Origin of the sequence: Peribacillus muralis, from assembly GCF_001439925.1 — a bacterium.
GTDB lineage: Bacteria > Bacillota > Bacilli > Bacillales > DSM-1321 > Peribacillus > Peribacillus muralis.
On record NZ_LMBV01000025.1, the window covers coordinates 1 to 47,312 of the forward strand.

Here is a 47,312-nt window from a genome sequence, read left to right on the forward strand (position 1 = left end):
ACACATCCTCTCAAAAATCATTGTAAGGACTTAACTAAAATGTGTCCATGAAACTATACTAACTCCATAATGATAAAAAAACATTTTATATAAAGAATATGTAATAGTTTCTTAATTAGTCTTTTAACTACTAACCTGCTTCGTTATCACAACAACAAAAAGGTTGCCGGAGCAACCTTCATTTTTCAACTCAATCTCCGTAAATAAGGAAGTTAATTTTTGTTGTCGTTATTCTTACCTACCATCCAACAATTTCTTTTCCAATTTACATATCCATTTATAGTATCCTAATAAGATAAGTAAAAGGAACTTTTAAATTCCTACTTATAAACTTTCATTGGTAGATAAGTCAAGGACTGTCCCGTAGCAGAAGCAGTTAAGTTTTTTTCTAATTCAAACCCTTCTACTGATTCGATACAAGAGAACTTTTGTAAGAATGCCTCTAATGCAATTTTCATTTCTAATCGTGCAAGAGGTGCACCTAAACAAAAATGTGGACCACTTCCGAAAGTCAGGTGCTTTTTATTGTTTGAACGATGAATGTCTATAGAGAAAGGATCGCTATACATGTTTTCATCCATATTGGATGCACTCATCCAAGCAACGACTACGTCCCCTTTTTTTAACTCAACCCCTAATAGATTATTATCTTGTTTGACCGTACGATCTCTTCTTGAAATATGAAAACGATATCGAAGCATTTCTTCAACGGCTTTTGGGACTAATCCTATATCATTTCTTAGTGTTCCATATAAAGACTTGTCATCATAAAGCAATGAATAGAACGTATTGGCTATTGCGTGACTAGTTGTTTCAAGACCTGCCCCTAAAAGTAACATAGTTGTCTGTACAATCTCTTCATCCGTGAATTTTTCCCCATCTACTTCAGCTTGAATCAAATCAGAGATAATATCATCACAAAGGTTCGAACGCTTTTGAACTACAATAGGATAAAGGTATTCAAAGTATTCTTTCGCTGCCTTTTGTTTTTGTTGTTCAATGTCTTCTAACCTTTCTTTGTCGTATGGGTGGAACAAAATATCAACCCATTCTTTAAACTGACCTTGACCTTGTGCAGGTACGCCAAATAAATCGGCTATTACTAGAGCAGGTAAAGGGGACGCCAAAGCTTCCACAAAATTAATCGTCGAATTTTCTTGTATTTTTTCTACAAGCTCCGTCGCAATTTGTTGAATACGAGGTTCCCACTCTTTTAAACTGCGGGGAGTGAAAGCTGCTGCCAATAAGGAACGCACTTTTCGATGATCAGGAGGATCAAGGAACGTAATCATTGTTATAGGTGAAGGTTTTTTTTGCTTTTTATTATCGCCCACAAAAAGACCGCTTCTAGGCCCTTGACTTGAAAAGACTTCATAATTGGTTAACACCTGTTTAACATCTTCATACTTAAACGCATTCCATGTATTCGTCTCTTCGTGAAAATAAACAGAATGATTGTGAAGCATTTCTTTATACCACTTTAAAGGGAAAAACTCTTCAGCACGTGTCTGGAAATTAGGGATTTCTGTAATTGCAATGACTTCTTTATTCACTGATATTCCTCCTTAAGATAATAAAAATTGTATAAATCACTCTATATATAATCATATTTGCAGTACATCACATTCCCAGCCAGCATAAGGAGAGAAGCGATTTACTGTAAACATGTTGACTCACACATGGTATAAATTGCTTCTTTTTTTATTCAGAACTTCAAATGGCTTTTAATTTGTTCTTAATTTCTCTGTTGTTACCGTCTCTGCAGGATTAATTCAGATGGTTCACAGTTTGCCAAATTGTATTCCCTCCCCCAGGGGGTTGCCAGCTTGCATCTGTGGAATTTAAACCCTCAAGAGCAGATTGTAAAGGTAAAAACCAGGTCTCTTTATCCCAACTAAAGTCATATTCCATGCAAAAAATATCCATCAGTTCTAGGTTCATTTGCTTTCTCCCCTCACCCCAAGTTATTAATATTCAGAAGTTCCATAATAAAGCTTCCGGTCAGAAAAGACTTCAATGGTGAACAATTGATAATTTAACAGTAGTTTTGGATGTGAATTCCCCTATACTATTGAACTTATCATTAATTAAAACCTTTTTGTTACTGGTGCAAAAAGTTATATAGGTGATTCATTCAGATAGTCTTTGATTGATATTATTTTTGTGTCATTGTCAAAATGGTTTTAAAATGCCGTGGACATTATGATTCTTTCTCGGTTGTTTAAGAATGTTTCTCTAAAAATCTGCTTAACGCTGGAGTAATTCTGCGAACAAAGTGCGTCATAAATTAAATTATCTAATTGGTTTCCAGAATAATGCTTTTGGTTAGGGGTCAATTTCCAATTAACCATAGCCATTTGCACCAATCTATCTTTCAACGAATCCATGAATTCTAGCATTACTTTATTGTTTGCAGAAAATATCATACAACGATTAAAAAGAATATAGTATTGAATATACTTATAATAGTCATCATTCATTTCTGCTTCAAGTTGCATGTCTAAATACATTTTCAATTTCTCAAGATCGAAGCAAAGTCCCCTTGCCTCTACTTCATCTACAGTAAATTCTTGCAAATAAAGGATTGCTTGCGATATGTCTAGTAATTCTTTCATAGAAAGCTCTTTCACGAAAATTCCACGATTCTTAATAGATGAGACAAATCCCTCTGACTCTAAACGCGAAATTGCGCCTCTAATAGGAGTACGGCTCATATTTAGTTCTTTTGCTAATACATTTTCTGATAAAAGCATTCCTGGCATAAAATTTGCAGTAATTAAATTTTCACGAATTTTCGTATAAGCAATGTCAACAAGAGAGTCTTGGGTCATTTTTACAATTCCTTTCAACAGACATAGACAATAATTCTATATTACCCCACATTTATCCGTAAGGTTAATTTCCCTAATCGGAAATAAAACAAATCTACTATATAATATTATAATTGGTCTATAATAAGTTAGATTGTTAAAACCATCATTATTATTGTTTGTGATTCCAAACATTGAGAGAATGAAAAAAGAAGTGCTGCTCTAACACTTCTTCTCCTAACTTATAAATGACTCTATAATGCCACAGTTTCACATAGACCTAAAAACCGTTGCTTCACTCGGTCAATTACATCCTGCTCCACACCTTTTGCCATTAAATATTGGTCGACACTATGATAGGTTTGAAGGATGTACTCATATGCTCTTAGGATATAGTCTCTATTTGAATACAAGTACTCCTTTGGAATATTCCCAAATTTATTTTCGTTCTGTTGTAAGGACTCCAAATTAGTGTAGGTTACTTCATAATTCGAAACAATATCCTTCTTTTCTACACCTGCTAATCCTAACAGCAACATAGCTAAGATCCCAGTTCGATCTTTTCCGGCCACGCAATGAAAGACGATGCAGCCTTCTTCAGCCTGATCAATCACATCAAAAATTCTCTTCACTTGATCGTTTTTTTGCTCTAATAAATCAACATAGAAATCTTCTATGAAAAATTCATGTGAAGATAGAGTAATATTTGAAACTCGCCCGGTAATAAAAGGAATGTTATGATATTGGCAAAAATCCTCATCTGCAAGTGGATTTTTATGAGTTTCAATTTCATCTTCCCCTCGCAGATCAATGACGGTTTTAACCCCGTATTCTTTTAAAAATTCTTTGTCCTCTTGAGTGAGCTTACTCATGTCACTTGATCTTAAATAAGAGTGCCACTTTGTTTGTTGTCCAATTTTTGTGCTGTACCCACCTAACTCCCGACAATTTTCTAGACTATCAATGGGCAGGCGAACCCAATTTAATTTAGCATTTTTCATATTAATATCCTCCTATAATCAACTGTTTCCAAATTTTATAATATTTTTCATCCTCGTCATCACGAATTCAAGCACAACCATGAGTAAACAAATCATAATGACAATCGTCGTTGTTTGTCCATAATTATACGTATTAATCGCTTGTGTTAATAAAAGACCTATTCCTCCAACCCCAATAATTCCTAAACCGATTGATTCAGAAACATTCATTTCAAAGCAAACTGTAATCCAAGCAAAAAAAGCGGTAATACAGAGCGGAATCAATCCGTGATAAACAATTTTGAACCAGGAAGCCCCTGTTGACTTCATCGCTTCAATAATCTCGCCACCCGACTCTTCAATACTCCCTGTAAACGTTTTTACCAGGTAGCCGACAGCAGAAATCAAAATTGTAATAAATCCTGACACATTGCCAAACCCCAGGCTTGCAATCACCATTAACCCCCAAACCAATGAAGGAACAGAACGAATGATGGCGAAGAAACCTTTTATAAAAATCGCTAAGTATCGATTCGGTGCAATAGTCGATGCTGCTAAAAAACTTAAAAACATGGCTAAAAAAACAGCCACAAACAATGTTAACAACGCCAATGCTAAACTGGTCACAATATTCAAAAGTGCATCAGGAACAATTGAAAAATCGACAGCCATCATTCGACTTAAGACGTCGGGAACATTTTCTAACCGTTCATAAAATTTCAGCATATCTAAATTGATAAGATTTACAGCTGCAATAAACACAGCTCCCAATATAAGAACAAGAAGAAGTGACTTGCCTAAACTTCCTTTTGAAGTGACTCGAATGTGCTCCATTGTGTTTACAATCTCCTTAGTTAATTAGACGAAACGTTTACGAATCGAATTGGTTACTAACTCCGTTAATAAAATAATCATGACAATAACGGCTATAATGGAAAATGCTTCTTCATATTTGAACAAATTAATATTTGTATCAATTAAGACGCCAATACCGCCGGCCCCGACGAGACCTAAAACAGCGGAAGCACGGACATTAATTTCGAAGGCAAATAACGTCCAATTAATCCAAGCTGGAACAAACTGCGGGATGACACCATGAAACAAGATTTGAAAATAAGAGGAACCATTCGCTCGTAACGCCTCAAGCTTGTCTCCTGAAATTTCGTCTATCGATTCTGCATAACTTTTACTTAAAAATCCGATTGTTACAAGAATCAACGCCAAAACTCCAACAATCCCGCCTATACCGAAAATATAAACCAATAAGGCACCCCAAATTATAAAAGGAATATTTCGTAATATTGATACAAAACCGCGGGTGATCACCCTTAATGTTTTAAACTTATTAGTATTTTCAGAGATTAAAATCCCGAAAATAAACGCAATAATTGTAGAAATATAGGTTGAGATAACCGCATAACCGAGCGTATCGACCACGGAAGGAATATACTGTTTTAAATTCTCCGCGTTAGGCGGAAAGAACTTTTCAAAGAAAAACATAACAAAGCTTGGTAAGCCCATGAACATATCTATAAAAGAAATCTTTAAATAAACAACTGAAAAAATCAACATTGCAAAGATAGCAGCCACAACCGTAAAGGTTCTTTTAGAATCTCTTTGATCGAGTGGGATCTTATGAATTGTTTTATTATTCATCGTTTTGTCCCACCGCCAATTGCATTCCACTCTCACCCTTAAGCTTCAATTGCGATTCTTTTCCTTCATAGATATCTCGAATCATTGCATCCGTTAATCGAGATGGGGCTCCATCAAAAACAACCGCCCCTTTTTTAATCCCAATAATTCGTGTAGCATACTTTTTGGCGTAGTCAACTTGGTGCAGATTCACAATACAAGTTAATTTCTTTTCTTGAGAAATTGTATGCAGCTGCTGCATGACAATATTGGCAGAGAGAGGATCTAGCGATGCGATCGGCTCGTCCGCAAGCAGTAGCTTTGGCCTCTGCAAGATTGCTCGACAAATTCCAACCCGCTGCATTTGCCCTCCAGAAAGCTCATCGGCCCGTTTATAAATTTGGTCTTGGAGACCCACTTTTTTAAGAAGTTCAACAGCTTCTTTTTTATCTTCATAACGATAGAGCCCGAGCAAACTCTTGTATAAAGGAACGTTGCTCAATTGACCATGAAGGACATTTTTAATTACATTCGTTCTACCAACTAAGTTGTAATGCTGGAAAATCATCCCTATTTTTGATCTTTCCTTTCGCAACTTCCTCCAGCTCAGTTTCTCCATATGCTGCCCATCAAATATAATTGCCCCTTCGGACGGATCAACAAGGCGATTGATGCAGCGGATAAAAGTAGACTTTCCAGCACCAGAAGGACCAATTACAACAATAAATTCACCTGGATAAAAATCTAAAGAAATCCCATTCAAAGCACGTGTATCTTTACCATAGACCTTAACTAAATTTTTTATTGTTAATAATGGCTTCATTTTGCTTCTTCCTCTAACGCATTAATAGCACCAAGCATTTCTATTGTAGGAGCATAATAGTCTTGTTCAGTCGCTACAAAGCGTGCCTTTGGATCATTATGAACTGCTTCAAAATATTTCTCATCTTCAAATGATACAAACGCATCTCTTAAGGCCTTTTTAAAATCTTCTGGTAAATTCCCACGAACAATATATGAAGCATCAGGAATATCATCTGTACGTCCGATAATTTTGAATTCATCTTCCTTAATGGTTCCTGCCTCAATCATACTATCCAACTGACCTTTAGCTACTGCTGCTGCATCAAAGTCACCCATCATTACCCCCATGACACTATTTGGATGAGATTCTGAAAAGGTAACATTTTCAAAAAAGTAGCCTGACTGCTCGACTGAATCTGGATCTAGATCAAACTCTTTAACCAGGGTCCCCTTTGGATAAAGATAGCCTGAAGAAGAAGCCGCATTTACAAACGCAAAGTTCTTTCCTTTTAAATCCTCCATTTTGTTGATTTCGTCATTATCTTTTTTTGTAATAAAAGCAGTATAATATTCAAGGCCCTCTACTTGAGGAGTAACTAATAATTCCGCATCTGCTTTTTTGTGTGCTTGGTAATAGCTCATTGGACTAGCGAGCATAACATCTAAATTCCCACTTGCTAGAGCTTCAATACCAACAGCGTAGCTGCCGCCTTCAAACTCTTTCACTTCAATACCTAATTCTTCAGAAAGGTGATTTCTTAAGCTTGTATGCATAGAAGCTGCATTTGGATTGTTTTCATTTGGCATTTGTACTAAAGTCAGTTCTTTCGGCCACCCTTTGTTTTCAGTGTCAGCTGAAGTGGAAGATGATGAACCCTCTCCATTTCCACACGCTGCCAAAGTGGATACAAGTCCTACTGTTAGAATGAATTTTGATAATTTTTTCATCATTTTGTTTTTCCCCTTCTTTGCTTTAACTTCGATTTTGCTAGACACTAAATACATTAGAACTTTACTCTTTATATCATTGTTTATCCTACTAATTTCTTCTAACTTATTAAAAACCGAGATTGGATTGGCTCTCCCCCTAACAGTATCCTTCTTGTATACAACTAATAATATACAGTTAGTTTGTAAATGTAATATTTTACATGCGTAAATTTTGAGTGAATAAATTGTAGAAATGTAGAATTCTTCTAATGAAAGAAAAAGCTCTACACGGAGTCCTACCGACAAAACGCAGATATTATACGCTAAGCAAATTCCAACCTAAAAAAAGTCGAATTCCTGTACTATAAGGAACCGACTTATTAATGGCTTGTTAAGCTAATGCATTCGTTCGCTGGCCCAGTATCCCCATCATGAGAGTTGATATCCCGAATGTTTAGCAAAAAAAAGGGCGTTTCTTCCTTCTCCAATACCTATGTCTAAGACCTCGCCGCTTTCAGGAAGCATATCAACATATTGAGATAAGATATTATTAGGATTGAACCCCCATAAACTATCTTCATTTCTATATTCTTGCTCCCATACATTCTGTTTCATTCTGTCACCCCGCTGGTTATGTATTGTTATCCACAAAATTTTTAAATATCCTTTCAAATATTAATATTCAGGGCTTTGAAAATACTCTAAGGGGGGGCAGCCATAACAAATAGCCCTTGCTCACCCTTTTTTAAGGCTGGTACATACTGCAGCGTATAATGTTGGGAATAGGCGAATAGTTATAGGTTATACATATACTACTACTTACCCATCACCTCGGAGGTGGAATCGTAGCAAGCCTTACACCTGTAATGAAAAAGAATTTTTATGGAAAGAGCGTGAGTGATATGACGTACATTAGAGCAGATCGGACATGTTTTGATCCGCGTTTGGATATGAGCCGGATTTTTGTGGAGGGCTGGTATCAGTGGTTGAAGCAACTGACTAAAGATAAGGAAAAGCTGGCTCGGGCGTTTGCCCATTGTTTTGTCTTGGAAAATTATTATGTGGCGGTAGCCGATGGCGAGGTTGCATCTTTTGTGGCTGTCACGGATCGGAAGTCGCCGTTTATGACCTTGGATAAGAAAGTCTTGCGGCGGGAGTTGGGTCTATTGCGAGGCACCATTGCTTATGGGGTTGTCAATAAGTATTTAGCGAATCCTGTCTATCCGTTTTCCTTGGAGGCTGGCACAGGTTCCTTTGATATTGTGGGGACGGCGCCCAAGTTTCGGGGCCAGGGAATTGGCCGGGGCCTGATGCTGGAGGCAATTAAGGACCAGGGTTATGACAAGTATGTCATCGAGACTTATGACACGAATCACAGCGCGATACGCCTGTATGAGAAGGTTGGTTTCCGGGAATTCAAGCGGGTGCCGGAGAAAAATAAACGAGCCGGGTTTGATTATGCTGTTTACTTAGATTTAGATGTTTGATTAAATCAGTCAGTTTGATATCAAAAAATATATTCCATAACTTTTAGTTAGATCCTTCCAGTTCTTGGCGTGGTAGCACAATGGAGTAAGTCCACGAGTGTTTTTCTCGTGGACTTTGTCTGTCTGGTTATATAACATGTACAATTTCAGTTAACATCATGGCACTTCTTCGGCAGTTGATAGTTTCATAACTTGAATACATGATAAAAAGGACATTTGTGCAAAATTTGAATTAAAAGTAGTTTAAGAAAGTAGCAATTCTTTATTGGATTGCTACTTTCTTTTCTTTGATAACGATTAAATTAATACAACCGCTTCGCAAGCACTCATTGATTAATTCGGACTTAACTCCACTCTCAACGGAATCAATAAGCGAATCTTTTTAAAGATCTCATTAGAAATCTTATTTCATTTAAGCGTTCTTTTCCCTAGTGAAGATAAAATTAATAAATCAAGGAAGAAAAATACATTATTTGTACAAGCTTTACAGTATATTCGAAATAATTATGAAACAGATTTACAAATTTCCGAGCTTGCGAATTCTTTAGCAATTGACCGCTCATACTTACATCGATTATTTAAACAGGAATTGGACATGAGTCCTAAGGAATACTTAACAGAAATTCGAATTCGGAAAGCTAAAGAGCTACTTACAAATACTGACCATCCTATAAATACGATTGCTCAATCAGTTGGATATGATGATCCCCAACAATTTTCAAAAGTATTTAAGCAAAATACAAATCTTACTCCTTCCATCTTTAGACGAAAACTCTAGAAAGAAAATGCCTGCTTATGTAATGGTGAATGAATTTATTAATTCTTAGGCTTACCCTATGAGCAGAATATGGTCAACAATAAATCAAAAACTTTTTTAAGGGCTAAGTTCTTTTCATTCCGAATAAAAATTGATCGTGAAGTCGGTAATATTCATGTTGGGTTGGCTGTCTGAATCCTTTTGCGCCAGAACCCTAATTTTTATTCAGAGAAAATTTCATTACCACCATCACAGTAAGAAGCTACAACAGCTGCCATAGCTTTTGCACTAATGATAAGACTTTTTTCATTGATATCAAATTTAGGATGATGATGTGGGTATGCTTCACCTGACTTAGGGATGGCACCAACATAGAAGAAACATCCTGGTACTTTTTCAAGATAATAAGCAAAATCCTCTGAAGGAGGCTGTGGTGGTGTTTCCAAAACAGCTTTTACTTCTGGAATGGATGCTTGTTCTAGAGCTTGACGAACATGTTCCGTGACGTCAGGATCATTATATAGAACAGGATAGTCATTGTTATATTCAAGCGTCGCTTTTACCCCATATGATTTTTCTAATCCTTCCGTAAAAGCACGTACCCCTGTCTCTACGATTTCTCGGGTCTCAGGAGACATTGTTCGAACATCTCCTTCAATTGTCACCGCATCTTTGATTACATTGAATGTACCTTTTCCATCAAAATTACCAATAGTAACTGAAGCTACATCAAATGGGTTGATACGGCGGCTAACGATGGTTTGTACATTCATGATGAATGAACTTGCTGCCACAATCGCATCGTTTGCCAAATGTGGTGATGAGCCATGACCGCCTTTACCTTGAACAACTAATTTAAAATAGGATCTTGCTGTTTGCGTATTCCCGCTTCTGTAATAAATATGACCTGTTTTCATTGTAGACATGACATGGATCCCAATAATTGCATCTACACCATCAAGGACACCGGCTTTAATCATTCCGATTGCACCTCCTGGAGGAGTTTCTTCTGCTGGTTGGTGAATCACTCTAATCGTACCTTTTAATTGATCTTTACATTCAGCTAATGTCTCTGCTAGTATCAACATGTATGCTGTATGACCATCATGACCACAAGCATGCATAACACCTTCGTTTGTTGACGCAAAAGGCAGACCTGTTTCTTCCTTGATTGGTAAGGCGTCAAAATCTGCACGGATTGCAATGGTTTTACCTGATTTCGAACCTTTAATGGTTACAACAACACCACGCTCACCACCGAAGTTTGTTTCCACTGAATCCACAGGGACTTCTTTATAAAAATCGGCAATATATTTAGACGTTTGTTCTTCTTGGAAAGAAAGTTCTGGATGTTCATGAAGATAGCGGCGAATCTCAATGATACGGTCTTTTTTATCATCTAACTTTTTCATTAATTCGTTCAATAACATCTGTCAATTCTCCTTTAATGACTAGACTCTGGTTGTACAGGATTTGGTGTTTTTTGTTTTTTTGGTTCTTTTTGAGTTCCTGTTTTTCCTGCGTCTCTTGGAACCATAAAAATAATGGAAAGAATGGAGAGAACGCCGAATATTACGTTTACGATAATTCCGGCTGTTGCAGCCATTTCCAAACTTCCTGCTGCGGAAATTGAACTATATACAGTAGCTGATATCGCAACACCGAATGCTCCACCAAGGGAACTTGCCATTTTGTAAATCCCTGCAGCTTCTCCGACTTTGTTTGAAGGTGCATTTGATACAGATGTGTCTGTTGATGGGGTCGCATAAATCCCAAGGCCAAGTCCAAATAAAGCAAAACCAATGAAAACAATCACTGTATATGCTAAATCAGGTAAGAAGGTTAATCCCATAATTGCTACACCAACTGTCGCTATTAAAGCCCCCCAAACCATTGGTGATTTTGCGCCTGTCTTTTGTAGTATTTTCTCACCAACGCGAATCATTGCTAACACGGCTACTAAATAACCAAGAGAAAGCATACCTGATTGAAATGCATTAAAGCCTCTACCTACTTGGACATACGTATTTGCGACAACAAGTGTACCAGCAATCGCGTTTAACAAGAAATTTGAGAAAGTCGCACCAGAATATGGTTTGTTTTTAAATAATGAAAAGTCAATTAAAACAATATCTTTACTTTTTTCAACTTTAAAGAAAACAATTGCTCCAATAATTGTCACAACTGCTAGAACGATTGTAATTAGACTTGTCCAGCCTAAATCTGAACCATATGTAATAAATACGTTCAATGCTACCATTGTGATAATAAAAATAACTAATCCAGTGTAGTCGAATTTAAATGCACCAGTTGATTCTCCTTTACTTTCTGGTGTATCTTTAATCAGCCACATACTAAGTAGAGAGAATATAATAGAAAAGATAAAAATCCATTTCCAGCCCAAATACGTTGCGATTGCACCACCTGCGAAAGAAGCAACTCCTGAGCCACCCCAAGATCCAATCGACCAATAACTTAGAGCACGTTGACGTTCAGCACCTTCAAAATAAGCTTTCATTAACGCAATAGTTGCAGGCATAATACATGCTGCTGAAAGTCCTTGAATGACACGACCGGTAATCAATAATAAAGACCCTTGTGCTAATACTAGGCAAAGGGAGCCAATAACACTCAGGATTAACCCGATATATGTCATTTTCTTCCTTCCGATTTTATCTGCTAACCCCCCAGCAGCAACGATGAACAACCCAGAGAATAAAGCAGTTAAGCTGATTGCAATGTTTAATGTACCAAGTGAAATGCCTAAATCTTTCTGAACAGCCGGAACCACATTGACCATCGCCTGAGCAAAGAGCCAAAATGTGAAAACTCCGAACACAATACCAATGATCATTTTATTGGTGCCTTTATAGCTCGTTGTTTCCATAATTAATTGAACCTCCATTATGATTAATTCAGGTAAAAGGCAACCCCGTGATTGATTTATGGGTTTTTGTTTATTATTTGCAAATTATTATTAATTAGTCTGCAAATATTAATAAAATCAATAAATCCATATCTATGCTAGAGTAAAATTTACTTTATTCGTCAATCCACATTGTATAATAAACAAAAAAAAAGACGCCTGTTTTACAAGTGCCCCCGATTGAGGAAGAGCATTGCTGATGTTTTATTGAAAGAAGGCATTAAGAAAGTATTCAAAGATAAAGGATTTCTAAGAAGAAAAAAAGATGCCTCGAAAATTCGTTATTTAACGACCCTTTAGAGGCACCCTCTTTTTAAGCTAACTTTTTAATTTCATGGCGTTTCTCTATTCGCTTTTCAATATTTTCTAGTGCTTGTTTATCTTTTAGTAATTCTAGTTTGTTCTCTTGTACTAGCTCTTCAAATGATTTTTTATACTTCCGCATATTAACACTTCTTTCTCTTTTATGTTAAATTGATTTAATTATGGCTTGTCTAAATTATAAGATAATTCTGTTATTTCTGCATAATGATAATTCAACAATTATGTGAATCATTTTTTCTAATAAACTACCGAAATACGTTACTTACGTTATCAAAAACGAGGTTAGGTACCTTAATGAATGGAATCTAGGTTTTATATTTGTCTATAAAATTGGACTTTATCTAAAAAAAGGGGGGGCAAAAAGACTCAGACAGCTAACCCACCAAGAATATTACCGACTTCACGAATAATTTTTACTCGGAATGAAAAGATTTATTACGAATATTCAACGAGTCATTTGTTTGTTTGAGGTAACGACAGATTCGTTTGTCCAATTCAGGACAATACTGATGAACCCAACAGAACGAGACACCAGATCTAGGAAAGGCTCTAAAAATTCAAAAAAACTCAAGTAAGGACTCATTGGTATTAATGATTCAAGACCGACAGATGTACATTTGGAACCAAAAATAGTGATCAAAATAACCTTGATCACTATTTTGGCATATTATAAATCTTTTACAGTAAACTCTGTTCATCCACCTTGGATGTAACACTTTAAAAATCTTTAGACGTTGTTAACAATTTTCATCGCCATAAAAAAAACTGTATTGTTGTTACACTAAACTGTCCCTTTAGTTCATCAAGAAAATCAACAACATCCTTTAACAGAGCCAATAATTAAAAAAATTGTTTTTACCACTGTGTGGTTATACATCAAATAACCAGCATTAACATCACAATTTGTGTCTTATGCGACGTAAATGACATGTTCGCCTTATGCAACTAACCTGCCCCTTTAGTTCAATAAGCAAAAAGGCCACCAAATGGTAGCCCCGGTTCTCAACTAACAAAAGCCACATTTCCCCGTTTGAGGAATGCGGCTTTTTCAAAAAAAAGTTATTCATCAGTAATGGTTTATCGAAAAATACGTGACAAAAAAGCTGGTTACTCAACAATTGGACCCTTTAGTTCAATAAAAAAATTCCGACTTGGCAGTATTTTATTTTTAGGGCGTATGACGGTGATTTTTACTTTCTAATTGATCGGAGTGAGTCCAAATGACCCCCAGAAAAAGCGTGCCAAATCGACTCGCCTTTAAAGTTGATATGTATAGTAATCTTGTGAATGTACAGCTTTGAATCCTACTGCTTCATATAACCCTAGAGCATGGTCATTTTTCGTTTCAACTTCTAAGTGTACCGAATAACCATCTGAACTTTGATCTTTTATGACTCGACGCAACACTTTTCTGCCAATTCCTTTGCCTTGATGCTCTGGCAATATGGAAAAACCATATATCCAAGCTTGCCTATCTTTTCGTTTTACACGAATTTTCCCTACCGTTTTTTCGTTCACATCAATCATTAACATGTCGGTGTCTCCCTCTCTATCGAACAAACTTTCCACTGATAGGGCATCTTCTTTGGCCATACCGAACGCTTCAACGGATAAACGTACACGCATGTCTAAATCATCTACATTTGCTTTTCGCAGTGTTAAACCCTCTACTGTTTCTAGGGAGCTTTCTTGCCACTCCATTTGATGTTCTGAAAATGCATAAACAGCACCTTGTTTATTCAAAAAAGCTTTTGCTACATGTGATCCTGCAGGTGCGTTCAATAAGATTTTCTTGTATCCGTTTTGTTTAGCTGTTTCCATCCCTTTTTTGAACAAAAGGCGGAATTGTCCCTTACGTCGTTCACTTGGTTTCACCATGCCGCATACTTCGACAGTAGATCCAAAAGAATACAAACCTAAAAACGCGACAAGTTCATCTTTTTCATAATGAAGAAAGTCTAGTTGATTAGATTCGCGATTTTCTAGCATATCCCAGTTAAGTTTCAGTTGTAAATTATCTTGAGTTTCGCACTCTTTTTGTAGTTTTTTAATAGCTTGTAATTGTTGTGTGGTTAACATAATTGTCTCCTTTATTTTCGAATCGTTTTTCAATTGTATATTGCTTTTCCTTCTCACTAATATGAGAATTCAATATGACTTAGTTGATATCCTTTTCAAATGATAAAAATAGAACTAACCTGCTATTAGCTTAATAAATCTTATTCCATTATCTGGCCCGATTGCTGAACAAAGTTAAAAGAGCACTCATTGACTAATCTGTTATTCCAGTTCATAAATAAGATTCCATAAAACAGACATTTATGCTGCTAAAAACAACCTACGCCAAGGATCTTCTGTGATCTCATGTCTTATGCAACTAACGCACCTGTTAGTTTAAGTACAAAATTTCACATACTTTTTGCAAAATTAACCCCATACTTTTTCTATGCAAAAGCTATACCGTATTCACTGTTTTTTTAGTAAAGATCAGCAAAAAAAAATAATTATTCATCTCCATTACCCATTGCTATACCAAGGCCTACTAAGCTTCCTGGACTTCTTTTAAAGCTTTTGTACGCTGCTTAATCCTGGTGCATTAGAAGTTTTATTAAAAAGTAAAATCAACTTTAGTACTTTATAAATAAGCGTGAAATAAAATAGTTACAATAATAAGTAATTCTAGACCAATAAAAGAGAGAGCTATTTTGAAATACTAGCTCTCTGCAATTTATTATGTTTATATGATTAAATGGATAGTACTCCGAACAATACACCAACAATTATCATAACTAATGCTGTACCTACCGCATACTTGGCTGTAAAGCGAATATGATCACCTATTTCTATACCAAGAAGCCCCATTAATATATAGATAGAACCTTGGAGTGGACTTAACAAGTGCAAGGGTTGTCCTAATAAAGAAGCTTGTCCAACTTCCATCGGATGGATACCGAAGTTGGCAGCTGTTTCTGCCATAATCGGAATAATCCCGAAATAAAAGGGAGCATTCGCCATGAAAAATGTAAATGGCATGCTTATAAGTGCAACAATGACTGTTAATTTTGGTCCGAGAGAGTCTGGAATAACTGCTATTAGGGTATCTGCCATCGCGCTAACCATGCCAGTACCATCTATAATCCCAGTAAATACACCTGCTGCAAATATCATGGAGACAACAGTTAATATATTACCTGCATGTGCGTGTAAGCGATCCTTCTGGTCCTGCAAGTTTGGATAATTTACAATCATAACGATGGCAAAGCCGAGCATGAATAACGCAGGCAACGGTAGGAAGCCGGTAAGTAAAGCTGCCAATACTAAAATCGTAAGTCCTAGGTTAAACCAAAATAATTTAGGTCGTTTTATTGATGATTCCATTCCTACCTCAACTGCAGCAGCAATTTCTTCTTCATTAAAAGCTTCAATATTAATAACTCCTAATCTCTTACGCTCACGTCGACCCAAGAAGTATGCCACTCCTAAAATCCATAACACACCCGCAATCATAGAAGGAATGATTGGCAAAAGCAAGTCTATAATATCCACTTTTACCGCCGCCGTAGCTTGGGCAGCTGGTCCACCCCACGGTAACAAGTTCATAACCCCCATCGCTAACGCAGGAATGCAGGCCAAAATGAGTTTATTCATACCCAGTTTATTATATAAAGGAAGAAAAGCTGTTACTACAATAAGGTAGGTAATAGTACCATCACCATCTAAAGCAACTACCAATGATAAAATCGCAGTGCCCAGCACAATTTTTAATGGGTCACCGCCTACCATTTTTAAAATTCTTGATACTAATGGATCAAATAATCCTGTATCAATTAATACACCAAAATAAAGAATGGCAAAAATAATCATAATTGCAGTAGGAGCTATAGTCTCTAGACCTTTTAACATCATCGGTCCTAAATCCGTAAATCCTGCAATTAGCGCAAAAATTATTGGAACAACCGTAAGTGCACTGAACGCTGATAAGCGCTTACTCATGATTAAATACATAAAGACCACAATCATGGCAAATCCCAGAAATGTTAACATAGTATGCCCCCTCTTTATCTTCCCTGACTTTTTAGAATACATGTTGAATACGATATTTCGAATCATAAATGAAAATTTTCTATACTATAAGTTAGCACTGCTTAATGGAATCTTAACACCACTTCATTGTAAGGGTTTACAAAACTGACATTATTGAATTCCCCTGTAATTGTTAATATGAACCATAGCTTGAAGTACTAGTAATTATACATCCAATTGATCATTAGATCCGTTAAGATAATATTACCAATACGCTGGTATCTTGCACTTTTAATAGTCTCATCTGATTTTTACAGTTTTAAATTATTCACTTAATTACACCTCTTTTTCATTTAAAATTTTTTTATTAATCACCACTTTAATTAAAGAGTGCTCATTACATGTAAGAAATTTTTCTAATAGTTAAAGTAACATAAAGATCATTTATTACCTTTAAACAAAAAAACTCAAAAAGATAACGTTTTCAAAAACCTTTAATTTTAAAAATAAAGCAATATTCGGTGATTCTTAGATTCCAATAGTCATTCAGCATATTATAATAATTACTTTTGTTAAAATATTCAGACATATACTGGTGATATTTTTAAAAAACCATAAATTGGAGAAAACTAACTATATCTCTAAGAATTAATGTCCTTTTTTGTAGTAATTTTTTTTACCTTTATAGTTTTTGTTGTAATATTTTTAACTATTAAAAGCATACTATCATGGATGCTTATTAAAAGTAAACCTTTTTTAATCAAGCAGAGAGTAGATGCTGGTGAGTAGGATATCTGGTTAAGAAGAAATAAAAAGGTGATAGAAGCAAGGATTCAATTGAATCCCTGCTCCTATCACCTTTTAAATTTAATCACTATAGTGATAATTCATTTTGGTAAGAATTGAATTAATTTCATCAAGACGATTTTTGGTTTTTTCAGGATAATTGATGGCTATGGCGCTTACAAGATAATCTGCTACAAGCATAGATGCTATTGGTGAATTATGAAAAGCGATACTACTAGAATTACATGGCAATACTAAATCCGAATACTTAACTAGAGGAGAAGAATAACTATCAGTAATAGAAATAACTTGTGCCTTATTGTCTTTAGCTGCCATAGCGAATTCAACAATTCTTCTAGCGTATCTTGGAAAAGAGGTTGCGATGACTAAATCCTTCGAAGTAAAATTAATTCCTTTATCAACCCAATCGCTTAAATCAGCAACAATCAATTCACAGTTTCCAAGTAGACGATTAAGTCCAAAAGTTAAATGTTGTGCCACTGGTAATCCACTTCTCACACTGGTACAAAATATTCGATCTGCGGACACAATCATTTCCACCGTTTTATTTAAACTCTCCGTGGAAATCATCTCTACTGTAGATTGAATATTATTGAGTTGACTTTCTGCAGAGCGAATCCACAAATCACTTTCATTTAAATCTTTTAAATTTGCCTCTAATCTAATTTGAGGAGCTGCTCTATTACGTAAAAGTTCCTGAAGTCCTTTTTGAAATTCAGTATATCCCGAATAATTCAGACTAAAAGTCAATCTCATAATGGTGGTAGTACTAGTTCCTACAATTCCAGCCAACTGATCAACGGTTAAAAAAGCGACATCCACAGGATTTTTAATAATATAGTCCGCAACTCTTTGTTGTGTTTCTGTTAATTCTGATATCTTGTTTTTTAATTTTAATATTGGGTTTTCCATAAGATTCGCTCCTATTGAACATATTATAGTGTAAATTTTATATTTTTTTATTCCAATAAAGTATTTATTACGATATTTAATTGAATTTTAGCATTTTTATTTATTAATGTAAAAAAGAGTTCCTTAAATAAGACTATTAATAATTTCCTTACCTGAAAATTCTAGAACGTATCCATAAACGTTATGCATGATTACTTCATAAGTAGTAAATAAAATTAATTTCTTTTAGAACTTCGGAATAAATGAGCTAATAAAGGTGATTGAACCTTTCAAGTTAACAATCTAATTCGCTTTCTTTGTTCTTAAGCCGTTTTTCTTCTTAAAATTCAGTTTCTTTTCAATGTCATTTAAAAAAAGGGTTTACTTTAATAAATAACGCTGTTAGTATACATTTAAGTTATTAGTAATAAATATTACCCCCAAACAAGTTTTAGTAATATTTATTACTTTAAAACTGAAGTTAAGAAAAATAGTGGATTTTTCAATGACCTACAACTCTTTTTTTGTCATAAACTTAGAAAAATAACGTGACAAAGTGTTGAAGAGACAGGAAATACACTAAAAATTATGTGATTTTTGAAAGCGTTATCTTAGTTATGGTACATCAAAGATAATAAGTTACATTTAGTAGCTAATTGTTTAGTTAATGGAAACATAAAAAAGTAAAAGGAGTGCATGTCATTGAGTAACTTAGCACCGTTATTGTCGGAAGAAATTATCGAAAGAGCAAAACGTCTTAACACTACACTTATATCAGATGCGATGGGATGTACAGGTTCTATGGATTATAAAATAAAGCCTGTAGCACCAGGTATGAAAGTAGTTGGTACTGCTCTAACAGTAAGCTTAAGACCTGGAGATAATTTGTTCCTTCATCAAGCTATCTATGATGGGAAAGAAGGTTATGTATTAGTTGCGGATGGAAAAGGACATACTTCAAACGCCTACCTTGGAGAATTGATGGCAGGAGCTGCGAAAGCCATTGGACTTGAAGGAGTCATCATTGATGGATTAGTTCGTGATAAAGAAACACTTAGCGAATTAAAATTCCCTATTTTTGCAAAAGGATTTATTCCAAACGGTCCTCTTAAAGATGGTCCTGGTGAGCTTCATAAACCTATTTCTTGTGGAGGGGTATCCGTAATTCCAGGGGATTTGATCATTGGTGATGATGATGGTGTTATTGTGGTTCCAAGAGACAAGATTGAAGTGGCTCTTTCTAAGGCAGAGAAAAAACTAGATTATGAGAAAACGCGCATAGAAACCATTACAGCTTATGAAAAAACCCGCAAGCAAGGTAAACCAGAAGGAAGCATTGAACCTCCTTGGTTGAGAGAACAAATAAAAGCGTATGGACTATAAAAAGAAGGGAGTACTTTAGAATGAAATTAGGTTTTATTGGATTTGGAGAAGCAGCCTTTGAATTATCCGTTGGATTAAAACAAGAAGGTTTAGAAAAGATCCTCGCTCATGATGTCATGTTAGACCATCCTACTTTCGGTCCGCAAATAAAAGAACGGGCTATACAAGCGCAAGTGGAGCTTCGTTCCAATCCCGAGGGCGTATTAAATGAAGTTGATGTAGTCATGGTAGCAGTACCAGCAGATAAAGCTTATGAGGTTAGCGAAGTGTTAAAACTTCATCTGAAGAAAGATTGTATTTACGTTGATGTATCGGCTTCGACTCCTGTAGTAAAACAAAATATTAACAAAAACATACAAGAAAAGAATACATTTTTTGTCGACGCAGCAATGTTAGGACCCTTACCAGTTTATAAACATAAAGTTCCTATTTCAGCAAGTGGCAACGGAGTGGATCGGCTTATCGCCTTAATGACTCCATACGGCATGGATATAACTAAGGTGAGTGAGAATCCTGGCGACGCTTCTGCTATAAAACTAGTCCGTAGTATTTATATGAAGGGAGTAGCCGCCCTTTATCTAGAGTTGTTAGAGGCCGCCCATGAATTTAATATAGAAGAATTGGTTTTAGATTCGATAAGTGAAACTATGGATAGCAAGAGCTTTAAAGAAACCATGAATCGATTAGTAACGGGAACTTCTATTCATGCATTAAGAAGATCAATTGAACTAGATGGTTCTATCCAAATGTTAGAAGCTTCTAATCTTAATTCAGTCATGTCTAAGGCAGCAAAAAACAAATTAGAAAGATTAGCTACATTCAATTTGAAAGAGAAGTTTAAAGGTCAAAAACCGAATTATTGGTTAGAAGTAATTAAAGCATGCAAAGAAGAAAATACAATTGTAAGTAGTTAAATGAAATAAGCTATATCACTATTATGGGGTACCACCATTGGTACCTGTTCCTTTGTGCTTCGAATCAATAACACCTCCCCTTTGATTTTACATTATCTACCTAAGAGAATATTGATTTTTAGTGCGACAATTTTTTATGATGGTAACTTTGTTTATCTTCCCAACGCTATTACACAAAACAGAGCAACCCTTCAAAGATGGAGATTTTATAACTGAACTTCTATTATCAAGACCAAAATTATAAAAACCTTAATATTAAAGGAGAGCACATATAACCATGTATAATATGTACTCTCCTTTTATCTTTTTACGAACTAAAGCACCTGTTAGTAAAAAAAGAAAATGGCCTAGCAGGATGAGAAAAGATTAGCGATTTCCTGATAACTAAGTCATACAAGTAATTATCTACATTGCCCATTCTCAAAGCTATTACTACTGAACTAATTGCAATTCCAGCTAAACTCACAACTTTTATAGTTCTAATCTCCTCAACCTGAACTATTTATGAGCATATATTCTGGAACGAAAATAATTAAGCCTTGTGCAACTAACCTGCCCCTTTAGTTCCATAAGAATAAGCTGTTTAGAGACAGCTCCGATCGCCAGCTAGCTCACACAGTCTATAATGACTTAATGTAGAGTTGACACAAACTGTGAAGTAAAGGTGATGGAGAAATAATAAAATAAAAAATAAAAAAGAAAGAGTATTCTATCACTCTTCCTTTTTGTCAATTTTATAAATATCTAATTTTAATGAAATGTCTTTAAGTAAAGTGTTTCTTTCTTTTTGAGTTTTGATAAAGCTGATTAAAAACCAAACAATAAATGCTATTGGAATTAATACCTAGTTCATTGTTTTTCTCCCCAATCTTTATATTGGGAATTATTGCATAAATACCCTAAATAAAATTAAAAGAAAAAAATTGATGAACATCCCGACTAAACAGCAAGGACAAAATAAAAAAGCGTCCTTAGACGCGGTTAAGGCTTACCAGTGTAGTAGACAATATGTTGATAACGAATATGGTGATTTACATTTCCAACGGTGAGTTGAATGTGATCGATAGCAACTCCTGTTAATTTCCCTTCCAGTGTACCATTGGTTGTTACGACGTTAATTGTTTTTTCTAGATTCATTAGTAAATGATCTAAAAATACTGGTTCAGTTGGAATTGTATAAGTAGGGGATAAATTTTTCATCATCGCAGGAAAACCACTTGTATAAGCATACTGACCAGGTGGCAATGCTTCACGATAATTTTCATAAGGAAAACTTTGCATTATTCATTTCACTCCTTTTGTTTAACATATGTCAAATTTATTGGGATGCGACTTAGTCAACCATTTTAGAGAAACATTGCGAACACAAATAAAAAGCCCGATTTATTTCAGGGCTTTTTATTGTGCCAAAATTAAACAATCCTGCCCCGTTAGTTGCATAAGCAAAACCTGCCCAAAAATTAAATTGCATGCCTTTCAAAGTCTGTTACTTATTTTTTTCACAAAGTAACCATCATTACATACAGCCATCGTATTTAAACAAACGTTTTCTTTCGTGATAAAAACAAGAGTAACTAATACTAATAAAACTCTCCAAAGGTTTATTTTTTTTCATGAAAAGCTAAGTTTACAGCTAAAGCACCTAAAACAGATGCCATGAACCAGCGTTGAATTTTAACAAAAAAAGGTCTTTCTCCAACCCAAACCGCGACTTGCCCAGCAAATAATACAATTAGTGAATTTACAGCAAAGCTAACAAGTATTTGCACCGTTCCTAATTGAGCAGTTTGAACAAGCAGTGAACCACTATTAGGATCCATAAATTGAGGTAAAAGTGAAATATACAAGATTGCAATTTTTGGATTCAACAAATTTGTCATAAGGCCCATACCATATAGTTTTTTTGGTGACTCTACAGCTAAATGTTGTGGCTCCAGGATTGAACTTGCTCCTAGTTTTATTGCATTCCATGCTAACCACAACAAGTAGATAACACCTACCCATTTAATGATGTCATACATTACTGGAACTAATTCGAACAAGAAGGATAAGCCCAACATTGTAGCTACGATATAAATTATAAAACCAGTAATTACACCTAAAAGAGATATGATCCCTGCCTTTTTACCTTGCGAAATTGTCCTGGATATTAAATAAATCATATTAGGACCTGGTGAACAGACCATCCCTAAAGATACTAGCGCAAAAGCGCCTAGTGTTCCTAATCCAATCATTAAATCTCCCCCCTTTATATTCCATAAAAGTCTTAATTATTAGATTCTGAATAACTGGCGTTGTTACGAGTACTCCCCGGTGATGAAAGCGAATGAGAGTCACTTTATTATCCGCAGCTGCTTCTTTCGGTATCACAATATTCATGCAAGAACGAATCCTACGCATCCGCGGAGTACTGGCTCTGCGGATTAAATGGCCCCAATTGTTGAATAAAGAACAAACAGCACTCTTCAACTATCCTTTCCCCATTAGTTCCATAACAATAAGAACTGCCAAAGCAACTCTCTTATTGAAGTAAAGCACCTTAAGAAAAATTTCTTTCATTACATAATTGCTTACATACATTGAATATTTGGTACGCCCTCGCACGTACTAATGTGAAAAGGAGATATAACCTTTTTGCTTACCTATATAAGTTTATAGATATTTATCGTTTAATGATTGGGAAATAAAGTTTTTTTTCGAGACTAAAAAAAAAATACTTGTTGATATTATAAATACGGGGTGGGAATTATATACATTTATTTTAAATGATGAACATACTAAGGGTGGTTAGGATAATTAATAAGATACTTAAGAGTCTCCAAGAAAACACAAAACAGCTAAAGGAAAGTTTCAACAATGCAACTGATTTTAGAGTCAGGAAGTTAAAAATCGGTTCTAGTCGTTCGCGAATGGTACACCTTATTTATCTTGATGGAGCAGTAAATAAAGATAGCTTGCAGGAAAACGTAATTACACCCCTATTATATTCAACGAAAGTGCCCATAAATAAAAACTCTATCATAGAGGATGTTTCAGAGAATATTCTTAAAACAGCAGAAGTATTCGTTGTAAAAGAATATAAGGAATTAACCGATGCCATAGTAAACGGAGGAACCGTTATACTATTCGAAGGCATTGAATTAGGAATTATAGCTGGGACTACACAGTTTAAAGAAAGAAACATTGAACAAGCAACCAGTGAACGATCTGCAAAAGGGGCACGTGTTGGCCTCACCGAAAATCTTAATACTAACATTAGCTTATTGCGGGGAATGGTTAAGACACCAAGTTTTTGCGTCGAGTCTTTGAAAATAGGAACATTATCTGATACAGAGATTTCCATCCTCTACATAAAAAAAGTAGTTGATCAGAATGTATTAGCGGAGGTAAGAAAACGTATTGATAAAATTTCCGTTAACTATGTTCTGGAATCTATGACAATTAAAGAAGCTATTGAAGGTGAGACAGTTGCACTTTTCACAATGTATGAGGACTCAGAACGACCCGATGTTGTTATATCTTCATTATATGACGGAAAAGTTGTGGTACTTGTAGATGGGAATCCATACGCCATTATATTACCAGGTTTATTTATTTCGATATTTCAAGCACCTGATGAATACAATCAGAAATATGGCAGGCTAATGAATCGGTTATTAAGGTTTACAGGCTTTGTCCTAAGCATTTACTTACCTAGCATTTATGTGATACTTATAAATTTTTATGCAGACGGATATCCAGGTAAAGTAACAAAAACCCTTCTGAAAAATGATGAACTGCTTCCTTCATTTTGGACGATGTTAATACTTATTGGATTAATAACTATCTTAATTGACGTTATTTTCAGGGTTCCTCAAAGTGCAATCATACTTATCTCATTGTTTGCCACAATTGCGATCGGAGAAACAGCAGTCTCAGCTAAGATTATCCATCCTGTAAGTTTAATTGTCATAGCAATAACCTTTTTATCGGGTTTCCTGATTATTAACAAGCAGTTGGGGTCAGCGATAGCAACACTTCGCATTTTATTTTTAATTGTCGGAAATTACTTTGGCAGTACAGGAATGATTATAGTTACAACGCTATTAATTATCTATATGGCCAGTCTCCGTTCTGTAGGAGTCCCATTCCTGTCGCCACTCCTACCGTTTAAACTTGAAGAATTAAAAGATACGTTTTATAGAGGAAGATTAGAGAAATTAAACAACAGTAAACATGGCTTTCCAAACGATAACGAACGATAAATAATAAAAAGGAAAAAACCATCAAAGTGGAGATTACGGTTTAATTATTTGTAATTACATCCTTGTGGAACTAACCTGCCCGGTTAGTTCCACAAAAAAAAGCCGCCTTAAAGACAGCTCCGATCTTCAGCTACGCTTCCGTTAGTTTATAAAGAAAGTTTTCCTTTTCTGTATATTTTACTCTATTCGAGATTAGCATGTTTACCATACATTTTATTAGAATCCAAGCTCTTTCTCTCCATAATACGAAGGATTGAAGCGTCATAAAATAATAACATCGTTTGCTCGAATATAGATCCCATTGGTTGAATGGTCCTGTAATCGCCTTCAGATTGATCTTTCGTTACCCCCGGTAATTTAACAATAATATCTGCAACTCTCCAATGGATGATTCGGGAGCAATGGTAATAGCTGCGACTATACCTCCTAAGCTTTTAGCTTTTTCAGCAATGGCAACCAAGGTTTTGGTTTCTCCTGATCCTGAACCAATGATTAATAAATCATCCTTTTCTAAATTAGCTGTTACTGTTTCCCCAACTACATAGGCATCTTCAATAGTAGCTTCTGGCTATGCATATTTGATTATTTAAGTTTCATTGCTTTAACAAGAGCATCGTGGATATACGTATTCTCATAGACCCCTTTGAAAAGTTCAGATTTTGCACCCATTGCATTAAGTGGTACATCTGAAGCAGTATGTCCTTCCGTAGTCCAATCTACCATAAATTGTTCTTTAGAATTAGCAATGTTGAAAGGACCGTCTTCTTTAGAAACGCCATCACCAGACTCATCATTTTTATCGGTTGTTTCAAGTGAAAGGCCTCCGGTTGAGTGGTCAGCTGTAACAAGAACTAATGTATCTGGATGAGTTTTTGCATATTTTTTGGCTATCTTAACTGAATCATCTAATTGTTGTCCAGCTTTGATTGTGAGGGAAGCATTATTATTGTGAGCCATTTCATCAATTCCCTCTTCTTCCACTACAAGGAAGAAGCCTTTTTTATTTTGAGACAACGTATCAATTGCTTTTTTCGTCATGTCCCGTAAAGAAACAGTTGGGTTGTAGACATCCCCTTCACCGTCAGGAGCTGGCTGGAACATTTCTTCATTTGCAAATAAGCCTAGAACTTTTTGGCCTTTTGCATATTTTAGTTCATTAGCATTATCAACAAACGTATAACCTAATTTCTGAGCCTTATTGACCAAATTCCCCTTCGTTCCTTTACTACCTTCTTCTTTATCTTCAGATGGAGCATCAGGATAAGTGCCTGGACTTCCTGATGGATACCAATAATCCTCACCACCGCCTAAAATAACATCTACCTTACTATTTTCAAGATATTGTTTAGCAATATCACTTTGAGCACTTCGATTTGAAACATGAGCACCAAAGGCAGCAGGAGTTGCATCTGTCACTAGACTTGTGGTAACAAGGCCTGTCGCTTTTCCAGACAATTTTGCTTTCTCTAGAACGGTTTGAACTGGTTTCCCTTTCATGTTAACCCCAACGGCCCCATTATAGCTTTTTACACCTGATGCTATGGCTGTAGCTGCAGCTGCAGAATCCGTTACAAATGAGCTTCCAGAAGAAGTATGGACCCTTCCTTCCACTGGCATGTCATCCATAGCAAGCTTGCCATTTGTTCCAACCGTAGCAAGACGAATTGCATCACGGTGATCCGTTCCCATGCCATCGCCAACAAAGAGAATCACATTTTTAGCTTTCCCATTGCTTAAAGAGGTATCAGCCTTTGCATTTGATTGAGTAGTCGTACTGAAAGTTAATGCAGCCATAGCTGCAACAGATAAAACAGCAGTTCCTATTAAGCGTTTTTTCATTTTCTCCACCTCTTTATTTTTAAATTTCATATTGAACTATTAATCTAGCCTAAGCTTAGGTTTTATCTATTAAACTTAATTGAGAAAAATGTTAAGTATGCGTAAAGAAAATTTAAATATAACGTCTTTAAATAAATAGTTTCTCAAATGAATCACATTGCTTTTAGCATTTTAATGAGATGATATATGTTAAAATTATCCGATATTATTTATTAACCTAAAGGGGGATTTTACCATGAGTGAAAAAGATAAAATGTTAAACCAAGAATACTACATAAGTTGGGACAATGAGTTAACTGAAGAAAGAGAGAGAGCCAAGGATTTGTTATTTGAATTTAATCACATGAAGCCATCTCAACGCTACGAAAGAAACCAAATCATCCAAAAATTATTTCATTCCGTGGGAGAAAATGCCTGGATTGAATCACCGTTTAACTGTGATTATGGCTATAATATTACAGTTGGGGATAATTTCTATACGAACACAAACTGCACCATTCTAGATTGTGCCAAGGTTACTATTGGAAACAATGTGTGGATTGGTCCGAATGTTAGTTTGTATACACCAAATCATGCAATTGATGCAATTGAGCGTATAGCAGGGTATGAGCGTACTTTACCAATCAATATAAGTGATAATGTTTGGATAGGTGGTTCTGTTACAATTGTTCCAGGAGTGACTATTGGTGATAATTCAATTATTGGTGCTGGAAGTGTTGTGACGAAGAATATTCCTGCAAATGTTATTGCTGCTGGTGTACCATGTAAGGTTATCAGATCAATTACTGAAAAGGATAAAATCGGATTGACAACTAACAAACAGAGTAACAAAAATCCACAGTGAACTAAACAGAGTGCAATTTCAAGTTGGAAAATCCACTGCTCTTAATAATGAATAACATATACAAAACTAGTTAACATAAACGGATGCTATCGGCACTGAAAAAGGATCTCCAATTGAAAGAAGTTCATTAAGGAACTGTACCCTAAAAACTTTATTGTTCGATATTTAGGTGGTAACTGAGGTTACAGTCTACCACCTAAATATTGAACACTATATTGGGAGGGCCACTATAGTTTTTTAGTTAATGGAAATAAAACACAATCTTTAATTGTATCACTATCCGTTAGTACCATTAATAATCGTTCAATTCCAAATCCCCAACCAGAAATGGGAGGCATTCCATATTCCATAGCTATTAGATAATCTTCATCCATCTCCATAGCTTCTAAATCTCCATTACTTTTAAGATGGGCTTGAGCCTCCAGCCTTCTTCTTTGTTCAAGTGGGTCAACCAGCTCTGAATAGGCATTTATAATTTCCGCACCATTCACCACTAATTGGAACCGGTCTGTAAGAGCAGGGTTTTGATCATTGGCTCTAGCTAGTGGGGATAAATCAATAGGATGCTTGATTAAAAATGTCGGTTTAACTAGTTGTGGTCGACACATTTTCTTGTAAAGAAGATCAATAAAATTACCTCTCCCTAAAGATTCAATGTCAGAATGTTCTAAGTTGACATTTTTCCTCAACGTTTCTTGATATAAATCCTTAACATCAGGATAAAGGTCTATATCAATCCCTGTGTCTTTTAAGATTAAATCCCTGAAAGAGACAATGTCCCATTCTAGTGAAAAGTTTATCGTTTGACCCTGGATGGTAATAGTAGTTGTATTAAAGGTTTGATCCAGAACAAACAGAACCATATCACGCATTAATTTCATTGTATCCTCATAATTCCAGTATGCCGCATATCCTTCAACCATTGTAAATTCTTGAAGATGTTGAGGACTAATCCCCTCGTTCCTAAAACACTTTGCAAATTCAAATACTTTGGTAAAACCACCTACAATTAACCTTTTTAAATAGGTTTCCGGTGCAATACGTAAATTTAATTCAGTATCTAAAGAGTTATGATAGGTCCTAAAAGGTTTAGCTAAAGCACCCGAGGAAGTATGCTGTAAAACTGGTGTTTCTACTTCTAAAAATTCCTGGTCTTCAAAGAATCTGCGAATGGCACGTACCATTTTGGTTCTGGCTAGTAAACGGCTTTGAGTGTCTTTTGTCATCATTAAATCTAAATAACGTTGTCTATATCGAAGTTCAACGTTGCTTAAACCGTGCCATTTTTCTGGAAGAGTCCGCAACGCCTTCCCAAGAAACACATAGCTTTCGATACGAAGTGTTTTCTCATTCGTTTTAGTCGTATACATACGTCCTTCCACACCGATAAAATCTCCTATATCCAATAAATTATGAAATTGATTAAAAGGTTCCTCGCCAATCTCATCCTTTTTCAACAGAAGTTGTAAGCTTCCTTGTATGTTTGAAATAGTAATAAAACTTAATTTGCTGAAGTTTCTAAGACTCATTATTCTTCCGGCAACCCGGACTCCAGAAGTTCCGTCTTCAAGCTGAGAGGCTTCATAAAGTTCATAATTTATAGAAAACCTTTCAGGATATACTGGAATCCCCTGCGATTTTAAAGTCTCTAATTTCTCTATTCTAAAAGCTGTTTGTTCATTGATCATTCTTTTCGCTCCATTCTTTTAGTTTGTTTATAAGGATTTTTAAATTATGAATTTATATTTCTAAACAACAAAAAAACTCCCACCCCCAAGATATTCATCTTGAGGACGAGAGTTTATAGCTCCGCGGTACCACCTCAGTTTATTGATATGTCACCATATCAACCTCTTCAGGTACGGAATTTTTTAATAATTGATTATACCCTATCTCTTTAACGGGAGATCCCGTCGCAGTATCACTAAGAACGCCCTTAGATCCGTGCGAAGCTCCAAGCCTTTTTTCATTAAGATCATTATTACTCCTTCCCACCTACCGGAGCTCTCTGAAAATAATTAATCAAAATTACTCTTCTCTTCATAGCCGTATATTCTATATTAATTGAAAATATCTTAGCCTAAATAATTGGTTTAGTCAATTGCTATATATAGAGGATTAATTTACTTGTTCAACTAAACTGCCCCTTTAGTTCCATAAGACTTATTGTAGAGGTGACATATAATGTGTGTCACTTTGACCGATAATTTGCACATCAGCTATAAAAACCCAGCTACCTTCACATAGGAAGATTAGCTGGGTTACTTAATAATTTACATTCAATCATTTATATAGAATTATTCTGGTCTGTATAGTAAAAAAGCAACTGCTTATTGTTCAACAATCGCGCCCTTGAATGGAATAACTAAAATATGGCCTCAGTCTTAAATCTTCTTCAACGCACCCGTTAGCGCAATAAGAAAAAAGACTGCTTAATTGCAACAGTTTTACTCAAGCTCTCGTTACTTTAAGAACAATTCTTCACAAGCAACTACTAGCTGATTTAGGTGAATTTAATAAGTGGATGCGCAAATGCAACCACTTTTAAACTCAAGTTACCTTTTAGCGACCAAGGACTGAGCGTTTCCTTTTTCGGTTGAATTGAACAATTCAATCACTCCCTTTAAAAGAATACTCTCTTACTACTTTACAAATCTGCACGTTGTATTTACTGTACCACGTTTCTTGTCCTTTTTGTTGTGCTACTTGATGATTCGTGTTCTCTTTCCACTTTTGAATCGCTTCTAAGGATTCCCAATAAGATACTGTAATACCATGCCCTTCGTGATCTCTTGCGCTCTCAACGCTATTAAATCCAGGTTGTAATCTTGCTAATTCTACCATCTTGTCTGTCATACTTGCATATCCTATAGATGAAGGGATTTACCTCTACTTAAAATTGTGGACGTAAAACATGTCCTGCTCATCCTTATTTCAATATTATTATCAATCCTGCTTTATTAATGGCCTTTTATAGTTTCTTTTCGAAAGTTACTCATATAAATAAAGGAAACAATCATAATTAAAATAGCCAGAACGGCGTAGATATTGCTGTAGTTTAAACTATTGTGATTTAACAGAAATGGATTAAGTTGAAGACTTGCACTTTTAACTTCTAATGCTTTACTTATTAGTGTAGTAGCTGTAGCCCCTGCGATAAAGTTCATCATCATAAAAATGCCCATCCCTACCCCTGCTTGTTCTTTTGGTAGCGAACGTGACACAGTATTCCCTAACGCAATTTGAATAAATGTTTGACCAACATAAGCAAAAATTAGCACAATCATAATGAAATATGGAGAGGAACCTGCAATAAATGACAAAATTCCATATCCTAAAAAGAAACATAATAATGCTGTGTATGCTACAAATCCATTTCCTTTTTGATCCGCAAGCTTCCCACCTTTTCTTCCTAGGATAGCTGCAAGAACCGCCCCAGGAAACATTACAAGTCCACTTAGCAATGGAGACAGCCCATTAACTCCTTGAAGTAAAAGAGGTGTAAGGTACGGTATACCAAATCCAATCCCAGAACTTAGAGCTGAGACTAGTAGCCCTGCGGAGAATGTTCTATTTTCAAATAACTTCCCTTGTATGAAAGGATTTTGAGCTACTCGAATTCTCCATAAAAATAAAACAAAGAAAACAATTCCGATAAAAGCAAGTAATAAAGCCCCTTGCGTAATAGCTAAAAGAAGCAAAGCAAGCGTTCCGGCAAGTAAAAAGGCTCCAATCAAATCTGTTTTATTTTTCACCTTTTCTTCCTCATTATCTAGAAAAATTCTAAAGAACGGAAGCGTCAGGAGAATAAGAAGCGAAATGACAAAGAGATAGCGCCAACTTATAAAGTTTGTCACAAGTCCCGCAACAATGGGACCAACTGCTGTTCCAAAGGCTGTCGCTGAGGATGTAATCCCTAGCGCTCTTCCTCGTGTTTCAGGTGTAAAATACCGAGTTGGGATGATCATGGAGGTAGCCGGCATGATAGAAGCTCCCATCGCTTGTATGATTCGCCCTGCTAAAACAAACCAAAAGTTTGCTGCCAAAAAACCTATTAAAGATCCAAATGCAAAAATGAGCAAGCCAACTGTTAATAAGTTTTTCAACGTGTATTTATCAGCGAGCTTTCCAAACATGACAGATCCAATGGCATACACAATAATATATCCTGTCACAATCCATCCTGCCTGTGATGTTTGCAGATGAAATTCATTTGTAATAGTAGGAAGTGCAATGTTAAACATGGTCGAGTTCATGACTGAAATCACCATTGCAAATGCTAAAATCAAGATAAGTTTCCCTTTTCTTTTTTCATTCATATCTATCAGATCTTTTTTCATTTTTCCCCTTCTCTCTAATCTGGAATAAAGGTTGATTTTACAAGGTTAGAGAACAGTTTTTTCTCTAACCTCATCATCTTTTTATCCTTTATTTTGATTTGCCATCTTTAAATCGAGGTTATCAATATTTGCAATTACTCGATCAAAACGTAGTGGCTGAGGATCAGCTGGGAAAATATGATGCTCATATTGATCTCCCAAAGTACGGAAGAATGGTTCAAATAGACCTGAAACAAGTACTCCTACCATCTTAGTATATGGAGAATCTAGACGATATGAATGAACGGTGTGAGCCGGAACGTGAAGGAAATCCCCTGGGTTAAGCTTAATTTCCTCTCCATTTGCCCACATTGTCATTTGACCTTCTAGGCAGTAAAAAGTTTCTGTATGGTGCTCATGATAGTGATCAACAATCCGATCACCTTTTGGACCTTCAGATGAAACAACGATAAATTGTCCATCGGTATTTGTCTGAGCTGCCACAATTCGGTGAAGCTGGTCACCTGTTAATAGGCGATCTCCTTCCCCAGACTCAAGGACATACGGAACAACTTCATCAGGACGTTTTGAGTTTGTCACAAGTTTTACTTCAGTTTCTAAGTTTTCCTCATTTGATACAAACTCAATATCAGAAACTGCTGCAGCTTGTAAGAAACGTTCGTAAGACAATTCATCTGCAACTGGAGGATGCTCAACATGCTGATAAGGTTTACCAATTTCCGCATAAAAGTTCGCAACTTTCCCTTTCATTGTATACGAAACAAAACGAGTGCGATGACTCTGCATTTTATAGCCATGGGTCGTGCCTGCTGGAATTTGAGCGTAGTCACCCGATACTAGAAGATGCTTTTCTCCATTAAGGATAAGTTCTACTTTTCCGTCTAAAACTAAAATGCCTTCATGAGTTTCTTTATGAAGATGAAGAGGGAAAGAATCTCCTTTTCCACCTGAAAATAAGACAATTTCAAACATATCCCCTGTACTTTTTCCATTTGCCATAATTGTCGCTACTTGACGTCCAAAGAGATAGCGAGGACCTTCCCCATTTCGTATTAAATATGGCAATTTTTCTTCTGGTAATTTATTAACTATTGATGTCATTTAATTCCCTCCTATAAATATAGACCGTTCTACATAATTATTGGACCGACCGGTCTATAGTTTTTGATTATAAAATAAAGAGTAACAAAATGCTACCCTTTTTTTTGTACAATAACTGGAATTTGCTTTGAAATAAGTAAAAGTGGCTGTTTATCTTTATGAGCCAGCGAGAACATAATTCCGCCTTCAATCATTGAGTTAATGGTGATCCCAAGCTGTTCTGCTTCTTCATGTTCAAATCCATGTTGGATTAACTTTTTTGCAAACACATTTGCCCAACTCTTAAAAACTTTAACACATGTACATCGTAAAGGCTCACTGATCAAAGCTGTTTCACTCGCTAACAAGCCAACTGGAATTCCCTCAACATTTTCTGGATCATTAAACTGGCTGGCTGTTACACCAATAAAATGTTGGATGGCTTCAACAGGATCTAAGATTTGGGCCATACTTTCTTTGATTTGTTCTTCAATAGATCTTCCTGTATATTTTACAGCTTCAATGGCTAGCTCTTCTTTTCCATTTGGAAAGTGATAATAAACAGAGCCCCGAGGTGATCTGCTCTCTTTTATTATTTGATTCAAACCTGTTGCGTGATACCCTTGAAGTTGGAAGAGATATGCAGCAGTTTGAATAATTCTTTCTCTTGTATCACCTTTAACTTTCATTAAATTTCCTCCTACTAATTATGAAGACCAATCGGTTTAAGTATAGAAAATGGTAGTTAAAAAGTCAAAACTCGCTCATATTCCCAGCCTCTTTTGTTTTATCCTCAAGAGGAAGACTACAAAAAACATTTTTTATTAGAATGTTTTTCAGTTTTTTAATATATTCTTATTCACTATCCTGCCCCTTTAGTTCCATAAGAAGAAGCTGCCTTAAAGACAGCTCCGATCTTCAGCTAACGCACCCGTAAGTTCATTAAGAAAAGCGATTCTTATTAAAGAATCGCGCCCATTGAGGATTGAAAGCTGTTTAAGGGTTCCCCACTTATTGAAACATTAACACTTCATAGGTGGCTAATGGAGAAGCTTAAAGAGAGGGGCAGCTGGATGTTTCTAGCGATGATTTAGCGGTTGTGTTAGATCGACCTTTATCACCATTAACTTCCGTGTTACTCGATTACTTTTTTGTACCAATAAAATGAATCCTTAGCCAATCTCCTCCGAAAATATAAATAATGCATGGACCGGAATCACTTTGTTCTGCAATCTGATAAATATCAAGTTTCAAGCTATATTCCTTGCCATTATTCAATATCACTTTAGCGTAAGTCACATCTTCAAAACGTGGAGAAATCTCTGATGGGCAAAGTGGTTTTACTTTTGGTGGAACATACATATTTTAATCCCCTCATATGATCAACGAAAAAGAAAACACACCCAGACGACAAGAATTACCTGACTGACTGAGTGTGCTTTGCTATTATTGGATTTTGTTTGAAACTTATGTATTGATTTCTCCATATCGTCCCACTTAATCCAATTGCTCCTTCTATCACTTTATCAGCTTACAGGGAACATAATCATAGCACCTACACATAGTGCAAAAATACGGATCAGGTACATAGGTACTGTGAACAACCAGAACTCTGGAAGCTTATATTTACCCATGCCTAAAATCATAGCAGGCATACCATCGACTGGCATGTACCCTCCGTTCCATCCAGATATTACAACTGCAGTTGCGGCAGCAGCTGGATTAAGTCCCAAACTAACGCTGGTTGCAATAGCGATTGGCGCAAAGATGTATACAGCACCCATATTTGAACCAGTAAAAGTAGCACAGGTACTAGTTAGAAGTGCGAAGATGAAGATAAGAATGAATGGATTGATATTAGTACCCATTGTATTCGCCACAACCTCTCCGATCATAGCTGTAAATCCAGAGTTAGCCAGAGCGTCAGCAACGCCGATAACACCAGCCATCATAAGGATTACAGGTGCACCCATATTATCACGAACTTCCTTGAAGTCAAGTACGTTGATTATTAGTAAGAATGCTCCTGTAAGGCCAGGGATTACATAGGAAGCATTGCCCAACACGTTCATAAGCATCATACCAACAACACTGACGGTAAATGCAGCGATGGTACAGTATTCTTTCCATGCAGGCATAGCCTCAACCTCAGTCGTAACCGCCACCTCATCCTCTACAGAAGCTTCCGTAATTGGATGATCAGGTAGAAGACGATAAGCAACCAAACTCCATAACAAGAAACCAAGAGCCAGGATGAAATTCACTACAGCAAATTTCGTCATAGAAAGCCCGTCGTTATAACCTGCCGTTTCCAGTACGCTGATAGTGACACCATAGAAGAGTGCTACATTGAAAGGAATCAAAGGGTGGTTAGTAGCAAACCCCAAAGGCATCATCAGTTTGGACGTAGGCATTTTTTTATTGTAAGGGATAGTAGATATCAAGGATAGAATCAATACATAGTAACCAGTGGAACCGGAACCTGGTAAACTGGCACCAAGCATAACTACCACGAGCAAAAGAGCATAGCTCTTATAACCGCCCCTATTTACCAATGCGAGCATAGAGGACTGAACCTTACCAATCAAGCTAGTCTTCATTAGTCCCGCCATAACAACCATAAAGCCAGCGATCATGATAACGCTTGGGTTCACGAAGCCTGCAAAAGCCTCCTGAACAGTGGACAGACCGGTGACTACTAGCAGAAGGCAGGCCATGATTGGAGGTGCGCCGAAGGCAAATTTGTCTGACATGATCATTACAATCATCAGGACCAAGATACCAAGTGCAAGAATCATGTGCATTGTCATTTTTGTTTCCCCTCTCTCTTTCATAAACAAGTTAACTGGATATTTTGTTAACTTGGTTTTAGCCCAAAGCAGTCAGGTGATAACACTTTGAATCATATTGTAGACTGTCAAGGTCTCTTTCTAAAGCCCGTTTTCATGAATGAGACTATCAAATATAATTATGTGATAACTTAATATCTAACTTATTTCTCCAGATGTAGGATTGTAAACCCTTTCATTTTCGCGTTTTTCACCATATATATCTTCAACTGAAAAACTGTTATATTTTACACATATTCTATTCTTATATGCGTATACTAAATGTATATGTCCTTCCGCATCTTGATAAATAGTAGGATATTCAAATTGTGAATTATTCGTTTTATTCTCTGCACCAATGAAACCTTCTGCCTGTTCAATAATTCGACCGATTGGCCAAGTATTTCCGCCATCTTCAGACACTGAAACCACTACCGGGTTTCTTAATCCAGGCCATGCTACTTTACCCTTTTCAGGATTATTAGCAGATGATGCATTATATGCAATAGCAATTGCAACGTTATCCAGTTTGATTGCACTTATACTTGCATTATTATTTGGTAAGATTGTTGGCTCAGGCACTGTCCATGAATCTCCATAATCCGTTGACTCACTTCTATAAATATAATCCGCAAATCTACTTCTCATAAATGCCACTAAATGTCCATCTTCTAATTCTATAACATTGGCATGTACTCGTCCGTTACTTTCAGGCATGCCTACTTCTTTCCATGTTAGTCCTTGATCATCTGATACTTGAAATACTGTAGGATCGTTTGTAAGACCTAATTCTGAATCTTCACATACCCACGTGCTAAATATCCATCTTCCATTACTTAATATTTGAATAGTTTGTCGAGCAAATGTACCAGGTTGGCTAAATAATACTTCTGGTTCAGTCCAATTTTCACCATTGTCGTATGTTTTCTGATATTTAATAATTGACGTAAACTGCATATTATCTTTATCTGGTCGTCGACCTTCCTGAGAAGTATATATTAACCATACTGATTTATCAGGTGCGTGGAAAAATGATGGGTTTTGCTCACTACGCGTATCATCCTGCGAGACAATTTTCGGTTCATTCCACTCTTGAGATTCATGATTGAATTTTGATAATACAATTGAAATATCGGGACTGCCTTCAAATGAACCTGCAAACCATGCACATAATAAATCTCCATCGTCTAACTTAATAATAGTTGGTGCATGTGCGGTTGAAAAAGGACCAGATGGAATTAAAGAAAAATCAATATTTGTATAATCATCATGATATAATTTACCGTTTGGAATTGACTCGTGAATTACTAATGAATTATTACTCATACTAATCACCTTATCTTTCTAATTAAATTTCTATCTTATTACCGCTTTATTTATATATTCTGACGCTTTATGTCCATCGTGAGGCAGACAAATATAGGCCATACCTTTATTGATTTTCATGATTGCTTTCGAACTGCCGTTTAATTGAACCACATCCTTTTCCGCATTATCTTCAACATCAACTACTAATTGATTAATTGGTGCCCATGCTACATATTCTGATCCGTCCAAAACAATTTGAATATCAATATATCTTTTATGTGCTTCAAATGTTCCTTCATCTATATGATTCGTAGTTCCTTCCTGAAAGAACAAATAACCACCATCAAAATCAAATCGCTTATTATAATCTATTTCGACTTCGTTTAATTTAAACCGTTGGCGAATTTTGGATTCAATGATATATATTCATCTAAATATTCTATTAAATCAAATATCACACTATTCACTTCGTTTCTTAATTAACATTATTCGCCAGCTTTACTGCATAATCAATTGCATTTTCAAGACTAAGTTCACTCGCAGTCATACTACCTGCTTGATCGAATGCTGTTCCATGATCAACTGAGGTTCGGATAATCGGTAATCCCAATGTAATATTAACTCCAGAAACCTCTTTCCATTTATTTTGTTTTTTATCATATACAAACCCTAATAGTTTTAATGGGATATGTCCTTGGTCATGGTACATCGCCACAACGATATCATATATTCCACCACGAGCTTTTGAGAAAACTGTATCTGCAGGTTCAGGTCCGTATACATTAATCCCTTCACTTTTAGCTGCTTCAATAGCAGGGAAGATCTCATCAATTTCTTCAGTACCAAACAATCCATTTTCTCCACAATGTGGATTTAATCCCGCCACAGCAATCCTTGGATTATCGATACCCAAGTTTACACAAGCTTGATGAGCAATTTTTATGACATCTAATACTCTCTCTCTTTTAACTAAATCGCAGGCTTCTCTTAAAGAAACATGCGTTGAAACGTGAACCACTCTTAAATCACCATCAGCTAACATCATGGAAAATTTATAAGTATTTGTAAGCTGTCCATAAATTTCAGTATGACCCGCAAAGTGATGTCCTGCTAAGTTTAACGCTTCTTTATTTAATGGATTCGTAACGGTTGCATCTACTTTCCCCTCAAGTGCTAATCCAATGACTTTTTCAACATAGAGATATGCCGCATTTCCGGCATCTTTAGACACTTCACCAATCTGTAATTCATTTGCATCTACAGAAGCTAAGTCAATTACATCCATTGTTCCCCATTCATACAACCCATCTTCCGGTGTAGTAATCGCATTTACTTTAATATTAACCTCTGGGAATTTCTCTAAATAGCTCTCTACAATACTTTTATCTCCAATAAGTAAGGGGTTACATTTTTCGTATAAGCTTTTCTTTTGAAAAGCTTTGATTGAGATTTCAGGTCCGATACCTGCAGGATCACCCATTGTTATTCCTATATTTTTTTTCATAATGTCCTCCTAATTACTTCATCCCTGCTTCAATATTTTCATTTAATACTGATTTTAATGCTGTAACTCCTTCATCAGACACTTGATTGAATGGTGCACGGCACTTCCCAATCGGATAGCCTAGTAGTTCAACAGCAGTTTTTACCACAGTATTTGGATTCGCAAATTTAAAACAATCTCTAAAACTTCTGATAGAATCTTGATATTTACGAGCTTCTTCAATATTATCATTTACAAATTGTTCGTATATTTGTGCCATAGTAAACGGATAAACATTAGAACATCCTGCAATACCGCCTGTTCCCCCAGCAAGTAACGTCCATAATATTAATGAATCATTACCTGATAGCACAGAAAAATCTTCTCTATTTCTTGTTCTTTCAATATATTGAAGAATATTATCAAAGTTTCCACTACTATCTTTGACACCAACAATATTGTCAATGTGACTTAGTTTTTCAACAGTCGCAGGTTGAATGGTATTACCGGTTCTAGCAGGAATATTGTATAAAACAATTGGCACATCAACCGCTTCAGCAACTGTTTTAAAATGATTATAAATCTCTTCTTGAGTTGCTGCTGCAAAATATGGTGTAATGATTGATAGGTAGTCTACACCAACACGCTTTGCTTCTAGAGACAAGCGAATTGTATCTTGTGTTCCAACTAATCCTGTTGATGCATATACTGGAACCCTCCCCGCTACTGTATCAACTACTGTTTCCATGACATGCACTTTTTCTTCTTCACTTAAAATATACCCTTCTCCATTAGTACCAAATGTAAAAATACCATGGACACCATTCTCAATGACTCTATTCACTTGATTTACGAGTTCTTCATAGTTAACTTCTTCATTGTCATACATTGGTGTAACAATTGGTGTGATAATTCCTTGTAATTTGTTTTGCACACTAATCACTCCTACATAATTTCTAGATAAATTTTACGAGCATCTTCTCGTGTTACTTCTCTCATATTATTCACAAGTAATCTTTGAACTTCCATTCCAGCCTCGACTAATTCTTCTAGATCTTCCTCAGGCACATTAAAAGTTTTTAAGCTAGTTGGAATTTCAAGTGTTTCCACAATGTTTTCTAATAAATCAATGATATATTTTGATTTTTCATTTACATTTAATTCTTCATTTGTTTCTTTTACAACTCTATCGTATGCTTTAGCTAAGAGGTCTTTAATAACTGGCTCATTAAACTTCATAACTGGTGTTAGTAGAATTGCATTAGAAACACCATGAGCAATGTGATATTTTCCACCTAAAGGATAAGACAATGCATGAACAGCTGTAGTCCCTGAGGATGTAATCGCTACCCCACCATAGAAAGAACCTAATAACATATTACTCTTAGCTTCAAGTGCATCTGGATTTGTGCAAGCTTCAATAATGTTATTGATAATTAAATCTAATGCCTCTAGTGCAAATGTATCACTGATTGGGTTAGCTTTTTTTGAAGTAAAACATTCTATAGCATGTGCTATAGCATCAATACCTGTTGCTGCAGCAATAGGTTTAGGTAAATTTTTTATCATATTGCTATCTAAAATAACATGGTCAGCAATTAATTCACCATTTACAATACCAACTTTTAAATTTTTTTCAGGTACACCTACAATGCTATTGGGAGTTGCTTCAGATCCTGTACCAGCTGTGGTAGGAATCATTAATGTTGTCACTTGTTTTTTAGCTAATAACGGATCCTCTAGTAAATCTTTTACAGTATAATCATCAGTAGATAACACAGATGCTAATTTAGCTATATCCATAACACTTCCGCCACCAACTCCAATTATAAAATCAGAGTTCAATGCTTTAAAATTATCAATAACCTCTTGAGCTTCTGTATAAGATGGCTCTGTTGGTATATCAGATAAGATTTCATACTCGATATTATTCTTTTCTATAATACTTATGACATCGTCTAGCAATCCAATTTTAAGTATGTTTTCACCTGTAAATATCGCGATTTTTGTAACACCGTCTTTGATAATTGTATTTAGGTTTTTCATGGCATCTGAACCTGCAAACACATTTGTTGGCATTTTTAAATTATATAGATTTAACATAATATACATCTCCTTCGTCACTAATCAATTCATTTAATTTAATAAATAGATCTTCATTACCAAATCCCCCAGATTTAGTAATGACATAATGTTTTTCATCCTTAAAATCAATACTTCCAAGAACAATTCCGGGGAATAATTCTTTCAGAGGTTTAATTTCGGTAATCCCTAAAACTCTCATCGATTGATATAATGTATCTCCACCTGTAAATAATAAAGTTCTTTTAATACCATTTGACATAAGATTCTTTACTAAGTATCCGAGTGACTGTCCTATCCTAAATCTTGCTTCATTTCTTTGATCAGATAGTTGATTTACTTTATCTGTCGATACATTCCCGAATGTTTCAAACATTAAAGGTTGTTCAATTTTTAAATATTGCTTTATATTTTCTTGCCCTTTTACTGTATCCCAATATTGTTTATCCCAAAGTTGCTCCATCATTAAAGATATTCTTTCAAATCCATTCACTTCCGCAAATACAATTTGTTTTTTTGTTACTGGATTAACACTTCCACTTACAATCAATAATGGAAGTTTAATATCGTTTTGAGTTGTATCCCTTTTTTTATAGATTATATTTGCTAATGCTTTAGCAAACCCCGCACACCCCACCGTTATATTTAATGCATCATTCATTAATAGCTCATTCCCTTGAGATAACATCTCCTCATCAGAGTGACTTTCTATTAACAAAATTCTTTCTTCTTTTGGAGGAATTTCATATTTTTTTGTAATATAAGTTTTTAAATCTGTTTCTTTAAGTAGAAGAGATGGGATATGGCTTTCAATTACTGGTTCGTACGGATCTTGTCCAAAAACACTTTCACTTACTGGAATTGAATCTATATGTAATATTCCTTCGCAACTAAAGCGATTCTGTTCTGGATACGCCGGAATAAAAGGAATTGATACATCTTCGAAAACATCACTCAAAGCTCTTAACTCAGAAGCAACATTTCCTCTTAATGCTGAATCAACTTTTTTAAATATATATTGAATATTTTCTTCTTTAGCTTTTAAGGCTATCTTCTTAATCACTTCATATGCTTTACATTTATTCAAATATCTTGTTTCAGTATTGAAGACAAGTACTTCTATTTGATCTGTAGTTTCACCAAATTCAAACTCTAAATCAGAGGTCACTACTGTATTAACACCGTAATTAGAAAACTGTACTCCAGTATCAAGTGCTCCCGTAAAATCGTCAGCCATTATAAATACCCTTATCATCTGTTCACCACCTTGGTACTTTATAATTTAATTATGGGCTTATACACTACCTAAAAAAATATGATAATTATTATTATCGTTACATTTTGAAACTTTTCTATTGAAAACGTTACCATAATTCAAGGATTAGCGTTAAACTGTTTAAATAAGAAACATATAAGGAGAATATATATGCAAAATATAACAAAAATCCTTGGTATAGCACCTTACGAAGAGTTAAGAAAATCAATGGAAAATGTAGGATCTACTTTCTCTAACATTTTGCTAAATACGTATACTGGTGATTTACAAGAAGGAAAAAATCTAGCCCTGGAGGTGATTCATAATAATTACGATATTGTAATATCAAGAGGAGGTACAGCTGACTTAATTAGGAAGAATATATCTATACCAGTTATAGATGTTTCAATATCTGTATATGATATTTTAGGAGCAATCAAACTAGCAAATAACTATATTTCTAAATTTGCTATTGTAGGTTATTCAAGTATTACTGAAACTGCACATTTAATTTGTGACATATTGGACTATTCTGTGGAAATATATACTATAGATGATTCAAGTGATAATTTAGGTCTACTAAAATCACTGGGGAGAAAAGGGATTAAATTAGTTCTTTGTGATGCAATAACTAATAAACTAGCACTCGAAATTTCTTTAAATACTATCCTTATTACATCAGGAAGTGAAAGTATTAAACGTGCATACGAACAAGCAATAGAGTTAAATATGCATCTTCAAAAATTAAAATTACAAAATAACTTACTTACAGAAGCTATTGAAAATTTTAAAACTGACTGCTTAATTTTATCCAGACAGTTTGAATTGATTTATTCAAGTTTAGATACAGAAATTAATGTCTCAATCTATAATTATTTACTTAATAAAAAAGATACTACTCCATTTAATGAATCACATACTTTTTATCATTCAGTAAACAACACTCTATATAACTTAAAAGTAAATATTTCAAATAAGACAAATGATATTTTTTATATTGTAACTGTTCAAAAATCTTTAACACCTATCATGAATTCTAAATTCGGTGTTACATATGAAGATAAGTCAGAAGTGGAACAAAAATTAAATAATAACTTATATAAAAATCCTATTATCACAAATGATATTAACGATAAAATTAAACAAATCAATTCAAATAATTCTCCAATTATATTACTAGGAGAAAGAGGTACAGGAAAAGATATCGTCTCTCAGAGCGTATTCACCAGTCAAAATAATAACAATAATACAATGGTAACGATTAATTCTAACTTACTAAATGATACAATGTGGAAACACCTTTTAAACACAAGTAACGGCCCTTTACTTGAAGTTGGTAATACAATACAGTTTAATCACTTTGATAAAATTTCAAATGAAAACTTCGAAAAGTTAATCACTATTATTGAATCTACTAACTTACACGTAAGTAATCGACTGATATTTATTTGCGAAAAAACATCTGAAGATATTACATCAGAATTCTATAAAGAATTACTGAATCGAATGAATTCTATAAGTTTTCTTCTACCTACATTAAGAGAAAGAAAAAATGAAATATCGGCTATATTAACGATGTTTTTAAATAAGGTAAATATTGAAAACAATACTGATATTATCGGGTACGAGCCCAATGCTCTGGCTACTCTTTCACAATATAATTGGCCAGGTAATTTCAAACAGTTAAAACAAGTTCTAACCGAATTAGTATGCTTATCTAAATCGCTATATATAACTAGTAATAATGTCAATTTTATTTTGGGCAAACAAAAAATTGTTGAAAATATATCTTATTCAGAAGCTGGAATGAATATTTCATTTAACAGTAGCAAAACATTACATGAATTTAATTTGGATTTGATCAAGCTAATACTTGATCAACATAATGGCAACCAAACTTTAACAGCCGAGCAGCTTGGTATCAGTCGAACAACGTTATGGAGATATTTAAATAAATAAAAAAGGCTCTTTGTCAATTGGTGTTGGTGACAAATTTATAATGACTGGTTTAAGTTATCCAGCTGCTTCTTGTTCAAACAAGAGTGACTGGATAATTTTTTGTTTATTTGATGAATAACGGTTAAAGGCTAAAAAAATTCTCGCTTGATTATTGCAGATGAATTGAGCCACTTATGAGGAGAAGAGAGCCATCTTTTGCGGGGTGGAGAGTCAATATAAAAAGAACACCTCTTGTATAATAAAGTTGCATGCAAATAAGCATGACACTAATATACAGGAGTTTTTTTATGGTTAATTGTCGTGAAATTCTGAGATATTATTTTGAAGGAGTCAGTCAGAGAACCATTAGTTCTAGCACTGGACATTCTAGGAATACAGTCTCCGATGTCGTTCATCGCGTCAAGAAGCTTGGTATTGAAAGCCTGAACGATACAATGACCAATCCATAGCTAGAAGCATTTCAACTTTCCAGAGAAACAAGCTACCTTCCAGATGATTTTTCTTTCATTGTATCCATTTTTTTTTAGAGTCCAAAACCGGGAATAGAATGCCCCATTACTAAATTTCCCAGAAAGTCTTGACCCTTATATTGGGAGTGATCACTAATTACAAATCCTTCCTCGTCAATTTTGTTATGGTATCGTTCTATTACGTATGTACCAATAGCTTTCGTATCATGATTAAAGTGAATTAACAATTATTTTGCAAGTTCTTGATGTTTGCTATCCCCCCGACTCCAACATCATATAAAGCTTGGTCGGTTATTATCTGCCTAATTCTCATATCAGAAAAGTATGAACCATAACTTCCCCATTTCATAAACCTGTGAAATTCATCGAGATAATTATTTAGTTGGACTGGCACATTATACATTTTTTATCATTCCTATTAGTTAAATTAATTTTAATAATAATATAAAACATTTCTGAGAATTTTAACAATTTCACTCCTTCTTATTCAACTAAACTGCCCCGTTAGTTCATTGAGAAAAGCGATCCTTATTCAAGAATCGCTCCCTTTTTTGGAATATAGATCACTATATTTTATTAATTATTCTCATCAAAAATAATATAACTAATATTATGGTTATTATCAAAATTGCAATGCTAAGGACACTAAATATCCTACTTTATATTACTGGTTAGCACATCTCTTTCTATAGCCGTTAAATTAATACATCGCGACCACCATCTTACTAAAATATACTGTTCACTCCAACATGAAATCGTTTACAATGGAAGTATCAACGAACAAGGAGGAAAATTCACATGAAAAACATGACGAATAAAACCGTACTAACATACAAGGGTGGAACCCGTTCTTAAATTGTAAACGGTGTACCCCCTTATATGTGATTATTTAAATAACACAAAAAAGGGGTAAATCATGCGTTTTCCAGTAAAACATTTTCTTTCATATTACAAACCGTATTTAACGGTGTTTCTGTCGGTAATGGCCTGTGCCTTTATTGTATCCACTTTGACTTTGGTGTTTCCGTTGCTCGTTCGGCATATTACGAAAGATGTACTGGAAGGGGATTTGTCCACTGCGCTAAGTGAGGTGTATTGGATTGGCGGCCTGATGCTTGTTTTAGTCGCTATCCAGAATGTAGGGAACTACTTTGTGGACTACAAAGGTCATGAAATTGGTGCTCTCATGGAAAGTGACTTGCGCAACGAGCTGTTCGCGCACATGCAAAAGCTTTCCTTTAGCTTTTATGATAAGGAAAAGACAGGTCAGCTCATGTCTCGAATCACACACGACCTGCTGCTGCTTTCTGAGTTGTACCATCACGGCCCGGAAGATTACGTTAAATATCTTGTCCGATTTATTGGAGCATTTTTCATTTTGTTCTTTATTAACGCACCATTAACGATCGCCGTGTTCTGTTTTTTACCATTGTTAGGTGTGTTTGCATTGTATTTTAATAAGATGCTGAACAATGCATTAACAAGAAACAAAGAGCGAATTGGGGATGTAAACGCACAGGTAGAGGATAGCTTATCGGGAATCCGGGTAGTAAAATCGTTTACCAACGAACACGTAGAGATCGAGAAGTTTAACCGAGAAAATAATCGTTTCCTGGAAAGCCGGAAGAAAACATACAAGGCAGAAGCACTCTTGTACAATAGTTTTGAAACGATTATCCAACTAATTACAATTACGGTGATCATCTTTGGAAGTGCCAATATTGTAAACAACTCGTTGGATTTAGCTGATTTAATTACTTTTTTACTGTATATCGGCTTTATGATTGAACCAATTCAAAAACTGACTCACATGAGCACACAATTTCAAGAAGGAATTACTGGTTTCCAGCGCTTTATGGAAATCATGAACCTGAAGCCTGCAATCGAAAACAAACAGGATGCCATAAACCTGACAGAAGTACATGGTGAAATTGAATTCAGGCAAGTTACCTTCCGTTACGAGGACCATTTGAACAATGTATTAGATAACGTGTCGCTTCGTGTACAACCTGGAGAATTTATCGCGTTAGTTGGGCCTTCTGGTGCAGGAAAAACGACATTAGGTTCGCTTATCCCTCGCTTTTATGATGTGACAGATGGGGAAGTGTTGCTAGATGGGATAAACGTCCGTGATATCGATCTACAGTCATTAAGAAAATCAATAGGTATTGTACAGCAAGATGTTTACCTTTTTGCGGGAACGGTGTTGGAAAATATCCGATACGGAAACAGATCAGCGCGCGATGAAGAAATTATCGCAGCAGCCAAGCACGCCAATGCCCATGACTTTATCATGAGCTTGCCAAACGGCTATCACTCCGAGATCGGACAGCGAGGTGTCCAACTGTCTGGCGGACAAAAGCAGCGACTGAGTATCGCTCGCGTATTCTTAAAGAATCCGCCAGTTCTCATATTAGATGAGGCAACGAGCGCATTAGATAACGAAAGTGAAAGCATCGTCAAGAAATCACTAGAATCATTAGCAAAAGGGCGTACAACCATAGTCATTGCCCATCGTCTTTCCACTATCCGCAATGCCGGGAGGATTATCGTATTAACGGAGGACGGTATTGTGGAACAAGGTACGCACGATGAGTTACTAGCATGTAACGAAGCATATGCAAAACTATATTCTAAGCAGTTTGAATTACCAGTATAAGCTCTTTATTCAAGAATGGGCTCTCTCCTTAATGAAAAGGGAGAGCCCATTTTACCTTTTCAACAACAAATCAATATGTACTCTTCAACTCCCTCAGTTTGATGCAAATATCTCTCGAATACTCACTTATTCGCAGGATTTCATCACCCTTGATTGTGAGGTCAAAGTTAAGTGGAGTGAGTTCAGGACATGAGGATTTCGTGAAGGCATAGTGAAATAAAGGAGTTGTACATCACTCCACATTTTACCA

The 47,312-nt window shown here is 35.5% G+C and carries 40 protein-coding genes, 1 pseudogene and 1 other annotated feature; of the genes and pseudogenes, 9 read left to right on the forward strand and 32 right to left on the reverse strand.

The genetic code is table 11. The features are described 5' to 3' along the window. Positions 1 to 320 precede the first annotated feature (320 nt). The 9 genes from ASU00_RS20345 to ASU00_RS20380 all read right to left on the reverse strand — a co-directional run bounded on the left by ASU00_RS20345 (position 321) and on the right by ASU00_RS20380 (position 7,774). Positions 321 to 1,553: a cytochrome P450 gene (locus ASU00_RS20345; RefSeq protein ID WP_057915292.1), complete on the reverse strand. Its 1,233-nt coding sequence runs from the start codon at positions 1,551 to 1,553 to the stop codon at positions 321 to 323. A gap of 214 nt (positions 1,554 to 1,767) precedes the next feature. Continuing rightward, the gene (locus ASU00_RS25545; protein ID WP_161809761.1) at positions 1,768 to 1,941 is read right to left on the reverse strand and encodes a DinB family protein; all 174 of its coding nucleotides are present in this window, start codon (positions 1,939 to 1,941) and stop codon (positions 1,768 to 1,770) included. 242 nt (positions 1,942 to 2,183) lie between these two features. Continuing rightward, the gene (locus tag ASU00_RS20350) at positions 2,184 to 2,831 is read right to left on the reverse strand and encodes a GntR family transcriptional regulator (RefSeq protein ID WP_057915293.1); all 648 of its coding nucleotides are present in this window, start codon (positions 2,829 to 2,831) and stop codon (positions 2,184 to 2,186) included. Positions 2,832 to 3,064: 233 nt separating this feature from the next. Then, positions 3,065 to 3,811 (reverse strand): tyrosine-protein phosphatase, encoded by a 747-nt coding sequence (locus ASU00_RS20355; protein ID WP_057915294.1) that lies wholly within the window; start codon positions 3,809 to 3,811, stop codon positions 3,065 to 3,067. Between the two features lie 18 nt (positions 3,812 to 3,829). Further along, the gene (locus ASU00_RS20360) at positions 3,830 to 4,624 is read right to left on the reverse strand and encodes a PhnE/PtxC family ABC transporter permease (protein ID WP_057915295.1); all 795 of its coding nucleotides are present in this window, start codon (positions 4,622 to 4,624) and stop codon (positions 3,830 to 3,832) included. Between the two features lie 24 nt (positions 4,625 to 4,648). Further along, positions 4,649 to 5,446: a phosphonate ABC transporter, permease protein PhnE gene (phnE, locus tag ASU00_RS20365; RefSeq protein ID WP_082630522.1), complete on the reverse strand. Its 798-nt coding sequence runs from the start codon at positions 5,444 to 5,446 to the stop codon at positions 4,649 to 4,651. Next, positions 5,439 to 6,248: a phosphonate ABC transporter ATP-binding protein gene (gene phnC / locus ASU00_RS20370; RefSeq protein ID WP_057915296.1), complete on the reverse strand. Its 810-nt coding sequence runs from the start codon at positions 6,246 to 6,248 to the stop codon at positions 5,439 to 5,441. The genes phnE and phnC overlap by 8 nt, the downstream gene beginning before the upstream one ends. Further along, the gene (locus ASU00_RS20375; protein ID WP_161809762.1) at positions 6,245 to 7,180 is read right to left on the reverse strand and encodes a phosphate/phosphite/phosphonate ABC transporter substrate-binding protein; all 936 of its coding nucleotides are present in this window, start codon (positions 7,178 to 7,180) and stop codon (positions 6,245 to 6,247) included. Before ASU00_RS20375 ends, phnC begins: the two co-directional genes overlap by 4 nt. A 408-nt stretch (positions 7,181 to 7,588) precedes the next feature. Then, the gene (locus ASU00_RS20380; protein WP_057915297.1) at positions 7,589 to 7,774 is read right to left on the reverse strand and encodes a class I SAM-dependent methyltransferase; all 186 of its coding nucleotides are present in this window, start codon (positions 7,772 to 7,774) and stop codon (positions 7,589 to 7,591) included. A 251-nt stretch (positions 7,775 to 8,025) separates the two neighbouring features. Between ASU00_RS20380 and ASU00_RS20385 the strand changes: the two genes are divergently transcribed. Further along, entirely contained in the window at positions 8,026 to 8,646 is a 621-nt protein-coding gene (locus tag ASU00_RS20385; protein ID WP_082630524.1) for a GNAT family N-acetyltransferase, read from the forward strand. 493 nt (positions 8,647 to 9,139) lie between these two features. Continuing rightward, positions 9,140 to 9,424 (forward strand): helix-turn-helix transcriptional regulator, encoded by a 285-nt coding sequence (locus tag ASU00_RS26990; RefSeq protein ID WP_413783535.1) that lies wholly within the window; start codon positions 9,140 to 9,142, stop codon positions 9,422 to 9,424. Between the two features lie 200 nt (positions 9,425 to 9,624). Here the strand turns inward: ASU00_RS26990 and ASU00_RS20395 are convergent, their stop codons facing one another. From ASU00_RS20395 to ASU00_RS20415, 6 genes are all read right to left on the reverse strand, one after another. After that, the gene (locus ASU00_RS20395; protein ID WP_057915299.1) at positions 9,625 to 10,833 is read right to left on the reverse strand and encodes a M20 family metallopeptidase; all 1,209 of its coding nucleotides are present in this window, start codon (positions 10,831 to 10,833) and stop codon (positions 9,625 to 9,627) included. A gap of 14 nt (positions 10,834 to 10,847) precedes the next feature. Continuing rightward, positions 10,848 to 12,290 (reverse strand): MFS transporter, encoded by a 1,443-nt coding sequence (locus tag ASU00_RS20400; RefSeq protein WP_057915300.1) that lies wholly within the window; start codon positions 12,288 to 12,290, stop codon positions 10,848 to 10,850. 352 nt (positions 12,291 to 12,642) lie between these two features. Further along, the gene (locus tag ASU00_RS24750; protein ID WP_082630528.1) at positions 12,643 to 12,774 is read right to left on the reverse strand and encodes an FbpB family small basic protein; all 132 of its coding nucleotides are present in this window, start codon (positions 12,772 to 12,774) and stop codon (positions 12,643 to 12,645) included. 1,136 nt (positions 12,775 to 13,910) lie between these two features. Beyond that, positions 13,911 to 14,732 carry a GNAT family N-acetyltransferase gene (locus ASU00_RS20405; protein WP_057915301.1) on the reverse strand — a complete coding sequence of 274 codons (822 nt, stop codon included), beginning with the start codon at positions 14,730 to 14,732 and terminating at the stop codon, positions 13,911 to 13,913. A 666-nt stretch (positions 14,733 to 15,398) separates the two neighbouring features. Then, complete coding sequence (locus tag ASU00_RS20410) at positions 15,399 to 16,697, reverse strand: CitMHS family transporter (protein ID WP_057915302.1); 1,299 nt, start codon at positions 16,695 to 16,697, stop codon at positions 15,399 to 15,401. Between the two features lie 846 nt (positions 16,698 to 17,543). Next, positions 17,544 to 18,395 carry a MurR/RpiR family transcriptional regulator gene (locus ASU00_RS20415; RefSeq protein ID WP_057915303.1) on the reverse strand — a complete coding sequence of 284 codons (852 nt, stop codon included), beginning with the start codon at positions 18,393 to 18,395 and terminating at the stop codon, positions 17,544 to 17,546. Positions 18,396 to 19,076: 681 nt separating this feature from the next. Between ASU00_RS20415 and ASU00_RS20420 the strand changes: the two genes are divergently transcribed. Both ASU00_RS20420 and ASU00_RS20425 read left to right on the forward strand, forming a co-directional pair. Beyond that, positions 19,077 to 19,757 carry an RraA family protein gene (locus ASU00_RS20420; protein ID WP_057915304.1) on the forward strand — a complete coding sequence of 227 codons (681 nt, stop codon included), beginning with the start codon at positions 19,077 to 19,079 and terminating at the stop codon, positions 19,755 to 19,757. 20 nt (positions 19,758 to 19,777) lie between these two features. After that, positions 19,778 to 20,671, forward strand: a complete 894-nt coding sequence (locus ASU00_RS20425; protein ID WP_057915305.1) for a prephenate dehydrogenase/arogenate dehydrogenase family protein — start codon at positions 19,778 to 19,780, stop codon at positions 20,669 to 20,671. A 981-nt stretch (positions 20,672 to 21,652) separates the two neighbouring features. On the opposite strand, the gene ASU00_RS20430 is transcribed toward ASU00_RS20425, so the two are convergent. Together ASU00_RS20430 and ASU00_RS20435 are read right to left on the reverse strand one after the other, a co-directional pair. Then, positions 21,653 to 21,952 carry a DUF2642 domain-containing protein gene (locus ASU00_RS20430; RefSeq protein WP_057915306.1) on the reverse strand — a complete coding sequence of 100 codons (300 nt, stop codon included), beginning with the start codon at positions 21,950 to 21,952 and terminating at the stop codon, positions 21,653 to 21,655. A gap of 320 nt (positions 21,953 to 22,272) precedes the next feature. Beyond that, positions 22,273 to 22,905, reverse strand: a complete 633-nt coding sequence (locus tag ASU00_RS20435) for a LysE family translocator (protein WP_057915307.1) — start codon at positions 22,903 to 22,905, stop codon at positions 22,273 to 22,275. A 531-nt stretch (positions 22,906 to 23,436) separates the two neighbouring features. On the opposite strand from ASU00_RS20435, the gene ASU00_RS20440 reads away from it, so the two are divergent. Then, a complete protein-coding gene (locus ASU00_RS20440; RefSeq protein ID WP_057915308.1) occupies positions 23,437 to 24,915 on the forward strand; it encodes a spore germination protein in 1,479 nt (492 codons plus the stop codon). A gap of 182 nt (positions 24,916 to 25,097) precedes the next feature. Here ASU00_RS20440 and hxlB read toward each other — a convergent pair. Both hxlB and ASU00_RS20450 read right to left on the reverse strand, forming a co-directional pair. Beyond that, positions 25,098 to 25,465, reverse strand: a pseudogene (hxlB, locus tag ASU00_RS20445) (6-phospho-3-hexuloisomerase); the annotation flags it as partial. Between the two features lie 32 nt (positions 25,466 to 25,497). After that, positions 25,498 to 26,754 carry an alkaline phosphatase gene (locus ASU00_RS20450; protein WP_057915309.1) on the reverse strand — a complete coding sequence of 419 codons (1,257 nt, stop codon included), beginning with the start codon at positions 26,752 to 26,754 and terminating at the stop codon, positions 25,498 to 25,500. Positions 26,755 to 26,989: 235 nt separating this feature from the next. Here ASU00_RS20450 and ASU00_RS20455 point away from each other — a divergent pair, with 235 nt between their 5' ends. Next, the gene (locus tag ASU00_RS20455) at positions 26,990 to 27,598 is read left to right on the forward strand and encodes a sugar O-acetyltransferase (RefSeq protein WP_057915310.1); all 609 of its coding nucleotides are present in this window, start codon (positions 26,990 to 26,992) and stop codon (positions 27,596 to 27,598) included. Between the two features lie 227 nt (positions 27,599 to 27,825). Here ASU00_RS20455 and lysS read toward each other — a convergent pair whose 3' ends face one another. From lysS to ASU00_RS20520, 13 genes are all read right to left on the reverse strand, one after another. Further along, entirely contained in the window at positions 27,826 to 29,286 is a 1,461-nt protein-coding gene (gene lysS, locus ASU00_RS20460) for a lysine--tRNA ligase (protein WP_057915311.1), read from the reverse strand. Between the two features lie 98 nt (positions 29,287 to 29,384). Then, positions 29,385 to 29,651, reverse strand: a binding site (T-box leader). A gap of 557 nt (positions 29,652 to 30,208) precedes the next feature. Next, positions 30,209 to 30,481, reverse strand: coding sequence for an antibiotic biosynthesis monooxygenase family protein (locus ASU00_RS20465; RefSeq protein ID WP_057915312.1), 273 nt, complete (start codon positions 30,479 to 30,481; stop codon positions 30,209 to 30,211). A 77-nt stretch (positions 30,482 to 30,558) separates the two neighbouring features. Next, a complete protein-coding gene (locus ASU00_RS20470; RefSeq protein WP_201786317.1) occupies positions 30,559 to 31,938 on the reverse strand; it encodes an MFS transporter in 1,380 nt (459 codons plus the stop codon). Positions 31,939 to 32,019: 81 nt separating this feature from the next. After that, on the reverse strand, positions 32,020 to 33,039 hold the full coding sequence (locus ASU00_RS20475; RefSeq protein ID WP_057915313.1) for a quercetin 2,3-dioxygenase: 1,020 nt from the start codon (positions 33,037 to 33,039) through the stop codon (positions 32,020 to 32,022). Between the two features lie 92 nt (positions 33,040 to 33,131). After that, positions 33,132 to 33,707 carry a TetR/AcrR family transcriptional regulator gene (locus ASU00_RS20480; protein WP_057915314.1) on the reverse strand — a complete coding sequence of 192 codons (576 nt, stop codon included), beginning with the start codon at positions 33,705 to 33,707 and terminating at the stop codon, positions 33,132 to 33,134. Between the two features lie 454 nt (positions 33,708 to 34,161). Next, positions 34,162 to 34,380: a hypothetical protein gene (locus ASU00_RS20485; RefSeq protein ID WP_057915315.1), complete on the reverse strand. Its 219-nt coding sequence runs from the start codon at positions 34,378 to 34,380 to the stop codon at positions 34,162 to 34,164. Positions 34,381 to 34,544: 164 nt separating this feature from the next. Next, positions 34,545 to 35,828 (reverse strand): SLC13 family permease, encoded by a 1,284-nt coding sequence (locus ASU00_RS20490; RefSeq protein ID WP_057915316.1) that lies wholly within the window; start codon positions 35,826 to 35,828, stop codon positions 34,545 to 34,547. A 177-nt stretch (positions 35,829 to 36,005) separates the two neighbouring features. Beyond that, positions 36,006 to 37,172, reverse strand: a complete 1,167-nt coding sequence (locus tag ASU00_RS20495) for a sialidase family protein (protein WP_057915317.1) — start codon at positions 37,170 to 37,172, stop codon at positions 36,006 to 36,008. Positions 37,173 to 37,202: 30 nt separating this feature from the next. Beyond that, a complete protein-coding gene (locus tag ASU00_RS20500; protein ID WP_082630530.1) occupies positions 37,203 to 37,580 on the reverse strand; it encodes a YhcH/YjgK/YiaL family protein in 378 nt (125 codons plus the stop codon). A gap of 49 nt (positions 37,581 to 37,629) precedes the next feature. Then, complete coding sequence (pdxA, locus tag ASU00_RS20505) at positions 37,630 to 38,658, reverse strand: 4-hydroxythreonine-4-phosphate dehydrogenase PdxA (RefSeq protein ID WP_057915318.1); 1,029 nt, start codon at positions 38,656 to 38,658, stop codon at positions 37,630 to 37,632. A gap of 13 nt (positions 38,659 to 38,671) precedes the next feature. Continuing rightward, positions 38,672 to 39,571 (reverse strand): 4-hydroxy-tetrahydrodipicolinate synthase, encoded by a 900-nt coding sequence (gene dapA / locus ASU00_RS20510; RefSeq protein ID WP_082630532.1) that lies wholly within the window; start codon positions 39,569 to 39,571, stop codon positions 38,672 to 38,674. 11 nt (positions 39,572 to 39,582) lie between these two features. Beyond that, positions 39,583 to 40,740, reverse strand: coding sequence for an iron-containing alcohol dehydrogenase (locus ASU00_RS20515; protein WP_057915319.1), 1,158 nt, complete (start codon positions 40,738 to 40,740; stop codon positions 39,583 to 39,585). Continuing rightward, entirely contained in the window at positions 40,724 to 41,974 is a 1,251-nt protein-coding gene (locus ASU00_RS20520; protein ID WP_057915320.1) for a four-carbon acid sugar kinase family protein, read from the reverse strand. Before ASU00_RS20520 ends, ASU00_RS20515 begins: the two co-directional genes overlap by 17 nt. A 171-nt stretch (positions 41,975 to 42,145) precedes the next feature. Between ASU00_RS20520 and ASU00_RS20525 the strand changes: the two genes are divergently transcribed. The 3 genes from ASU00_RS20525 to ASU00_RS20535 all read left to right on the forward strand — a co-directional run bounded on the left by ASU00_RS20525 (position 42,146) and on the right by ASU00_RS20535 (position 47,062). After that, complete coding sequence (locus ASU00_RS20525; RefSeq protein WP_057915321.1) at positions 42,146 to 43,933, forward strand: sigma-54-dependent transcriptional regulator; 1,788 nt, start codon at positions 42,146 to 42,148, stop codon at positions 43,931 to 43,933. A 287-nt stretch (positions 43,934 to 44,220) separates the two neighbouring features. Further along, complete coding sequence (locus tag ASU00_RS25140) at positions 44,221 to 44,382, forward strand: helix-turn-helix domain-containing protein (RefSeq protein ID WP_201786318.1); 162 nt, start codon at positions 44,221 to 44,223, stop codon at positions 44,380 to 44,382. 937 nt (positions 44,383 to 45,319) lie between these two features. Further along, positions 45,320 to 47,062, forward strand: a complete 1,743-nt coding sequence (locus ASU00_RS20535; RefSeq protein ID WP_057915323.1) for an ABC transporter ATP-binding protein — start codon at positions 45,320 to 45,322, stop codon at positions 47,060 to 47,062. Positions 47,063 to 47,312: the final 250 nt, after the last annotated feature.

Bases quoted from the DNA above. Each gene is read 5' to 3' on its own strand.
- ASU00_RS25545 (WP_161809761.1), bottom strand. From the start codon at position 1,941: ATGAACCTAGAACTGATGGATATTTTTTGCATGGAATATGACTTTAGT.
- ASU00_RS20350 (WP_057915293.1), bottom strand. From the start codon at position 2,831: ATGACCCAAGACTCTCTTGTTGACATTGCTTATACGAAAATTCGTGAA.
- ASU00_RS20355 (WP_057915294.1), bottom strand. From the start codon at position 3,811: ATGAAAAATGCTAAATTAAATTGGGTTCGCCTGCCCATTGATAGTCTA.
- ASU00_RS20360 (WP_057915295.1), bottom strand. From the start codon at position 4,624: ATGGAGCACATTCGAGTCACTTCAAAAGGAAGTTTAGGCAAGTCACTT.
- phnE (WP_082630522.1), bottom strand. From the start codon at position 5,446: ATGAATAATAAAACAATTCATAAGATCCCACTCGATCAAAGAGATTCT.
- phnC (WP_057915296.1), bottom strand. From the start codon at position 6,248: ATGAAGCCATTATTAACAATAAAAAATTTAGTTAAGGTCTATGGTAAA.
- ASU00_RS20375 (WP_161809762.1), bottom strand. From the start codon at position 7,180: ATGATGAAAAAATTATCAAAATTCATTCTAACAGTAGGACTTGTATCC.
- ASU00_RS20380 (WP_057915297.1), bottom strand. From the start codon at position 7,774: ATGAAACAGAATGTATGGGAGCAAGAATATAGAAATGAAGATAGTTTA.
- ASU00_RS20385 (WP_082630524.1), top strand. From the start codon at position 8,026: ATGAAAAAGAATTTTTATGGAAAGAGCGTGAGTGATATGACGTACATT.
- ASU00_RS20395 (WP_057915299.1), bottom strand. From the start codon at position 10,833: ATGTTATTGAACGAATTAATGAAAAAGTTAGATGATAAAAAAGACCGT.
- ASU00_RS20400 (WP_057915300.1), bottom strand. From the start codon at position 12,290: ATGGAAACAACGAGCTATAAAGGCACCAATAAAATGATCATTGGTATT.
- ASU00_RS24750 (WP_082630528.1), bottom strand. From the start codon at position 12,774: ATGCGGAAGTATAAAAAATCATTTGAAGAGCTAGTACAAGAGAACAAA.
- ASU00_RS20405 (WP_057915301.1), bottom strand. From the start codon at position 14,732: ATGTTAACCACACAACAATTACAAGCTATTAAAAAACTACAAAAAGAG.
- ASU00_RS20410 (WP_057915302.1), bottom strand. From the start codon at position 16,697: ATGTTAACATTTCTGGGATTTGCCATGATTGTGGTCTTTATGTATTTA.
- ASU00_RS20415 (WP_057915303.1), bottom strand. From the start codon at position 18,395: ATGGAAAACCCAATATTAAAATTAAAAAACAAGATATCAGAATTAACA.
- ASU00_RS20425 (WP_057915305.1), top strand. From the start codon at position 19,778: ATGAAATTAGGTTTTATTGGATTTGGAGAAGCAGCCTTTGAATTATCC.
- ASU00_RS20430 (WP_057915306.1), bottom strand. From the start codon at position 21,952: ATGCAAAGTTTTCCTTATGAAAATTATCGTGAAGCATTGCCACCTGGT.
- ASU00_RS20435 (WP_057915307.1), bottom strand. From the start codon at position 22,905: ATGATTGGATTAGGAACACTAGGCGCTTTTGCGCTAGTATCTTTAGGG.
- ASU00_RS20440 (WP_057915308.1), top strand. From the start codon at position 23,437: ATGATGAACATACTAAGGGTGGTTAGGATAATTAATAAGATACTTAAG.
- ASU00_RS20450 (WP_057915309.1), bottom strand. From the start codon at position 26,754: ATGAAAAAACGCTTAATAGGAACTGCTGTTTTATCTGTTGCAGCTATG.
- ASU00_RS20455 (WP_057915310.1), top strand. From the start codon at position 26,990: ATGAGTGAAAAAGATAAAATGTTAAACCAAGAATACTACATAAGTTGG.
- lysS (WP_057915311.1), bottom strand. From the start codon at position 29,286: ATGATCAATGAACAAACAGCTTTTAGAATAGAGAAATTAGAGACTTTA.
- ASU00_RS20470 (WP_201786317.1), bottom strand. From the start codon at position 31,938: ATGAAAAAAGATCTGATAGATATGAATGAAAAAAGAAAAGGGAAACTT.
- ASU00_RS20475 (WP_057915313.1), bottom strand. From the start codon at position 33,039: ATGACATCAATAGTTAATAAATTACCAGAAGAAAAATTGCCATATTTA.
- ASU00_RS20480 (WP_057915314.1), bottom strand. From the start codon at position 33,707: ATGAAAGTTAAAGGTGATACAAGAGAAAGAATTATTCAAACTGCTGCA.
- ASU00_RS20485 (WP_057915315.1), bottom strand. From the start codon at position 34,380: ATGTATGTTCCACCAAAAGTAAAACCACTTTGCCCATCAGAGATTTCT.
- ASU00_RS20490 (WP_057915316.1), bottom strand. From the start codon at position 35,828: ATGACAATGCACATGATTCTTGCACTTGGTATCTTGGTCCTGATGATT.
- ASU00_RS20495 (WP_057915317.1), bottom strand. From the start codon at position 37,172: ATGAGTAATAATTCATTAGTAATTCACGAGTCAATTCCAAACGGTAAA.
- pdxA (WP_057915318.1), bottom strand. From the start codon at position 38,658: ATGAAAAAAAATATAGGAATAACAATGGGTGATCCTGCAGGTATCGGA.
- ASU00_RS20515 (WP_057915319.1), bottom strand. From the start codon at position 40,740: ATGTTAAATCTATATAATTTAAAAATGCCAACAAATGTGTTTGCAGGT.
- ASU00_RS20520 (WP_057915320.1), bottom strand. From the start codon at position 41,974: ATGATAAGGGTATTTATAATGGCTGACGATTTTACGGGAGCACTTGAT.
- ASU00_RS20525 (WP_057915321.1), top strand. From the start codon at position 42,146: ATGCAAAATATAACAAAAATCCTTGGTATAGCACCTTACGAAGAGTTA.
- ASU00_RS25140 (WP_201786318.1), top strand. From the start codon at position 44,221: ATGGTTAATTGTCGTGAAATTCTGAGATATTATTTTGAAGGAGTCAGT.
- ASU00_RS20535 (WP_057915323.1), top strand. From the start codon at position 45,320: ATGCGTTTTCCAGTAAAACATTTTCTTTCATATTACAAACCGTATTTA.